This window comes from Hahella sp. NBU794, from assembly GCF_050749805.1.
Taxonomy (GTDB): Bacteria; Pseudomonadota; Gammaproteobacteria; order Pseudomonadales; family Oleiphilaceae; genus Hahella.
The window spans coordinates 3,165,049-3,222,719 of sequence record NZ_CP192738.1; the positions used below are offsets into that span (position 1 = coordinate 3,165,049).

A 57,671-nucleotide genomic window follows, 5' to 3' on the forward strand; every position below is an offset into this window, starting at 1 on the left:
CGGCGATCTCCGCAGCCCGTTGAATGGATTCCTCATCGCTAAAATCCAGGCGACCTGACTGGATATTGCTTTGCTCCCAAGTGCGAGGTGAACGGGAGAATGCAAACACCTGGGCGTCGGGCTCGCTGGCGAACCGATAGGTCAGGGCGGCCCCAATAGCGCCGGAAGCGCCGACGATAACGATGCGGTGTTGAGTCATGTTGGGCTGTCTGTTTGAGGCTATTGCAATGTTGTTGGCGCATACAGGGAAAGATACGCAGAGGACGACGGAAAGGTTCAGCGAAGGCGGTAGAGGCGGTAATGCAGTGCGGCGGAGAGAGGGCGAGGAAGAAGGACCGTGATCACAGCTATTCGGCTGTCACGGCCTCTTTGTTCAAGATGCGCGCTGGCTGACTATTGGTCTCGCGGGTGATCCATTGCAGCAGTGTTTCATACTCCCTGCTGTCCCGTAACGAGGGGACGCAGGTGAGCTTGTAGCCCAGGCCGGTCTTCACGGTGCGGGAGAATACGTTGATCAATTGTCCATTGGCCAGCTCACTCTGCACATAAAGCACATCGGTGATGGCGACGCCGCTGAATTTCACGGCGGCGGTGATGGCGGATTCCATGGAATCCATGATGAGCATACGGTCTGAGCTGATTTGCGCGCCGGGCAGGCCGGTGTGGGAGAAATATAACTCCCAGTCGGACATGGAGGGGTTGGGGCTGATGAAATTCGCCTGATCCAGTATTTCCTGATCGGACAGCCCCCGTAATTGCTCGTAGTAGTCTTTGGAGCACACTGCGACCAGATTTTCTTCATAAAAGAACTCGTCGGACGGCTCATCGCAAAAGATGATGCCCATATCGTAGTGTTCTTTCAGAAAGTCAACGGAATGACGCCAGGCGGTCGTCACCTTCAGGTTAAGCTCGGTTTCCTCACGAATGCGGCTGAGACGCGGCAGCACCCAGCGGATAGCGAAGGTGACTGGCACTTTGATCTCGATAAAATTCTTTTCGTGGGGAATGCCGCAGGCGCCGCGAATGATCTCAAAGGCCTGGGTGAGTTGTTCCCACAGACGCTGACCGCTTTCGGTCAGCTGCACCTGCTTATTGTTTCTCACCAGCAGCCGCTTTTCGAAATGCAGCTCCAAGGCTTTGATATGCTTGCTGACCCCGCTGTGGTTGATGCACAGTTCTTCTGAGGCTTTAGAAAAACTCTGGTGGCGGGCGACTGCTTCAAAAACTTCCAAGGCTTTTAATGAAGGCCGTGAGTTACTCCTCATACATCCCTCCTGGAAAAAATATCACAGCGATGTGCAATATAATCAATTTACTTTTTTGAGTCGATTAAAATATCTTTTTCTAAATAAAAACAAATTGTAACGTTGCTTTTTGCATAGTACTGACAAGGTTGTCACTGTTCGCGGCGACAGGTTTTGTTCTCGGGATGCGGCGATTTAATCGGCGCAGTGAGAGGCGGACCGTCGGCCGGATAGGTGTGTCGTCATGCCGTTTATGGAGGGGTTTCTCCTGGGCGGCCTGGTATTTCAACTTTTCCGTCCACGCACCGCTTATTTTGTCGCTGGTTACGTGGATGGAGGTTTGGAGGCTTGTGACACAACGGGCGTCCAATCCCGACATCATCAACGATTTTCCAGCGTAGGACGCCCTGGCCAGGGGCGCACATGGAAAGCCCGCCGCAAACCCGGACGTTGCAGGCAATTGCAGGACCCGGCACAGAGCGATATAACGCAGCAACGCCAAGCGTAAGGTAACGCGTTTGACCTGACAAACCCGTGTTCCAAGTCAAGAAGTAATGGAAAGGAAGTTCGCAATATGAATATCGTAATCATTGGCGGGGGCCAACAAGCCCACGCGCTTCTGGGTATCTTCGCCTCACGAGGGCAGGAAGTTTCGATGCTGACCCGGAAAGCCCAGGAGATAAACGAAAGACTGGGCGCCAATGGCCAGATTGTCGTATCCACCCCCTATGGAGAGGATCTGCACGCCAAGCCGGTGCGGGTGACGGACAATCCCGCTGAAGTCATACCCCAGGCGGATCTGATTTTTATCACCAATCCCGCTAACGATCGTCCCCGCGTATTGGCGCAGATCGCCAATCTGATTTCCGAAGAGAAGGTCGTGCAGCTATGCGCGATACCCGGTTGGGGCGCTTTCGACTGGATGGTGGATTATCACATCGGCCGACGCTCCAATGTTTACGCCTGGGGCATCAAGGACACGCCGGTAATGGCGTCCCATCTTGTGCCTGGCCAGAGCGTGAGCATTCTCGGATTCAAGAAGGAACTGTTTTACGCCATTTCCAATCCAACTCACATCAAGGTGGAGCTGGCTAAGAAAGCCCTGGAAAAACTGTTTTACCAGCCTGCGAGCCGTGCGGAGCACTATATTGAGCTGAGCGCCTGCGCGGGCAATCCGATTGAGCATTTGCCTATCCTGTACTCCCTGGTCGGCCCATATTCACAGTGGGATGGCAGACCTTTCAAAGAGCGACTGAGCTTTTATGAAGATCTCACCGAGTTCGCCGCCTATCTGATCAAGAAATGCGACGAAGAGCAGCAGGCCATTCTGGCGGCGCTGAAAGAGGTGTATCGCTCCGATTTCCCGTTTGCGCTGCCGCTGCACGAAGACATCGTAAAAATATACGGCAGACAGATCACCAATCCGCGCACGCTGTACTCCACCTTCCGCACTAACCCTGCTTACGCGGGCATTAAGATACCCATGCTGACCTGCGAAGGCGGCTTTGAAGTCAATCGTCGCCATCGCATCTTTACGGAAGATGTGCCTTACGGCATGGACTTCTTCCTGGAAGCCGCCAGAAGGCTGAACGTCCATACCCCCATGCTCGCTGAAATTCGTGATTGGGCTTATGAATACTGCGGGGGCTTTGAAGACAATATCACAGGTTACTTCCCCTCCGGTTGGCCGCAACGTTCTATGGCGTTGGTGCGTTAACCAGGGGAGCCGGGAAGTAATGGTGACAATTAAATCATGCCGGAGGGATGGCGTGAGGGGAGAGGCTGCGCCATATCTGACGCCGTTGATTCATCCCCTGACGCAACATGTGCTGGGCTCCGATCCAGCTCGTTTAAATGCGCTGATGGATGCGCACGGCTCGCCCGCGCATCTGATGTTTCCGCAGATATTTGAAGAAAATCTCTACCGTTTTCGGCGGGTTTACGCCAACGCCGATATTCGCGGCGACGTGCTGTATGCGATGAAAGTCAATCGCTGCCACAGCTTTCTCAAGGCCGTCGCGATCAATGGCGCGGGAGCGGACGTCTCCAGCCTTTTTGAGCTGCAGGATGCGCTGGCTGCCGGCGTCGAGGGCGAAAGATGCTCGCTATCCGGAGCCTTTAAAAGCCCGGACTTTGTTGAACTGGGAATGAAGGCGGGGGCGATTATCGCCATTGACTCCGCGGAAGAATTCGAGGGGCTGCAGGCGTTGCTGCTGGCCTCTAGCCAAGGCGATAAAACCCGTATCAAGCTGCGTTGGAACGGCGATGTCGGCGCCAGTCGATTTGGCATGAATAGCGAAGCGCTGAGGGCTCTGGCGGACGCGCTGAAGCCGTTTCGGCATCGACTGGAACTGGAAGGCGTCGCCTTTCACCTGGGCGGCTACTCCATCCGTCAGCGGGCGGAGGCGCTGGCGGTATCCATTGAAATGATTCGCTACTTCCGTGGATTAGGCTTTGACGCCAACAGCGTCAACATAGGGGGCGGTTTTCCGACTCGCTATATTTCCCGAGGCTCTTGGGAGGCGTTCCAGGGTTACAACGGGCCTCATTACTATATGGATGGCCGCTCCCCAGACAATTTCTATCCTTATTGGTCCCCTCGCGTAAAAGAGGAGGCGCTGGAGGATATTGTGATGGCCTGCGGCAATCGTGAGCGTCTGCGCCAAGAGGGTGTGGCGCTATATGTGGAGCCGGGACGAGGCCTGGTGGATCAGGCCGGAGCGACCCTGTTTCGCGTCAAAGGCGTCAAACGTTTGGAAGCGGGCAAGCATGTCATCGTTGTCGACGGTTTCAGCTTCAGCGCCTGTGAACCCTGGTTTCAATCAGAGTTTCTGGTGGACCCGATCGTGATTGGCGCGGGCCAGGGCGATACGGGCGTCGCCTATATCGCAGGCGGTAGTTGCCTGGAGTCGGACGTACTGACGAAGCGGTGGATTCCTTTCAAGAATCTGCCGCAACCGGGAGATTGTCTGGCCTTTGTAAACACCGCCGGTTATCAGATGGATTTAATGGAGACCCGTTTTCACCGTGCGCCGACACCGCAAAAACTTGCATTAATCGCAACCGACGACCATGAAGGAGGGCATGGCGATTGGTCATGGCGATTGGATGAGTCGTTCTGAGCAGTTTCGCAATCAGGACTGGAAAGCACTGATATATAACGAATAAGGAATGAACATGATTAAAACAAAGGTGTCGGAATTAATCGGCGAAACCCCTCTACTGGAGCTGCCTTTGCAGGATTGCTCCTGGAAATTGCTGCTGAAGCTGGAGAAGTTCAACCCCGGCATGAGCATGAAGGACCGTATGGCCCGCAGCATGATCGAAGCGGCGGTGCGTGAAGGCCGTTTGCAGCCGGGCGGCGTTATCGTGGAGTCGTCTTCCGGTAACACCGCGACGGGGCTGGCCCTGCTGGCCGCGGAAATGGGCTTTCGCTTTATCGCCGTGATGGATCATCACGCCGCCGCTGAGAAAGTCATGGCGGTGAAGGCCTACGGAGGAGAAGTGCATATTGTCAAAGGCGACTACGCCGATGACGAAGTGGCGACGGTGGAAAGAGAGCTGACGGCGGCGCGTCTGGCCAGTGAAATTGAGGGCGCCTGTTTTATGGATCAATCCAATAATCAGGCCAATCCAGGCGGCTACTCCAGCACCCTGGCTCATGAACTGATACGCGACACAGACGGCGTCATCGATGCGCTGGTGGCTTGCGTTGGCACCGGCGGCTCCATCACCGGCGTGGCCTCAGCGCTGAAGACGTATCGATCCGACATTCGCATTTTCGGCGTGGAGCCAGTGGGGTCAGTCGTGTTTCGCAAGGAAGGCGGACCTTATTACCAGTCCGGCACTGGCGTGCCCCCGGGGGATTCCATTGGCGCGGCGTTTCGCCGGGAACTGGTGGATTACGGCTATCAGGTGACGGACGCGGAGGCGTTTGAAACCTGTCGCTACCTGGCGCGTCAGCGCGGGTTATTGATTGGCGGTTCGGCGGGAGGCGCAGTGTATCAGAGCGTCAAAATCGCTCAGAACCTGAGCGGAAGCGGGACGATGGTCTGCATCGTCTGTGACGGAGGAGAAAAATATCTGCCGACAATTTTCAATGATGAGTGGATGAGCGAGAGGGGACTGTTCGAGCCGCGCGTGCATCAGGAGTTAAACCGCTGGCTGAGGCCGGCCTTTTCCGGGCGGGTCAACAAAGCCCGAGCGGAGGCGGACGCCAGAGCGGCGAGCCTGTGTCTTTGACGCAGGCGTGACGCGATGCGGTTTGGGGCGTTCACAAGGGGGTGAACGCCGAGCGGTCAACCGTGGATAAAAAAGGGATACCAAAATGGAAAACACACAAAATAGCAAAGCCATGACGTTTGTTTTTATCGCTGTCGTCGCGGGCACAGGGATGGATGCGTTCGTTAAACAGGTGGGGGAAGAAGTTGATACATGGCAGTTGCTGTTTCTAAGGTGGTGCTTCGCTGCGCTGCTTTTGATACCCATGGCGGTAAAAGAAGGCGCGGGCATCTTCGTCTGGAAGTCGCCGAAGGCGCATTTGATGCGCGGCGTGCTCAACTGCGTCGCCTCCTTTCTATTGTTTTACTCCCTCGCCAACCTGCCGCTGGCGGTGGTGGTGACGATTTTCTTCGCTGAGCCTCTGTTCATCGTGCCGATTTCCGCGCTTTGGCTGAAGGAGAAAGTGGCTCCGGGACATTGGCTGGCGACCCTTGTCGGCTTTATCGGCGTGTTGCTGATCGCCCGCCCCAGCGGCGACTTCACGCCCCTGGAAATCATCTATCCGTTCGCCGGCGCCCTGGGCTTCGCCCTGTTGCATATTGGCACGAAGAAGTACGGCTCCGAGGAAAGTCCCATCAGCCTGATGTTCTGGCTGGCGATTCTGACGATTCTGATGTCGGGCCCCATGGCGGTGGCGGACTGGTCGCCGGTATCGCTGAAAGACTTTTCCTTTATCGGCCTGATCGCCGTGCTGGGCTCAGTGTATAGCTACTTCTGGATCGTCGGCCTGCGTATCGGCAGCGCCGCCATCGCCGCCCATATCAGCTATCTCTCTTTACCGTTGGCCTACCTGATCGGCTGGGCGTTCTTCGATGAAACGCCAGATATGTACACAATTCTGGGCAGCGGAGTGATCTTCCTGTCCGTGCTCATGGTGTCTGTGAAAAACGGAATGAAGCTCCCGTTTCCAAGGGCCCTGCGGCGGGGCAAAACCTACGACGCCAAAGCCTCCTGATCGCGCCCCGGGTCCAAGAGACCCGGGAAAACCGATGATTTTACTGACTTCTATCATCAACAGCTGAAGCGCCCTGTATCGCCCTGATGCTTTGCGACGTTAAGGCGCTCAAGGCAAAGTTCTCACAGGAATTCAGCGCATTCCACTAATAAAACGACCGATTGACCCTGCTGTGCCTCATCTCTAGTATCCCTGATTTCAACATTTAGTAGCCTTTTTTACGTTTTACGCTGACAAAACACCAAGTACCCCATGTTAAAACGCTTATTCGCCTCCCGTAGACGTCCCTACATTCCAGGGTTAAACACACCTGAAGTCATCGAAATTGATTTAAGCTGCACAAAACTACGTATGCAACTGCCGCCTCATCACGATTATGAAGGGTTTGAAGCAAGGCAAGCTCCTATTCCCCAGGTCAATATTTATGACCCGTCAATCTATCGTGACAGTACATTTGGAGATCCGTTTTCGAGCTCTGTCTTCATTAAGCGGGGTTGGGAGTATTACGGGCCGATATGGCGCATGCAGCCAGTAGCCTCCACTACCTTTATTGCAGTGGTGGAACAGGTTAACTGCTTGCCGGAAGGAATGAGTTGCTTTAACCCCAGTCACTTGGAGCAAGCCTTGTTGCGCTTATGTTATCGGATGGGGCCGGAGAAGCCACGACAAGCTGTAAAGCGCGCGCCGATAAATTGGGCGATCAGACAGTCGGGCGATACTTTATGGGTGCATTATGAAATCCACAAAGATATGAGCAAAATCCATGTGCCTTCGCCTTTCAGCGCGAGCGAGTACTCCAGCTATGTGGTTACTCCCCTGGATGACCGCCATTATCTTCGTCTGATGTTCCATAACTATGGTTATGCCCCAGTGGAGCAAGCTATCATGTGTATGAACGCCTTGCGGGACAGAGTTTGTCGTCATATCGAGCTGGAGTTCAGTCTCTCTGCTCGAACTCAGATGGAACAGGCCCGGGGACGCTGGCCCGATGCTCGGATCTCATCTCAGCGGGATCCAGAAAACTGGGTATACCCGAAATGGCGCGATGGGGATTTCGGCAAAGGAGAGCCTGATATAGTTATCCTTAAGCCTGGCTCACCTCCTCCTCCTTTTGTCCCCTAAGTAAATTTGCTCGCTGGAAACATCTGAAAAAACGTACCTGTGCGAGGGTTAAACGCTGCACATTGTTATCATTTTACATGACCAGCAATTCACACGTTGGCCCACGGCCGACAAAACATAAGTAATATGGACGATTGACCCTACTAGAGCCCGTCTCTAGTATTTGCGATACCCTTCATTCTAGTGAGTAGCCTCTGTCGCTTATGCTGACAGGGCAGAAATGGATTAACGCCAAATATTCTATGCTAAAACGCTTATTCGCCTCCCGCAGACATCCCTACGTTCCTGGCTTAGACAAACCAGAAAATATCGAAATTGACTTAAGCGGCTCCAAACTGTGCTTGCAACTACCGCCCCATCACGATTCTGATGGATTTGAGGATTTACAAGCGCCGATTCCCCGAGTCAATATTTACGATCCAACTGTTTATCCTGAAAGCACAATTGATGATCTGTTTACCAACACCTTGTTTATTAAGCGAAACTGGGACTATTACGGTCCGTTCTGGCGGTTGAGGCGTTTGGGGTATACGACCTTCATTGCTGTAGTGGAGCAGGTTAACTGCCTACCGGAGGGGATGAGTTGTTTTAATCCCCATCATCTGGAGCAGGCTCTTGTGCGTCTATGTTACCGCATGGGGCCAGAGAAACCACGACAAGCTGAAAAGCGGGCGCCCATGAATTGGGAGGCCCGGCAATCAGGCGACACATTATGGGTGCATTATGAAATCCACAAAGACCTGAGCAAAATCCATGTGCCCTCACCGTTCAGTGCAGCCCAATATTCCAGTTACGCCGTAACCCCCTTGGATGACCGCCATTACCTTCGCTTGATGTTCCATAATAACGGCTACGCTCCGGTGGAGTACGCCATTCGGCATATGAACGCTCTGCGGGACAAGGTCTGCCGCCATATCAAACTGGAACTCAGTCCCTCCGCCCGAGCCCAGCAGGAACAGGCCCGACAGCGCTGGCCTGATGCCCGCATTTCACCCCAGCGGGAGCCGGAAAACTGGATATACCCGGAATGGCGAGATGGTGATTCAACTAGGGGCGAGCCAGATACAATTATTCTTAAATCTGGCACGACGCCGCCGCCTTTTGTTCCATAAGTATATCTGATCACCGGAAATCATCTAAAAAACGATTTTAAACGAGGAGAAAGCTGTGTCTCTTAAGGACCCACAATGGCCTGCGATAATCACTAAAGAAGAGGACCCCAATGTTCAGCGCAATGTGCTGATCAAAAAGCGGAATTATGACAACTGGCTTAGGATCAAGCGCCAGCATCCCGGGAACTTTTACATGACCAGTATGTACCGGGCTATCTATACGCTGGCGGTGACTCCCGGCGCTCAGACCGGTGCGATGAAACAACAGGACTTTGGGGCTATTCGGATGCAATACAGTATTGAGCCGAACGGTGATGTCAAAGTGCTGTGGTTATGTATCGATGAAAGTCTTCAGTCTGTCGTTGAAAATACGCCCGGACTATACAAGGTTGATTGGGATGCTGAAGCGAGTGATTGGAAAACGGACAATAAGCCGCAAGCGGCGATGAAGCTTCAACATCAGTGGAGTGGCGCCCATACCGCAGCGGTGGTGGGTAAGTTTGCAAACAAAGAGGAAGCTGGTCAGAAGATCTTTGTCCATATCGCCAACGCCTACTCCGTGGCCTTCAGTCCAAACACAGTCAAACAGGCGGGCAGCCACTTTTCCCTGGTCTGGCTGAATAATGATTTCAACAACCAGCAGTACGTGAAAAACATAGTCTCCATGATTCAGAATGCGCAAAAGAAAAACGCGAATATTCGCTGGCTGATTCATGGCGAAGGGGCGGGCTCTTTTGTAAAAGCTCTGGAAACTATTCAAAGTAACCCTCTTGCCAATAATGTAATTGCCGCCGGGAATAAGTTGGAAAATCAGATTGTGTATTTTTCCAACCCACGAGGGAAAAACACCACGGAAAAAGCGTTGAAAGACCTGTGTGAAAAAGTGGGCTTGCACTATGCTGGCGTTCAGGTTAATCCTACTGATATTTTAGGTAACAAAGACGCTCGTCAAGCATTTATCGCGGAAATGGAAAAACTTGCGGCAAAGTCTATTGTCTCTGGAGTGGGCGGGGCTGCGGGCTACACAGTGCTTGAGAAAAGCTATGAAATGTTCTCCTCCGCCAGTAGTATTTTGGCCGCGGTTTTTTTTGGTGTGTCTGGTTACGTATTAGCCAAGGAAAGTGCGGGCAAGTTCAGCGCGTACGCCCGGAATGTACCAGGATTTGTTTCCACTGCCTTTGGCAAAGGCAACCAGGAATGGAAGGGGTGATGAAACCCTTCCATAATCATCAGTCGTTCTCAGCTCAAGCGTATTAATCAATTCCGTTTGTTTTGACTCGGTAGTTGTAATCACGGATTCAGATAATTAGCTACACCCGCCACATCACGTTCGCTCGGCTGCTGGGTTGCCAAGAGGGGCATCTCTTACGATTGGCTCCCTTGGGCCGAGACGTTTCTTTGTAGGACAACGGCTCCTAAACCCCTCTGATCACGCAGGGGGGCTTTCAATTACATGTGAAATCAGACTGCCGGGCGACTTTGTTTTGCACAAAGTATCGTGTCCACTGGGCTGATCAGTCAGCATTTTTTTCAATGCTGACGTTTACGTCAACGTCACTAAAGTCTATTATCCTCAGGGTGGATTACCGTCTACAGTAGAAAGTGGAGCGGAGCCTTCAAAAGGGGCCCGCCTTGCCTCCGAACGTATCCAGGAAGAGGACCCTATGAGTCAAACAACAAAAACAATAGAAGTTATTCATAAACCTGAGTTCATTCAGGGAAATGAATTTAAGTTTCCCATCTTTCAGGTCCTGAAACAGGATGGCGCGACCTATAAAGGGGCTAAGCTGCCGGAGATGGATCAGGAAGAAGCCCTGAAGATCTACCGCACCATGGTGTTCACCCGCGTGCTGGATGAACGCATGCTGGCCGCCCAACGTCAGGGGCGTCTCAGTTTTTACCTGCAGTCCACCGGTGAAGAAGGCACAGTCGTCGGCTTCGCTGCGGCGTTGGATGACCGGGACATGATCATGGCTCAATACCGGGAGCAGGGCGCTTTGGCCTATCGCGGATTCTCGGTGGATGAGTTCATGAACCAGCTGTTCGGCAACGAGCTGGATTATGGTAAGGGCCGACAAATGCCGATTCACTACGGCTCCGCCAAACTCAATTACATGACGATTTCCTCGCCTCTGGCCACCCAGATTCCTCAGGCCGCCGGTTACGCCTACGGTCAGAAACTGGAAGGCAAGGGGCTATGCACCGTAACTGTATTCGGCGAAGGCGCCGCCTCTGAAGGGGATTTCCACGCCGCTCTGAATATGGCCTCTGTGCACAAAGTGCCAGTTATCTTTCTCTGCCGTAACAACGGCTACGCCATTTCCACTCCCTCCAGCGAACAGTTCGCCGCAGACGGCATTGCGCCGCGGGCGTTAGGTTACAGCATGCGCGCCATCCGCGTAGACGGCAACGATATCCTGGCGGTGTATCTGGCGACTCAGGCCGCGCGCAAAATCGCGGTGGAAGAAAACGAACCTGTTTTGATCGAAGCCATGACCTATCGTCTGGCCGCCCACTCCTCCTCCGACGACCCATCCGGCTATCGCAGCAAGAAAGAAGAAGACGTCTGGCGCGCCAAAGATCCCATTGCGCGTATGCGTAACTGGATGATCAAGAAAAAGTGGTGGTCAGAGGAAGAGGAAAAGCAGCTTCAGGACAGCATGCGCCAGGAAGTGCTGGACGCAATGAAGAGCGCTGAGAAACGGCCGCCGCCGCCGGTGGAGTCGCTGGTGACGGACGTGTATGACGAAGTGACCCCGCAACTGCATGAACAATTAGAAAAACTCAAGATGCATGTCCGCAAGTACCCGGATGCGTATCCCAAGAGCGCGGGGAGAATGGCGCATGGCTAAGATGAACCTGTTACAGGCGATCAACAACGCCCTCGATATAGCGATGGCGGAGAACGAAAAAGTAATCTGTTTCGGCGAAGATGTTGGCGTTTTCGGCGGCGTTTTCCGCGCCACCAGCCATCTTCAGGAAAAATACGGCCGCGCCCGCTGTTTCAACACGCCGCTGGTGGAGCAGGGCATTATCGGCTTCGCCAATGGATTAGCGGCCCAAGGCCATGTGGCGGTGGCGGAAATCCAGTTTGCGGATTACATCTTTCCCGCTTTTGACCAGATCGTGAATGAATCCGCCAAATACCGTTATCGCTCAGGCAATCTGTTCGATGTCGGCGGTCTGACCATCCGTACGCCATACGGCGGCGGCATCTCTGGCGGGCATTACCACTCGCAATCGCCGGAAGCCTATTTCGCGCATACGCCAGGCCTCAAAATCGTGGTTCCACGCAATCCCTATCAGGCGAAGGGGCTGTTGCTCAGCTCTATTCGCGATGACAACCCGGTCGTGTTTTTCGAGCCGAAGCGGATTTATCGCGCGTCCGTCGGCGACGTGCCTGAGGAAGATTACGAATTGCCTCTGGGTAAAGCGGAGGTGTTGAAGGAAGGTTCCGACATCACTCTGCTGGCTTGGGGCGCGCAAATGGAATACATCGAAAAAGCGGCGGAAATGGCGGAAAAAGACGGCATTTCCTGCGAAGTGATCGATTTAAGAACCATTCTGCCCTGGGATGTGGACACCGTCGTCAATTCGGTGCTGAAAACCGGACGTCTGGTTATTTCACATGAAGCGCCTTTGACCGGCGGGTTCGCCGGCGAAATCGCCGCCACCATTCAGGAGCGCTGCTTCCTCTATCTGGAATCGCCCATCGCCAGGGTGACCGGTTTGGACACGCCTTTCCCGCTGGTGCTGGAGAAAGAGTATCTACCGGATCATCTGAAGATCTACGAAGCGATTAAACAGAGCGTGAACTTCTAGGAGGGCGAAGATGGTGACTGATTTTATTTTGCCCGACATTGGCGAGGGCATTGTTGAGTGTGAACTGGTTAAGTGGCTGGTGCAGGAAGGGGACTTCGTACAGGAAGACCAGCCTGTGGCGGAAGTGATGACCGACAAGGCGTTGGTGGAAATTCCCGCGCCCAATAGCGGTCGCGTCGCCAAGCTTTATTATCGTGAGGGCGACACCGCCAAGGTGCATTCCCCTCTGTTTGCGGTGGACATGACGGGCGCTGCTAAAGCGGCTAACGAAGAATCCGTTCCTGTGGCGGCGGACAAACAAGCGGACAGCAAGCCAGCCGCGGAGAGCAAACCCGCGCTGGCGTCTCAGCCTGCCGGAAAGAATGGGGATGACTTCATCCTGCCGGATATCGGCGAAGGCATTGTCGAGTGCGAGATCGTGGAATGGCGGGTGGCGGAAGGCGATCACGTGGAAGAAGACCAGCCTGTCGTCGACGTCATGACTGACAAGGCGGTGGTGGAGATTCCCGCGCCTCGCGCAGGTCGCATCGTGAAGCTGCACTACGGTAAGGGCGACATCGCGAAAGTGCATACGCCGCTTTTCTCCTTTGCAGCGGACGGCGCAGCGGCTGTTGCGACGCCCGCCAAGGTCAATGGCGACAGCGCCCCCAAGGCCGCCTGTCTGGCGTCATCGGCGCAGAAACCAGCCCAGGTTTCAGGGCGCGTCAAAGTTCCCGCCAGCCCGGCAGTGCGCCGTCTTGCAAGAGAGTTGTCTCTGGACCTGAACCGCGTGCCAGGCTCCGGCAAACATGGGCGGGTGCTGAAGGAAGACATCCATAAGTATCAGAAAGCTTTGCAGGCTGACGCTGCACCCGCGCAAAGCAAAGCCCCGGAAACGCCCGCCAGCGTTGGCGAAGTGCGGGTGGAGCCGATTCGCGGCGTGCGCGCGGTCATGGCCAAACGCATGGTGGAAGCGGCCACGACCATTCCGCAGTTCACTTTTGGCGATGAGGTTGACGTCACCGCATTACTGGCCCTGCGCGAGCAGCTTAAGCCGGAAGCGGAGAAAGCGGGCGTACGTTTGACGCTGATGCCTTTCATCATGAAAGCCATGGCGATGGCGGTAATGCAGCACCCCATCATGAACAGTCGGGTCAATGAAGACTGCTCGGAGATTCACTATCTGCCCCATTGCAACATCGGCATGGCGGTGGACTCCAAAGTCGGTTTGCTGGTGCCCAATGTCAAGCATGTGGAGCGTCGCAGCATTCTCGACATCGCGCGGGAAGTGGAGCGCCTGACCAATGCGGCTCGTGACGGCTCGGTCCGTCAGGACGACCTCAAGGGCGGCACCATCAGCATTTCCAATATTGGGGCGTTGGGCGGCACGTATGCGTCGCCGATCATCAACATGCCGGAAGTGGCGATTGTGGCGCTGGGCAAAACCCAGACGGTGCCCAGGTTCGACAGCGAGGGCTCGGTGGTGGCGCGCTCGATCATGAATATCAGCTGGTCCGGCGATCATCGCATTATTGACGGCGGAACCATTGCCCGTTTCAGCAATATGTGGAAATCTTACCTGCAGGACCCGACCTCGATGTTGCTGCATCTGAGCTGATAACCCTGCGAGAGTGAATGACTGGCGCGCCTAAGCTACAACAGTTCTATATTCCGGAAGAGCAGTCGATTTATCTGCTCAGCCACAATGACGCCAAAAAGCTTAAGGACTGGGTCGCCCTGTGTCAGGCCCAGCTTGAGCAGCTTGGCTACCGGGATATTGAAATGGTGGGCAAGGGCGCCTACGGTTTTGTGTTCGCCGGCGTCACCGCCGGAGGCGAACAATACGTCTTCAAATTCTCCCGCATCACCTTACCCCAGCATTTACAGGATCGCCTGGAAGAAGAGGCGTTTATGCTGGGACTGGTGGAGCACCCCAGAGTCCCCAGTCTGATCGCCTTCCAGCGTATTCGTCGCCAATCCATTCTGGTGATGGAGCGTGCGCCGGGGGTGGATCTTGAGCAATACTCGCTCAAAGTGGGGCGTCTGCCGCCTAGACTGGTTGTTAAGATTGCTGCACAACTTGCTGATATATTGAGAAATCTTCGTTCTGATAAAGGGCCCGCCGGGCGTCCTTTAGTGCATGGCGACATCAAGCCTTCCAATCTGGTGTACGACCCCGATACCGAACAGGTGGCGCTGATCGATTGGGGCTCCGCCGTCTTCGCGCAACTGGATGAGAACAACCAATACGTCTCCGCCAATGTCATGGAGCTGATGTCCAGCGATCTGCAACAGACCAACGCGCGTCTGGGCGATGTCTACTTCATCGGCGATGAGCAGCTCAACGGAGGGCTTTCGTCGCCGCGATTCGACGAACAGGGCGTTGCGGGAACCTTGTACGCTCTCGCATCAGGACAATCCTGCCGCTTTGGTCATCGTGCTTTGCCTGCCGTATCTCTGGGGTTGCCGGCGGAATTTGCGCGCATGCTGGACGCCATGATGGATGATGATCCTTCCGTGCGGGCCAAGGCGGGCGACTATTTCCTGCGTCATATGCCGCGTATGGCGCGACTGGTTATGCTGGATTTGCCGCCGGTGCAAGAGACGCCCTTGGCCCCAGTGTGGGTGCGGCCGCAGAAACGGGGCATCGATACGGTGGTGTACAGCTCGCGCAAGTCGTTCCTTCGGGAGGAGGGCGTCAAAGAAGAGCTGAAAGAAATCAACGATGTGCAACTGGATCGTTACTACAAGAACTTCATGCAAGGCATGGGGGAGATCGAAAAGGCGTTCATCGCCGCCGTCAGCCGTCTTGGACGCTATCCTGTGGTGGGCGGATTGGCGGTGCGTTGGGAGAAGGAAGGGGTGTACATCGACACCAGTCTCAATCTGCGCGACCCGGATTTAAAGCCGGCGTTCGTCACCGCGGTGAACAATATGGTGAATCTGGCGCGGGCGATTCATCGCCAGGGGGTGTTCAAAAGCTGTCTGTTTAATGCCCGCGATACCCTGCACGTAGATCGCGACGGGCCGGATAAACCCTTTCTTCCCGAGTCGGGTTTAAGTCTGGGTTATGAGGTTAGCGCGACGCCGGATCTGGAGGATCAGAGTCGGGTGCATTCTTATTTTGAAGACGGCCCCGACCCGGAAGAGTTTCTGGTTCTTCCTGTAGAAATCATGGAGATACTAGAGCTTCTTAATAATATACATCACACGGGGCTTATCATATTCGAGAGCTTGCCCACGCACTTGAAGATCCACAGTTATTACCGTCTGCTGGACCCGTCCAGGGAGCAGGAGTTCCGTTATTGCCTGGACGCTATCATTGCCGCCATTCCGCTGATCAAAGGATTGGGCGTGTCAGGGTTTATGAAGATGCCTTACAAAGACACCAAATTCTTTTCTCATATTGAGCGGTTGCCGGAAAAATATTATCCCAAGAATCCCCGCGATGAAGTGGTCGCGCAAGCCGCCAGTTCTGCCTCCTAACGCCAGCCCTAAAAAGAGGCGCGCCTTCGCCTGAAAATTAATGAGCACCAAAATGGTGCTATATCATTCCACCAAAACACCAATTTAGTGCATTTCTTTACGTTCTGTGGCGCCAGATAACTTGAAAATTGCGTTATTACGTGCTGTATTTAAAGCAGTAATCGGGGCGTAATTTTTGCATAACTGGTGGCCTTACTGGCTCCCTCCCTGGACGCCCGCCGATATGGGGCGGCGCATTACGTGAACTGGTTTTCGTTTCTTTTGTGACGGAGGTTGGTTTATTTGCCCTCAAGGCCCGGCAGAATGGGGAAAGCTGTGGGAAAAACTAGAACAAATATCAGGGATGTTCACTGTAGGGAGTAGAAAAACGAAAGACCATACAGAGAATGCATATGCGATATAGAGTTTTGACCGCCTGTTTATTGACGCTGGCCTCCGCTGCTGGGTTTTCCCAAGCGGCTGATTTTGGAAATCCTGTGCAGGTGACGATTTCCGGTCTCCCCAACGGGCCTGATGGTTCGCCCATGAACCAGGAAGAGCCCTACATTTCCCGCAATGGTAAAACGCTTTTCTTCAACGGTGGCGCTGAGAACAACCACCGTCTGCTGCATTACGCCGAACGTGGCGCTAACGGCGGCTGGACCTACCGCGGCCAGATCAGTCTGGGCGGCGAAGATGAGAAATATGTTCAGGGCGCGCCCGCCATCGACGTGGACAACAATCTGGTGTTCTCCGACACGGGCGTGGACTCCATGGTGCGCAGCGGTCGCTTCTCCGGCGGTAAGCTTTCTTCCGTGCGCGCTATCGACGGTTTGCCGCCTCGCAAGGCGAATGCGTTCGCCCGCAAATTCCAGGGCAACATGGGGCCGGAAGTCAGCCCGGACAGTCGCGTGCTGTATTTCACTGAGGCGGCCTGGGGCGCCGGCGGCTTCATGAGCGGCCAACTGCTGCGGGCGAATATCCACTTCGCCACCCATCGTGGCGGCGCCACTTACTATTACGATCAGAGCGAGGTGGAGCGGGTGATGGAGAACGTTAACTCCCGCGATATCGAGTACAGTCCTGCGATTTCGACGGATGGACTGGAACTGTTCTTTACCCGTATCCTGTTGGCGGACCGCGCGAATAATCGTGATCGCGCCCTGATCATGCGGGCGGTGCGCGGCTCCACCAGTCAGCCGTTTGACTCTCCGGTGGAGGTTATGGGAGTAGGGGAAGATGTGATGGCGGAAGCGCCGTCCATTTCCGGTGACGGCTCTGAACTGTATTATCAGAAGACGGAAGGCGGCAAAACGCGCATTTATATGGTCACCCGATAGCGTCGTTTTCCGCCTTTATCAGCGGTGCTAGTGAACAAGGGGAAATCATGCGAATCAGCGTGTTGGCGAAAGCGACAAACTGCGATGCGGAAACCGTCCGTTACTACGAAAAAATAGGCCTGCTGCCGGCTCCGCCGCGCAGCGCCTCTGGCTATCGCGAGTATGGGCGCAGCCATCTGGAGCGCTTGAATTTCATCCGCCATTGCCGCTCTCTGGACATGTCCCTCAACGAAATCAAATCTCTGCTGTATTTTCGCGATCATCCTTCCCTGGATTGCGGCGAGGTCAACGATTTGGTGGACACCCACCTGCTGGCCCTGGAACAGAAAATCTCCGATCTGGAGAAGCTGAGGGAGCAGTTGCAGTCCCTGCGTGACCAGTGCCAAATCCACAATCGCGCCGCCGAATGCGGCATTCTGACCGGATTGAACCATGATCCGACTGAAGGCGAGTGTCCCTGCCATGGCGACGCGCCGAACTCATAAATGCGCCCGCGGGCTTCTTTCATTTTCTTGCAATGAGGGCTTGACCCTGTAGCGGCTCCAGACTTTAACCTGAGCGCATTCAAATGCAAGGAGAATGACGAATGGGTGTGCATTGCTGCCATAACGAGCACGAAGAAAAGCCGAAAGTTGATGGGCGTTATCGCAAGATTCTGTTTTGGGCGCTGTTGATCAACGCGGTCATGTTTGCGGTGGAGTTGCTGTCCGGCTTGCAGGCCGGCTCGGTGTCACTATTGGCGGACTCGCTGGACTTTCTCGGGGATGCGGCCAATTACGGCATCAGCCTTTGGGTGTTGGGCATGGGGCTGGCGGTGAGGGCGAAAGCGTCATTGTTGAAGGCGTTTTCGATGGGCGCATTCGGCGTATGGGTGCTGGCCAGCACGGCCTGGAACGCCATGGCGGGCACTATGCCGGAAGCCGCCACCATGGGGGTCATTGGCGCCTTGGCCCTGGTCGCCAACCTGGGCGTCGCCGCCATGTTATACGCCTATCGCGAGGGCGACAGCAATATGCGCAGCGTATGGTTATGCACCCGTAACGATGCGTTGAGCAATATCGCCGTTATGTTCGCCGCGCTGGGTGTATTCGGATCTGGGACCGCCTGGCCGGATTTGATTGTCGCCGGCATTATGGCCTGCCTGGCGTTGAGCGCTGCGTTTCAAGTGTTGCGCCACGCCAGAAAAGAGCTGCGCCACGATCACGAAGCGGCGGCGGAAGCCTAAGGCGTCTGGGCGGATGCTACGGCGGACGGTTATAATTCCCTTTTATCACCGGCCGCCGACATTGTCCCAGGAGACTCGCCCATGACCAGTAAATTCTTCGCCTACCTTGAACGCCTGCGCTGGATCAAACGCTGGGGGCTGAAAAGGAATGTGGTGGAGGAGAACGTCATGGAGCACAGCTGGCAGGTGGCCACCATCGCCCATGTGCTGGGACTGATCAGCAATCGCAAGTTCAACGGCGACGTCGACCCCAACGCCCTGGCGGTAGCCGCGTTGTATCACGATGTATCGGAAATCATCACCGGGGACATGCCGAGTCCCATCAAGTATCACTCTGATGCAATTAAGCACGCGTATCACGCCATCGAACGTGAGGCGGAAAAAGAAGTGCTGTCCACATTGCCGGACGAGCTGCAGAAACCTTTTGAGCCTCTGTTGCTGCATGACAAGTTTGACGCCGCCAGCGTGAAATTCGTCAAGGCCGCAGACCTGATCAGCGCCTATCTCAAATGTCAGATGGAAGTGGCCGCCGGCAACAAAGAGTTCGACGACGCCAAGGCGGATGTGGAAGCGCGTATCCGTGCGCTGCAGATGCCGGAGGTGGAATACTTTATGGCGACCTTTGTGGACAGCTATTTGCTGACATTGGACGAGTTGCTGAAACATCACGACCCGACGCGAGACTGATCCCGTCAACGTCCGCCAGTTGAGAAAGCGCCCCAACGGGGCGCTATATCCATATAGTTAAGAGAGGCCTTACGCGCCAGGCTCTGGCGTAGGTATGATCATGTTTCCGTCGCCGCAATCGGCTTCAGCGCCTCAGGCTGCGTTTGACGCGTCCGTGAGATCAGCGTCAGTCCCAGCAGAATAGCGCCCATTCCAAGCAAACTCAGCAAAGACATCTGGTTGCCCAGAAACAGGTAATCCATAGCGGCGGTGACGCCGGGGACCAGATAAAAAAGACTGGTGACATTCACCAGATTGCCAGCCTGAATAAGACGGTACAGCAGCAAGGTGGCGATCACCGAGATCACCACGCCGAGCCATAACAGCGCCAGCAAGAAGCGCGGATTGAACTCCACCGTGATGGACTCCCAGGGCGTAAACGCCAGACAGAGGACCAGGGTCATCGCGTATTGCAGGGGAAGCACCGACGCGGGCGCCTGCTTGACGCCTTTCTGCAGTATCGCCCCCGTGGTGATCGAGCCCAGCGCGGTCAGGGCGAACACAACGCCTGTTGTGGAGATTTGCGCCAGTCCAATACTGTGATACACCACCAGAACCAATCCCGATAACGCCAGGAACAGCCCCGAGAGACGTTGCAACGAAAAGGCGGACTCTGTGGCCAGCAAGGTCAGAATCGGCTGTACGCCCAGCACGGTGGCGAGCACTCCCGGCGTTACCCCATGCTCCAGCGCTTTGAAGTAGCAGATGGAATAGCCGCCGATCATGAGTAAGCCGGTCACCGCCACGCGAAGTCGCGTACCGGGCTCCGGCAGCCACTGACCACGGCTTAAACTGATACCCAGCACCACAACAAAAGCGATAGTGAAACGGAGAAGAAGAAAGGCGAAAGCGGAGGCGGACTCCAGCCCCATTTTGGAGAAGATGGCCCCGCTGCTCCACAGCAGTACGAAGAGCGCGGTTGCGCAATAAGACAGTAACGTCGTTCGGTTGATAGACATAATTAGTTACCCGTCGCAGGGAATAAGACATTGCCGACCACGTCAGCGCTGGGCTGACTTCAAATGGAAGGCGCGAAATTTATTTCAGTGGAATACGGGCGGCGGCGGTGGCGCGCCGGCCTGAAGGCGACGGGGCGGGGGAGTGAAGCAAAACATGAAAATGTCCCGGACGCTAATGCGGCCGACATCCTGACTGGATGCGCAGGCGGCTTTGGCGATGTCCTTGGATGAGCTCATGCTTTACAACTTGTAGAAAGTGATTGAAGGCCGATCTTACGACCCGGGAGTGAGAGAATCAAGCATTGGATATAACTCGAATTCAAGCTGGATATATGTCGGACCTGTAAGGGCTGCGCCTGCAGAACTAACCCTAAGCGCGTCGCAAAAAAAAGCGCCCCGCAGGGCGCTTAGCGAATAGTCGTAAGGGTGACTATCGGGAAGAAGTGTTTCTCACCAGAACTTTGCCTACTTTGCCGTCGGCGCTTTGTGACAGCACCAGAACGTTGAGGCCAAATTCCGGAATGTTGCGGCCCGCATCAGGAATCTCGTCGCTCATGTAGTTGAGACGATCGATGAAGCGCGGATAGGGGCGACGGTTTTGGTCTTTCAGCGTGGAGCCTACGGAGTCTACGTCCGTCAGATCCAGTTTCAGGCGCTCGGAGGCGATCACGTTGAACGCCGCGTCATGCAACTGGAACTTGGTGGATGCGACGCTGCCGTCTTCCCACTTGACCACTCTCTGGTCAGCGTCAACAACGCCCAGGAAGCCTTCGCCAGGATGCACGCCCACGTGGTTGTTGTCCCAGGAATCATCCACGAACCAGACGACCAGGCCTTGGTTGAAGGACATCAGCTGACCGGACACGTTGAGACGCTCCAGACCGATGTCAACGCCGTTGTGCGTACGCCATTCCATCAGGTAGTAGCGATCAGACACTGTGAAGCCTTCGTCGGCGGTGAAGCCGTCCAAAGTGAACACTGGCGCAGAGTCAGCGTTGTCGCTGGCGACCACTGCACCGTCTACGGACAGAGCGATATCATCCACGTACAGGCCTGGGTTGAGCGTGCCGGAGTCAGTGAAGTACTCGATGCTGACTTTTACGGTCTGACCCGCGTAGGCGGACAGATCGAACTCAGCGTTCACCCAGCCGTCGGACGCGCCAGTGATGCCGTTGCCCAGGTTGTTGCCGTTGGGGTTGGTATCAGTGGTGATCGTCGCTGGTATGCTGACTTTGCCGGACTCGCTTTCCACCATCACGTAGCCGTAATCCCAGTCCGCTTCGATGTCGTACCAGGTTTTGAACGCCAGTTTGGCGGAAGTGGCGGATGTCAGATCCAGGTCATAGGACATGCTAGTGTGCAGGTCGTTGGCCTTACCGCCGAAATACGCGTACTGACCGCTGGTAGGCGTTGTGATGACGCGTTTTTTCTTCGGCAGGTCGATGCGGATGACATCGTTGTTGCTTCCTTTGCTTACCGCTTCATCCAGCAGCAGGACTTCGCCTTTGCGGTCCAGCTCATTGATGGACAAGGTGGCTCCGTGCTGCCAGTTGCCGCCCCAGATGCCTTGCAGTTTCTCTTTGGCGTAAGCGCTGAAACCGGTCGGTTCGGTGCCCGGAATCTTGCCGGCCCAGGAGCCGCTGGACATGATGGACCAGTAAGAAACCGGTTCGCCTTTACCTGTGTACTGGGTGTCGTACTCGTCCGGCAGACCCAGGTCGTGACCGTATTCGTGCGCGCACACGCCTGCTGCAGCGGAGATCGGTTGTATGGTGTAGTCATACGCCGCCATCATGCCGCCCCAGTTGCCGGAGTCGGAAGTGGTGCCTTCGATCGGGAAGATCTGGCCCAGGTTCCAACGGTGCGCCCAGATCGCGTCTTCGCCCAGTTGTCCGCCGCCAGCTTCCTCACCGACTGCAGAGTGGAACACCATCACGTGGTCGACCAGGCCGTCCGGCTCCCAGTAGTCGCCGTCGCCGTCCAGGTCGTAACGATCTTCAATGTCATAGTCGCTCAGATCCACATTGGGGTCCGCCGCCGCGGCCAAAAGGGCTTCGCGGATCAGAGCGCGGGCGTCGCCGTCCACATTGTTGCCGTAAAACGCCGCTGGTTTCTGCGCCATGTACCAGCCCGCTACGTTGCCTTCTACAGAGTAGCTGGCGCCGGACTGCGCGATGTAGTACTGCTGCATGGAAATCAGGTTTTCACCGTTAGGACCGGCGTAGCCGGAATCAGAGAACAGCAGATCCTGGAAGTGCTCCCGGTTGTAGTCCTCGTAGTACATGTCGGTTTCGCCGGGCTGGATGGAGTTGTGCGGGAAGTCCGGGAACTCCATCAGGATGGCGAGCACCTTGGCTTTACGGGCGCCTTCGGTCCACTCTTCCAGTTGCAGGTTATCAGGGAACAGTTTGCGGTTATCCAGCTCACGCCATCTTTGGTCACGCAGATGGTTGCCGTTAACGCGACGAGGTTCTTCGGCCAGCGCCGCCGCCGTTGCGGAGGTAGTGGCCTGCATCCGGGCGCGTTGCAGTTCGTGGGCTTTACGGTCTTTCAACCAGTCCTGCAATTTGGCGGTAGCTTCCTCCAGCGTAGCGCCTTCAGAGATTTTGCCGCCGGCCTTCAGCATTTGAATCAGGCGGCCCTCATTGGCGATGCTGGGATCGAAGGCGCCGGCGCCATGCTGATGCGACTGGCTGGCCGCAAATGGCGAGGCGGAAGCGAGCAGCCCGGATATAGCGAGCGACAGTATGCTTTTTTTATGCATGATTAATTCCTTTTTTATTGATTGCCCTTTTGTGTAAGGCCATATTCGGCCCAGGCGGGGAAAGCAGGCAACGGATTGCCGGCGAATCTCAAAACGAGATAAATAAAGTAGTTCGCCCGGTCAGGCGCGGATGCCGCGCCAGTCGGGTAAACGCCAAGTCCCCGCGACGCCTAGTGAATGCCGGAACGACCGTGGATCGGTCATTGTCGACGCTCACAAAAGCCATTTGGTTTTATTGTTTCCCTGCCGATCCGATAAGGTATTTCCTTAGCGGTCAAACATCCCCAATAACGCACATTATTGAGGGACGCCGAAGACGTCCTTGTTTCATGAAAAACGCCCCCATAAGCAAGCGCTTACGTGGTCGCGTTATTTAGTAAACCAGAAAAAAATCTACAATATCAGTACTTTGTGGAAATAATCTTTAGGATAAGTGGCGCGAGCCGGGAGCCCGCGCCGTGCTTGTCAGGAGTTGTTTGGGGAGGGAGCGGGCGAGAACTGAGGTTGACCGGAATTGATTCCGGATTTGGTTTTTTCGGTGGCCTTTTTTGACTGCGCGGAAGCGTGCGCTTTTTCCCGCAAATATTGTCGCGCAGCTTCCTCCGCTTCGGCGTAAGTCGCGCTCTCAGGAATGGCGCCTTCGTTGCGCAATTTCTTGATGACGCTTTCGATGTTGGCCGGCGCCCCGGCTTGCGGTCCGGCGTGATCTTCATCGCAGGCCAGAGTGGGAGCGGAGACGATCAGCAGAGATAGCAGTGCGCTGGTAAAGGTCCTTTTGGATAGTTTCATCATTCACTTGACTCATTCTTTTGCTTGTCTGGAGACGATAAGTCTAAGCGTTTTTGTTGCGGCGGCGAAAGGGGCTCTCCCGGCGCTTCTTTGACGAAGAAGGCGCCGCTTTGGCTTTTTACGCCGTCTGGCGTGAGCGCGCCCCAGTGGGTAATCAGGTCGCCGTCCTGCGCGCGACGCTCCAGGGAAAACAGGGTTTCTCCCGGCTTATAGACCGCCACGCCATAACTGTTTTTTACCGATCCCCCGGCATGGGAGACAAAGTTGATGTCGATGCGCGCGCCGGACATTTCCGCGGCGCAGAGCAGATTTTCCGCCGTCTGATAGCCGTTGATCTCCAGGCGGCAGGGTGTTTCTCCTTTGGCCACGGTCAACAGGTGAATCATGATTATCGGCGTGCCTCCGGCGGTGTTTCCCTGTTGGGATTCATACCGGTAGCGACCGTCCCAATTGACGATCAGCGTGGAGTCATCGGTATCTTCAGCGAACGTCGGTAAGGCGGCGGTAGTGATCAGAAAAAGCGATAAAATACGTTGGCGTGCGGTCATAGCTCATCCCATATAGCCCGTCGTGAGACCCTTTTCGTAAGCGGCGCGGACTTTCAGTGAAATTTCGGCGGGGGTAATGATACCGTCTTTGTTTTTGTCAAAACCACTGTTCTGGGTATAGGTCAGCGTGCCGCGCCGGAACAGCGCCTGGGACGGATTCATGCCCACCGCAGCGGGGTACAGAACCGCGAGATAGACATCCTCCAGATTCTGCAAACGCCCCTGGTAAGGGCTGAAATATTTCTCTACATACTTCAATTGCTGCACCGCCGACATCCCCTTCAGCGCCTGAACGCTGGTGCCTAACGCCTTGGCGGTGGCGGGCATGAACTGGATCAGGCCGATAGCGCCGCTGCCGGCGGCGTTGGTGATGCGGGGGCTGAACGTCTCGCCGGTTTCAAACGCCATGCAGGCCATAAGGTAGTCTGGCGACATATCCATCGCGGCGGCGATTTTAATGACTTTATTGTTGAAAACGGAGGAGGTGCGGCCGCCCCACGCGATTCGCAAATGCTTGCCTCCCAAGAGTGCGTTCAAGGTGCGCCCGCCCGGGTCGATGCGGCCGTCGGGTTTGCTCATACCGACTTTATCCCGCTGGAAACGTTTGATGGCGGAGGCTGTGGCGCCCCCGGCGACGCCGTCCACCGCCAGGCGTGAACTGTGGGTTTTGGCGAAGCGATTGAGAAGCGTCTGCGCGAGGACGACGTCCGCTTTTCTGTTGACGCCGCCGACTCCTACGGATTGTTGAAGACTCTGCATGTCGATCCTTGAAGTTAACATGGCAAGGCAGAGTAAAACTTGACCGAAGCGGGAACAACCGGGCGTATGGACTAACTGATCGTCCGATAAGGTTATGCCTGTAACCTGTTGATTATGATAGATAATGTCACGATTGATTCCCATCTCTTCCCAATTATCCCATGGGCGCTGGGAGCCCGAGCCCGCCTGTGTCAGAGTGTGTGAAGAGCCCTTGCAAGTCCCGCAGCCGGGGACCAGACACGATGTTCGTCACGGCGCGGGAAGGGCCGAACAGGCTTCTGACAAGCCGTCGTGAAGCCAGGTTTGCAACCACCAATGACAAAGGACAAGGAAGCTCATGAACAAACCTGCTTTTCTGATTCTTGGCAGTATTCTGTTGTCGCTGTTTGTACGGGTCTCTCTCGCTGAGACTCAACTTCTTGCGCCGCACACGTCTGTCGCTTCCCATCATGGCGAAGGGACGTACTACTTCTATAACGGCGGCGGACATTGCAGCGTTCCCGCGCCTGCGATGCTCACTGCGGCGATGAACCAGACCGATTACAATGGCTCTCAAGCCTGCGGCGGCTGTGTGCGGGTGACCAATCGTAATAACGGCAAGTCCGTGGTGGTGCGGGTGGATGACAGTTGTCCCGGTTGCAATCCCGGCGATGTGGACCTGACCGATGCGGCTTTCGCGCAGATTTCACCCCTGGAGGCGGGGCGCATTCCCATTAGCTGGGATTATGTGGCCTGTGATTACCCCTCGCTGCAGTTGTATTTCATGGAGGGATCGAGCCAGTGGTGGACGGCGGTACAGGTGCGCGAACAACGCTATCCTGTAAGCCGTCTGGCGTATCGGGAAAGCGGATCAACCGGCGCCTATAAGGAGATCGGCAGAGAGGACTACAACTACTTTGTCGAGCGTTCCGGAATGGGGACGGGGCCTTTTGATTTACGCATCACGGATATATACGGACACGTGTTGGAAGTGGGCGACATCGCGCTGCAACCTGGCGCGCCTATCAACACTCAGCAGCAGTTTCCTGACAATGAAGTAAAAGGCGTCGTATCCAGAGCGGGCAGGGGGCAGTCGTTTTCCAAGTAAGATGAATTGGGTTCTGAAACCTAGCCGTTGAGTTGTCGCCAGGGCGTTTTCTCATTGGAAGGCTGGCGCCCTGGCGGAACGCAGGTGCTGGATACAAACACCGGCTGGATTTATACGACGCATTGCATTAGTATGCGCGGCGTCACTGGGGAGTAGCCTCTCTTCACCCGGAAGAGGTTTGCGTCAACACACTTGGCCCACAGGCCATGGCGCAAACGGTTCCATAACTTGGCAAGACCTTTGACTATGCCGCACCGGTTGGGCCGGGGCGTGGCGTAGTCATATGGTTAAGTCCGGCCCAGGAGATATCCCGAATGCAAGCTTTCCTGATTTCCACCGGCATCGTCGCCCTCGCAGAGATTGGCGACAAGACCCAATTATTGGCGTTTATTCTCGCCGCCAAATTCCGCAAGCCGGTTCCCATTATCCTTGGCATTTTCGTGGCCACCATCGTCAATCACGCCTTCGCCGGCGCGCTGGGCGCCTGGGTCACTTCTCTGGTGATGCCGGAGATACTGCGCTGGGTGCTGGGCGTGTCGTTCATCGCCATGGCGGGGTGGATGCTGGTCCCTGACAAGTTCGATGAAAGTGAAGCCAAATTCGCCAAACTGGGCGTGTTCGGCACGACAGTCATCGCCTTCTTCCTGGCGGAGATGGGGGACAAAACCCAAGTGGCCACCGTCGCGCTGGCGGCGCAATACTCCTCGTTCTTCTGGGTAGTGGCCGGTACGACTTTAGGGATGATGATCGCCAACGCTCCCGCCGTACTGCTTGGCGACCGCATCGCCCATCGCATGCCGGTGCGGCTGGTGCACGGCGTTGCGGCGTTGATCTTTGTCGCGTTGGGAATTGCGACGTTGCTGGGCGCTGGCGCCAGCCTGGGATTCTGAAGCGCCTGAAAGCATCAATTTGTGCGCAGGCTCACTCCCTGCAGTGATCCAGGTTGTGAAAAGCGCGTAAATGAGATTGAATTGCATTTCGTGCGGGCTAAAATTTAAGCAGGACCAACGCCCGCACGCGCCATCTCGTGCTTCGTACTCTGTTTTCATGAAATAAGGAATGTTTTATGAACGCTCACACTGCACCCATCCGGCGTCAACGCTTGCCGTTGCACGCGGCTCTTCCAGATAGCCTGCGCTATTGCGGCTCATTCTTTTACTTCATATATCGCTACGGGTCATTGCCCGTTAAGAAAAGTCTCACCGGCGTGCGTCGTCGTCATAGCGGGTCTCCCGGTGCTCGACTCCCGGAATGTCATGCGCTTGCAACAGCAAACCTCTAGGCTGCTTGCCGTCCGGCAATGCAGGCTCGCCTGTTGATTTCACTCGATTGGACTATGCAGGAAAGGCAATTGTCGCGGCGGCGTTCGGGTTCTAGGATGAAAAGTCCTTATTCGACAATGATTTATATTGAAGTAACGCTATTGATAGTCACATTTAATCACGCATCTCCTTAAGCCCACTCCTGACAGCGGGCGGAGTGCATTAAACCGATAACAACAGAAACTACAATGATCTTTCCCGCTTCTCATTGGTTACGCGTTTTACTTCACCTCTGTGCGATCTCTTTGTTTACCGTCAGTCTGGCCAGCGGCATGCGTCTGGCGGCGGACGGCGACTGGCCATTGCAACAGTATTGGACGGCTAATGCGCCGCAAGGCGACATGATTTCCTGGCATCTTGGCTCTGCGCTTGGATGGCTGGCCGTCAGTCTTACCGTTTTATTCGCCTGGATTAAAAATCGCGCTGGCGTAGCTCCAACCCGTCCTAAAGGGCTACTGATACGAGCGTTGTATCTCACCTTGCCGGTGCAGCTTCTCAGTGGAGCCGTGTTCTATCTGGGCGTCGGCGTGGGCGTGCTGGACTGGGTCCTGGCGATTCATTACTGGGGCGCGCTGGCGCTGCTGATCCTGATTGCCGCTCACCTGACGGAGCAGCTGGCGTTGCGAGGCGGGCGGTTTTTACCTGCGGTCTTTATCCCTCGCAAATTCTCTCAGGGTTTGGGACTGCTGGCAGTTTCCTGCGCTGCGGGCGCAGCGATTTGGTGGGGCGGCGGCGCGGACAGTCAGGAGCTGGTGGTGGCTTCCTTGGCGGAAAAAGAGCGTATTCAGATTGACGGATCGCCGGATGAAGCCGCCTGGGCCGCGGCTGAGCCGGTGACGGTGACTACCTATCAAGGCAACGACTACCATACCGCCGTCCCTGTTGAAGTGCGCGCTCTGGCGAATCCTTACACGGTGTATTTCTCTATTAGCTGGCCGGATGCTCATGCCGATTACAGTCATCTTCCCCTGCAAAAGACGGAGGCCGGCTGGAAGGCGCTACATGCTGGGTTCGAGAAAGATGACGAGCGCGTCTATTACGAAGACAAGCTGGCGGTGATGCTATCCAAAGGCGGCGGATTTGGCGGCGATAACAGCATTCATCTGGGCGGACATCCTCTGGAGGGCTATCCGGCCAGTCGCTCCGGACGCGGTTATCACTACACGACGGATGGCTCCATTCGCGACGTCTGGCACTGGAAGGCGGTACGCGGGGGCGACATGGCGGTGCTGGATGATGATCACTTCGGTAAACCGGAAGCGGCCTGCGCATTTTGTCCCCGTTACAAGGCGGGTTATCAACCCGATCCGGTGGAAGACGGCGGCGTGCGTCAGAACTGGGACTGGTTCCGCACCAGCGGCGTGACGCCTCTGCGCATTCCGCGAGAAGGACCGGGCGTTACCAAGGAGGAGAACGCCATGACCTGGTATGGCTCGCGCACCTATCGGGCGGAACGAGACGAGACGCCGGTGGGCGGCAGTCTGCCCTCGGTGCTGTGGATGAGCCATTACGAAGGCGACCGGGGAGATGTGCGCGGCCGCGCGCAGTGGAAGGACGGACGCTGGTATCTGGAGCTGGCCCGCGCTCGCGAGACGGGGTCGGCCTTTGATATTCCCATTGAGGATGGCGTGTTTATGTGGGTGGCGCCTTTTGATCATGCGCAAACCCGCCATGCCTATCACCATCGACCCATTCGCTTGAGGGTGCGGCCATGAGTCAACGACAGCGCACCCAGATAATTTCCGCCATCGGCGTCAGCATCCTGGCGCCGGCGGCGATGATCGTGGCCATGACCGTTAACGGCGGGCAGGACGCCGGCGCTTCCAGCGAACATGCGCAACGTCGCATACAGGCGGAACTGGCGCGTTGGCGCAAACTGGATGCAAACGGCGCGGAAGTGGCGCCCAAGGTGGGGCCCTGGGCATGTGTGGCGGACGCCCGCAATAACGTGATTTGGGAAGTGAAGAGCTGGCAGGAAAATGTCCATCACTACAAATCCAGTTTTTCCTGGCGGTTGAATGACCGCGGCGAAGCGGGGCGGGGCAGCTGCATTCTCGGCGACCATATTCAGCCCTGCGACACTGACGATCTGATTGCGGCGCTGAATCGGGTTCGATACTGCGGCGTCGCCTCCTGGCGTTTGCCGACCATCGAGGAGTTGCGTTCTTTGACGGACCGGGAAACCTATCCCGGCCAACCCATGATCAACGCCTACTTGTTTCCCCGAACCGCCGTTGGACCCTATTGGTCCTCCACGGTGCGGGATGGAGACGGTAGCGATTTCAGCGTCATGACATTCAATTTTTATCAGGGAAGTGAACAGGCCTTGCCTCCGCGTACGGCTGCGTGGGCGAGACTGGTGTCTTCCATGGAGCAGTAGCGGAGATGAGCAAGGGAGCGACGTGGGGAACATCCGGCTGCGGCAGGCCGGACGTCGCGATGTCTTAAACTACCTGGAGAAATCTACAACCGATGAATAACGATAAACCCATAATCGCCGTGCTCGCCGGTTTAACCCTGGCGGCGACCGGGTCCACTGCGTTGGCCGCGCCGACGCAGATTCGCGTGGTCTGGGACCACGATCCCGCCCATGAAGCCATTGTCGCTTTTTCCGAGGGTTCTGGCGGTTCACCCTATCTTCTGTGGGGCGACAGCACGGATGAGAACAGCTGGGAGAATACTGCTTACCAGAAGAACTATACCTTCGACGGTAGCCTGCGCAGTTATTTCGTGCGTCTGACGAACCTGCAGCCCGGCTCTAACTACTATTTTCGCGCCTGTGACAGTAAAGGTTGCGGCGAGCGTTTCTGGTTTACCACGGCGTCGGACAACGCGGCGGACCTGACCTTCATCGCCGGCGGCGACTCTCGCAGTAACCCGACGGCGCGCCGTCAGGGTAACCGTCTGGTCAGTAAAGTGCGCCCTCAGTTCGTGCTTTTTGGCGGCGACCTTACCGACGACAACCGCGCCAGCGAAGTGGATGAATGGCTGGATAACTGGACCGAAACCTACTCCAACGATGTCATCGACGGGGTGGATTACAAACGGGTGTATCCGTTGGTTCCAACTGTTGGCAACCACGAGGATAACGATCAGACCTTTATCTGTAAGGTGTTCGGTGTGGACGCCAACAAAGATGGTTCCTGCTCTCTCGACGATACCTACTTCGCTTTCACCATCGGCGGCGGACAAGCTCGTTTCTACACGCTTAACACGGAGTTTCGGAACTCTGGATACGAAGCGGAATGGCGCGAGCAGATGGACTGGTTGAAGGCGGATCTGGCCTCCGACGGCTCCAGCGTGACCTGGCGCATGACCCAGTACCACAAACCGATGTTTCCTCGCACGACATCGAAGCCGTCCAAATACGACAAGATGTACGAGTGGGCGCAACCGTTTTACGCCTACAAGATGAACCTGTCTTTCGAGTCGGACAGCCACTTGGTGAAATACACTTGGCCGGTGGTTCCGGACAACGGTGGTTATGCGCAGGCCTCCGCCGGCACCTTGTATGTGGGCGAGGGCAGTTGGGGCGCGCCCACGAGGTCTGCGGATCGTTATGCGAACTGGATCATCGATCAGGACAGTTTCGCGCAGCTGAAAATCGTGCAGTTCTCTGGCGACGAGGTGCTGGTGCGCACCGCGCGCTTTTCCGGCGAAGGCGATGTGACGGCGCTCTCCAAGGCGCAGCGGGACGCCGATCCTTTGGCGCTGCCTTCCGGTCTTAACCTGTGGAAGCCGCAGAGCGTCGGTGAAATCATGACGTTAACGCGGTCCGGCGACGGCCTTACCCAGGTCAAGGGCGGCGGAGATGATCCTGGTCCGGGCGACCCAGGCGATGGCGATTCCACAACCTTGGCCGCGACGCAAGACGTGACCGTAGGCAGTAACGGCTTCCATAACAACGGCGATGAAGTCTACGCAGACGGCTCCGACAGCGGTCAGGAACTGCGCGCGCTGTTGTCCTGGGACTTGAGCGCGATACCTGCCGACTCCAGTGTAGACTCCGTGGAGCTGGCCCTGCAGGTGGTCAATAGTTCCGGCGGTGAATATGGCGTTTACGCTGGCTCCGCGTCCTGGTCGGAAAATGGCGCGGACTGGAATGACGCCTCTACCGGCGTCAAAGTAGGAAGCGTTACGCCTTCCAGCAAAGGCGGCGTGAGCATTAGTCTGAACGAGGAAGGCCGTCGCTTGGTGGAGGGCTGGATCAACGGTCAGGAAGCCAATAACGGGTTGATTATCGCCAGCATGGGCACGTCCGACGGCGTTGATTTTGTCTCCAGAGAAGGCGGACAGGCCGCCAAACTTATTGTCGCTCACCAAGCCGGTGATGACTCTTCGGGACGGGGCGCCAAGTCGTTTTCCTCTGATCAGGACGTTTCGGTCGGCTCGCAAGGCCGTCGACGCAATAGCAGTCGCTTGGAGGCGGACGGCAGCGACGGCGGTCAGGAACTGCGCGTACTGATGCATTGGAATCTGAACGACCTGCCGGCGCAGGCGAAAATCACCAGCGTGAAAGCTGAACTTTCCATTGTCGACCCTTCCAGCGGCTCCTACTCCCTGTACTCCGCCAAAGGAGACTGGAGCGAGAGCGCCGCCCAATGGAGCGATGCGGAAACCTCCGGCGGCAAAGTCGCCACTTTCACCCCGTCCAACAATGGCTCGCTGTCGGTTAATTTGGGCGCGGCTGGCATAGAGTTGGTGCAAAGCTGGCTATCCGGCGCGCCGAATAACGGCCTGGTGTTGTCTTCTGACGGAACCAGCAACGGCGTGGACATCGAAAGCAGAGAGAGCAGCCGCGCGCCCAAACTGATCGTGGAATATGAGCTGTAAGGAGCGATACGGTTTAGGTTAGCCGTTGAACTCTCTGTTATCTAAAAGGACGGCGTGGGTTGGGTCGCCGCGCCGTCCTTCGTTATAATTTCGTCCTTTACCTTATTTGAATAACCAAACGGGTATTCAATTTCTGGCGTGGCGACTCGGTTCGAGTGGTTCGCCCAGCCAGCGCACAAGGACGGAATGATGACAAACGCATTGAGTAAAAGACTGAGCCTTCTGCTGTTGATATTGGCGTTAAGCGGATGCGACATGATCGACGGGCTGAAGGAGGAATCTGACCAGAAATTCGGCGACCAGCATTTCAAAACCGCCATTGCTTTGATCGAACTGCACAAGGTTCGCACCGGCGCTTACCCTGAGACGTTCTCTGATATTCAATACACCGGGGATTGGGATGCGATCGTCGCTCACAGCGTCAGCTACAAAAAGCTGGAGGAGGGCTATGAGCTGAATATCGTCCGGGGCTGGGTGGGAACCCCGGAGCTAAGTTATCCCGAAGACTTTTGGTCTGGACTGGGCGTCCGCAAGACCAATGTCAGCGGCCTCACGAATAATACGCCCTGATTCTGCCGCTGGCGGAGCCCACATGCTTCACCAGACGGTCCCCGGTTTTCTTAGCTGTCGCCGTGGACCAAAGCGTCAGCAATTGGTCGACGCTGCTCATATTGACGGAAATGGCGCGGTGATGTTTGGCGACGCCGAAACGGGCCATCATATCGCTGAGGCAGCGTTTCAAATCCATCATATCGCCCACGAACACTTCAGGCTGATAATTGGGCGGGACATCAAAAAACTGACTGATGGTGGGGTCGACAATCAGCTTGCTGGGTAGGCGCAAGTGATAATGCATGGCGTTCAGCGCATACAGATCGCAACGCTGATCCGTATCCACAAAAATCTTTCCGGCCAGCGTCTCGCATTGCGCAAGGCAACTGCCGTGCTTCGCTGACGCTGTATTCTGAAAACCTTTAACTTTCAATGATAAATCGTACATCTTAGCTACCTGTATGACCGCCCCGTAGTGACTAAAACGGGTGTAAATAACGTATAAAAACGGGGCCGGGGATTATTGCTTGGATTGGAGCTGGGCTCAAGCCTTCTAGAAAGAGATTAAATGAAATAAATGAGTGTCACCCATAATGAATTTAGTCTGAATAGACTTAAACTTATTTAATTAAATTAAGTGACACAATATGTCGTTCTTGTTGGCATTGTAAATAGGAGAGTGAGAACTGAAGTTGTGAACGATTAATGAACAAATGGCTATGCTTTTATTAATTTAAATGGAATGATTCGGTGAAAATTTTATCACGTGCTTTGATTTTGTTTACTTGGCTAATTGGCTCAGTATGTAGTCTGTCAGCATCAGCTAATGTTAGTGGTGATGTGAGAGGGGTGACGTTTTTCTATTTGGATGGTGTACATCAGGACTTTCCATGGGTGTTAAATAACCAGTACGACCCGGAAGTCAGGAGGAAAATTGACAATATTCTGAAAGAATACCGTAGTGCAGGGGTTAACTGGATACGCATATTGATCGGCGCAGATCATTTTCCTAATCAAGAGGAAATGTATCCTGTCCCGAGTCAATCTATGATCGATAAAGTAAATGATTTCATGGAGATTACCCGTATAGGCGAGAATGCCGGTCAGTTCACAATTGAACTCGTTCTTGTGCCGAAGATGAAAAGTAATGGGGAGTTCCATGATCAATCTCCATATGACAATGATAAAACCTGGTATAGCTCGTGGATTGGCGGTCTGAACTATACAAACCTTGGTATGATCATGCTTGGTGGCGACCTTTCTCCTTGTCTAAATGATGGCTGCGAAAAGATAGGTCTTACAAAAAATCATGCCAATTGGATCAGAGCTATGTGGGCTTGGAAGGAGCAACTCTATCCAAGTTTGAATATGACTTATGAAGTCATAGGAAATCAAAATAATGATACACGGCTTATTAAGAGCCTTGCAGGATGGGTTGAGCGAAATACTCCGACAGTACCTGTTATTGCGGCATCTATATATATTAATTTGCCAAATGGCTCAAACTGGGAAGCCTACGCATCGACTGCAACCAAAATACTGGATGCATATCATTCTGCTACAAGTAAACCGTTATGGATTGACGAGTTTGGTAAGTCTATTGGTGATATATGGAATGAAAGCGATCAGAAAGCAGCCTTTGATGGTTTTCTAGGCGCTTCAGTATGTATGCGCAATCGTCAGTATCCAAAATTCGCATGGGTAGGAGGCAATGACTATCCTTATGACGGACGTTTGTGGTTCGGCATGGTTTCTGCGTTCAATGCTGATGCCGAGCCAGCGATGAGGCCGGCTTGGAGTTCTGTTGCGCAGTACTACAATCTCCAGCAATGCCCGTGATTATGACGACTGTATAACTAGTAAAGGAGGAAGGTGCTATGCGCCACCTCCTTTGATTTATCCTTTATGATTTCTCGGCTCAAGTTATCCGTATTGATAGAGTCTGGATTGATATGAGCATGAATATGCTTTGATGGGCCAGCAGTTGCAGAAGGATTACCTATGGAGTCGTCCTTCATATATGAAGCATAGTGTTAAGAAAACGGTGATTGTGAATCACTGCTACCCGTTTAAGTCGATAGACAGGATACGGGGACTGCTGTAACCAGCGCTTAAAGGCTGGCCGTTTGTATTAAGAATGTTTAGTCGATACGTCTGAGCCATTAAAGCTGCATAGAAGCTGAGTGGGTATCTAATATCATGCAAACTTAACAGCTTGGACTGAACGGCTTGACGATCATTATGGAGAAACGGAATGCTCGATAAGTTGGAGTTTATTCTCAACCGCATCAGGGAGCGGCTTTGGATCAAGCCGTTGATTGTCTGTTTGCTTTCCATTGCGGCGGCGTTGGCGTCCAGGGGAGCGGATTCGTTTGGCGCTGAGATGGGATGGGAGCAGTGGACGCCGGAGGTGTCGAAGGAATCCTTGATCGAGCTGTTGAAGATCTGCGCCGCCAGCATGCTGGTTATCGCGACTTTGGCGGTGGCTTCCATGGTGTCCGCCTATGCGTCCGCCGCCAGCACCGCGACCCCGCGCACGTTCGCGCTGGTGATTGCCGATGATGTTTCGCAGAACGCCTTGTCCACCTTTATTGGCGCATTTATTTTCAGCATTGTGGCGTTGGTCGCTCTGATGAACGGCTATTACGGCAACAGCGGGCGATTTGTGCTGTGCTCCATTACGCTGGTGATACTGTCGGTGGTGATCGTTACCTTCGTGCGTTGGGTGGATCGCATCGCTCGTTTGGGGCGCTTGGGGTCGGTAATCGAAAAAGTTGAGACCGCCACGTCGCAGTCGCTGAAGCGTCGGCGCGCGCAGCCCACCATGCGTTGTGCGGAAATCGAAGGCTCCTCCCGTGAAGGCCGCCCGCTATATACCCGGCAAGTCGGCTACGTCCAGCATATCGAGTGCAACAAACTGCAAGCCTGTGCGAAGAAGTACGATGTGCATATTCGGATTGCGGCGTTGCCGGGCGCTTTTGTTTCTCCCAGCATTCCTATCGCCTTCATCATCGGCGGCGATAAGGAGCTTGAGACGGATAAGTTCGAGAACGCCTTTGTCATCGGGCGCAACCGCCTCTTTGACGAAGATCCCTGCTTTGGTTTGACGGTGCTGTCCGAGATCGCTATTCGCGGATTATCTCCCGCGGTGAATGATCCAGGAACGGCGCGGGACATTGTCGTCGCCATGGGGCGTCTATTCGTGCAGTGGATGAGCCCGGAGGAAAAAACAGACGCCGCCGAGACCTGCGAATTTGACCGCGTACAGGTTCCTGAATTGTCTTTATGGGACATGTTCGACGATGCATTCACCGCGATCGCTAGAGAAGGGGCGGGCGCGCCGGAAGTACACATGAGGTTGCAGGAAACATTGTATGCGTTGGCCCATTTCGGCGACGGCGCCATGCGCGACATGGCGATTAAGCATTCCCGATTGGCTCTGGCCAGGGCGGAGCAAACCCTGACGCTGGAAGAAGACCTGGAGGCCGTGCGCAATACCGGTTTATGTTGTGAACTATCGTCCGGGGACGGTCAAAAGCGATAACCTCAAGAGGCGATTTGAATTGTCATAAAAAAGCGCTAAGTTCCTCAATGCAATGGAAATTCATTGTGCGCCCAGGATAAGAAATTACAAGGAAATTGAAGGAATGAAACTCGCTAAATTACTGCCTTTTACTCTCGCCGCACTCTCTGCTCAGGCTCTTGCCGCTCCTCCCCAAGTTGTCGCTCGTTTTGAGTCGGAATCATTCTATGACGATGACGCCGGTAAGAACTCCGACGCGGACGATCCCGCCATTTGGGCCCACCCTGAAGATCCCGCTAAAAGTCTGGTTATCGCCACCTTGAAAGAGGGCGGCCTCGTTGTATTAAACATGCAGGGACAAACGCTGCAGCACATTGACGCGCCATTGCCTCCCAGCGCTGGCGATGCGCCCGGACGCTTCAATAATGTGGATCTGGTATATGGTTTAAAGAGCCGCAAACATGAAAACGATTTCGCTGTGGTCATTGATCGCGGCGCTGATAAGCTGCGCTTCTATCGCATTAATCCAGACTACAACGGCGCGGATATTGCCCCAATGACGGATGTGACCTCGCCAGACGCTCCCTGGATTTTCTCCGATGATCAGGACGAGGTGAACGAGCAGCGCACAGGCTATGGCTTGGCCGTATCCAAACGGAAAAAGCACAAGGACGGCTATGCGGTGATCAGTCAGCGTAAAGACTCGGATTTGGCTATTGCTGAGTTCAAGATGACCAAAGAAGGTCTCATGACTTATGAAGTGGATGATTTGACGGACCTGCCCGATGAATTTGAGTTATCTGATGATGTGGAATGGACCCCCTGCCAGGACGATGACGATCAAGACCCGCAAGTGGAAGGCATGGTGATCGACGAGCGCAATCAGGTGCTATACGCCGCTCAGGAGCAAGTGGGCGTCTGGCGCATCCCAATGGATGATCCTGATGAGGCGGAGCTGGTCGATGTGGTGGTGTCCTATGGCGTGCCATACACCCGAGAGTGGGATGAGCAAGAAGAGGAATTCGTCTGCACGCTGTTGTGGGACCAGGACCCAGGACATGGCGGTCAGCATCTGAAGGCGGACGTCGAAGGGCTGACGATCTATTACGGGCCAGGTAAATCCGGCTATCTGCTGGCCTCCAGTCAGGGGGACGACCGTTACGTCGTCTATGATCGGCAGGGGAGCAACGCCTATGTGGGAGAATTCGCCATAGTCGACGGCCCTTATACGGACGGAACCCAGGAAACCGATGGCGGCGCTGTCATCAACGTCAATATGGGACCTGACTTCCCCTATGGCCTGTTGGTTGTGCAGGATGGCGACAACACCCCGGATGAGCTGGATGACGAGGGCAAAAAAAGGGATAACACCAACTTCAAGTTCGTACCCTGGCAAGACGTCGCCAACAGCCAGTTCCCGCCGTTGATGATAGAAACGGATAGCTGGCGTCCGCGCCGGAAGCACCGGTTCCCGCATTGATCGACTGAACAAAGTCGTCACGGCGGCCGTAGCCTGAATCTGCGGCCGTCGGCTGAGTTGGATCAAAAAAGAGGCGGAATTTGGCGTAATCGAATAGGGAATGATGACGGGTTGGGCTAAATTTATTTATACGGCTCATAAAAGCCGCGATAGCGTGTTGAAGTGAGCTGCGCCAGGAGTTACCCCGTAATCAGATAAGGCAATAAGATCCGGAGGAGAGAGGGCGAAGCATGTGCTCGGCGAAGAATAAAAGTGTTTCCAAAGGCTTCATTCCCCCGCCAATACCTGATAATGAAGCGCTGCGTCTAAAAGACCTTGAAAGCCTTAAAATTCTCGACACGGATGCTGAAGAACGGTTTGACCGCATCACCGCGCTGATAGCGGATGTTTTTGACGCGCCCATCGTGTTGTTGTCTCTGGTTGATCGCGATCGGCAGTGGTTTAAGTCTATTCATGGTCTCAATGTTCCCGAAACGTCCAGAGAGATTTCATTTTGCGGCCACGCTATCTTTGAGCCCGAAGCCATGGTGGTGGAGGACGCTCACGATGACCCGCGCTTCTGCTTGAATCCCCTGGTCACAGGCGAACCCAACATCCGCTTTTACGCTGGCGCAGTCATCAGAGGCCCGTCGGGCCTGCCGGTCGGCACCTGCTGCCTGATAGACCGAAAGCCTCGCAAGCTGTCCGAGCGTGATAGAAAGCGCTTGCTGATTTTCGCAAAGCTACTGGAGAGTGAGCTTCTGCAATCGGTGAAACTGACGCGGCTGCAGCAGGAAACGGTGATGTCAGCCTATTTTGACCCGCTGACCGGACTGCCGAATCAGCGCCTTTTTCTGGACCGTCTCGAACAGCGTCTCAAGAGCGCCGGGAGACTGGATTCCGTCACTGTTTGCGTGGTGAATATTTGCCGCTTCTCCAATGTCATTAGCGCCCGGGGGAAAGACAACGCCAATAAAGCGCTGGTCGTTATTGGCAAGCGGATCAAGGCGGCGATAAAAAACAAAGGATCGGTCGCACGTTTGTCTGGAGATCGTTTTGCGGTGTTCACCAACAAATCGAAAAGCGCTCGCTATGAAAGGACCCCGGGGCATTTGCGCGATCCCATTCCTTTTGAATTGAATGATTTGTTTAACCAGCCCGTCGATGTGGGCGGCGTCGAACTGCATCTGGAAGCCAATGTGGGGGTCACCAGCTATCCTCATGACGGCGAGGACGCTACTTCATTGCTGGAGAACGCCGCCAGATGCTCCAAATCCGTCGGGGCGTGCGCGCACGTGCAATATTACTCACAGACATTGTCCGATGAAGCGTCAAAAGCATTCGCCATTGAGCAGCGTTTGCGCTCAGCGATCGCTAACCAATCCCTTCATCTGCACTATCAGCCGATCATTGACCTCAAATCAGGACGCTTGCAGTCACTGGAGGCATTGTTGCGTTGGCGGGATGAGACGCTGGGAAATGTCTCTCCCGCAGACTTCATTCCCGTGGCGGAGGCGACCGGCGCTATCGCTGAGATAGGACGCTGGGTGGTGGAAGAAGTGTGTTCACAACTGGCGACGTGGAAACGCCAGTATCCAGATCAGCTGGTTCCGGTGACGATCAACCTGTCCACTATCCAGTTAATGAGATCTGAGACGGCGCAGGAAATTGAATCAATCGTGACGCGCGCTGGCGTGGATAGCGCGCTGATTCAGCTTGAAGTCACGGAAAGCTGCTTTCTGAAAGACTTCGACAGCGCTCTCTGCAACATGAAAAAGATGCTGGAACTCGGCTTCAAATTCCTGATCGATGACTTCGGAACTGGCTTTTCCTCCCTCAGCTATCTGAACAAACTGCCACTGCATAAACTGAAACTGGATCGCAGCTTCGTGTCAGGAATAGACCACTCGGATAAATGCAAAGCGCTGGCGAAACACATCATCGCCCTGAGCCAGGAACTCGGATTGATTGTCGTGGCCGAAGGCGTCGAGGACGCCGCACAGGCCCGCATACTCACCAGTATGAATTGCGATCAGGCGCAGGGATATCTGTATAGCCGACCATTGCCGCCGGCGGAGATTTCTCAGCGATTTTTTGGTGTATGACGCGAATTTTTTGAGGGAGGAATATTGCTTTGAGTCCAGCGGGAAAATGGCTTCCTCTGAGGGGGATTCTGTTGGACCAGCGCTCTGGGAGGCCCTTCGACAGGCTCAGGGCGAACGGGGTGGGGCGTTGCTTAGGAAGTTGCTCAGTATTTTTCCTTCCTTTCTGGTGAAGGACGCTATTTGAATGCTGGATTGGCATCACAACAACCAATACTCCGTTCACCCTGAGCCTGTCGAAGGGCCGACAGTACCCGCGATACCGAAGTGTTACTGATCCAGGGGTGAATAGCTTCCACTAAAAGTGGGCTCTATTGGGGCTAGCGCTCTGGGAGGCCCTTCGACAAGCTCAGGGCGAACGGGGTGGGGTTTTTGCTTGGGGTTTGCTCAGTATTTTTCCTTCCTTTCTGGTGAAGGACGCTATTTGAATGCCGGATTGGCATCACAACAACTAAGACTCCGTTCGCCCTGAGCCTGTCGAAGGGCTGGCAGTACCCGCGATACAAGAAGTGTTACTGATCCAGGGGGGAATAGCTTCCACTGAAAGTGGGCTCTATTGGGGCTAGCGCTCTGGGAGGCCCTTCGACAGGCTCAGGGCGAGCGGGGTGGGGCGTTGCTTAGGGAGGCTCAGTATTTTTCATTCCTTTTTGGTTAAGGACGCTATTTGAATGCCGGATTGGCGTCACAACAACCAATACCCCGTTCGCCCTGAGCCTGTCGAAGGGCTGGCAGTCTCCCGCAATACCAGAAGTGTTACTAATCAAGCGAGAAAATAGTTTTCACTTGAAGGAATTCTGTTTGGGCTAGCGCTCTGGGAGGCCCTTCGACAGGCTCAGGGCGAACGGGGTGAGGGGGCGTCTTTAGTTTAGCCCGATTAACAGCATGCGGTTGTCTATGACTTTCTCTAATACTTTGCCCATCGTTGTCTGTGTATCCCCAAGAAAAGTTTTCCAGCAAAGGCTAATGGCCGAGGTCAGGAGTGACCGCCGTCTCGGCGCGCTCAAGAATTTGTATGGTGCAATCCGGGTTTAAGTCGACCTTGTAGGTGATTTTCTCAATGCGTTCTTCGCGGGCGATTGAGACGACGTAACTCCATGTGGACGTCGCTTTTATATTAGTGATCTCTCCATCGCTCACACCGGTGTAGCGCTTTTTAAGGTCTTCCAGGATGAGCGTGTAGGCGCCGAGCGACTTGTGCATGGCGCTGCAGTTCTGTCTAGGGGCGGAGGCCGTGTTGTCTTGCGCTGACGCTTGTGGACCCAAAAGGGCGACAGATGTCGCCGCCAGAATCATCGTCGCAGCCACCCCTTTTCTGAGTCCGTGTGTGATCATTTCTGCTTCGCCAACAGTTGTTTCAGGGCCAAAGCTTTTCGTCGCAATAGCGCTGCGTCGTCCACAACTCATCGCTCCAAAATTCCTCGACTTTGCGTCTGTCGTTAATCGCCCAGTGGTAATGTCGGGTGGGATAAACGCTGTCGTCATAGCCAATGCGAACACAGCGACCGGTAATATCCGCATCCTGCGCGGCGTCATAGAAATATTCAGCGTTATCAGCCGTCGCAGGAAGGATGTCGCTTTGCGTCAATGCATTGAACTCGTTGATGAATCGATTGCAGGCGTCTTCAATTTCTTGGTCGACTTTCCAGATGTATTGGTATTGAACCGGAGAAACGCCGGGCGCGCATCCTGCCGCAACCGCCCCATACAAGACGCAGCTTTCACGTAATGCGGCAATCAGTAAGGGCTCCTGGGATAGAGAGGCGATGCCGACCAATGAATAATCGTCTTTCTCCCGGGCGATGTTCGCCGCCAATTCCGTCAATGTCGCCAACACCCATTCATCAGGAGGCAGAGAGTTTAATGCGTAGTAGAGGGGATCATGTCGTGAAGGCAAGAGCCCGCTATGGTTGGCGCCAGCGCCATAAATCGCCGCGTTACAGACTTTCAGCAATTGACGGAATTCAGGCATCTCTTCCACCTTATCTGCGGAACGCGCACCCTGTTGCTGTAAAGAGCGCATGAACTGAAAGTACTCTGTCAGTGCTTCTGTCTCTGCATAGTAACCCTCTACCGGCCCACTACATGGCTCTACATCCAATACCTTCGCCACCGCTTTGGCCGCTGGCAGGAGCGTATTCACTTCAAAAGACTGCATGCGCCGACGATACAACTCGTCCAGGGCCAGAATCAGGGTGCGGTTGTCTACGATGCATTCGATAGTGCGTATTTCGGACATAAATACCTTAGCTTGGCGGATGAATATACTTTGACCGGAGAAAGCAGGTTAAGTTAGCTTCGAACTTCTTTGGGGAGTTTGCCAGAGAGGAACAAAGGAGAGAACACTAAATTGAGCAGGTGGCCTAAACGTTTATTCATGACTTGTATGAAAAACAATCTGCAGGGAACATCCAATGGCGCTATGAATGAGTGAAGCGCAAGAATAATGATTATGAAGAGAAGGACTTTATATGCCCCATCAAGTCAATGAAGCGATAGAGAGCCACTATACCCGCCCGGACGTGGGTAGCCTTATATTGGCGGCTTTGGCGCGCGCGGGGAAAGATTTGGATCAGCTCACCCCGGAGGACTTGACGCCGATTGATGCGTTCCATATTCGCGGTCGGGCGGCGACGCTTGAGCTGGCTCATGTGGTGGCGTTGGATGCGAAGAAGCGGGTGGTTGATGTCGGTAGTGGTATTGGCGGGACCTCGCGTTGTCTCGCACAGAAGTTTGGCTGTCGCGTTACTGGCGTAGATCTGACTGATGAATACTGTCGCGCCGCGGCTATGTTATCCGCCAAAGTCGGCCTGCAAGCTTTGACGGAATATCGCCAGGGAGACGCCGTTAATCTGCCGTTTGAGGATGAGACGTTTGATGTTGTTTGGAGTGAGCATGTCGCCATGAATATTCCAGACAAAACCCGGCTTTACAGTGAGATGTACCGTGTGCTGAAACCGGGGGGCGTAATGGCGATTTATGACATTCTGGCTGGTCCCTCCGGACCGGTGTTGTTTCCTGTCCCCTGGGCGCGCACGCCGGCAACGAGCTTTCTTGTTGAGCCCGTTGAACTACGCCAATTGTTGGAAGAGGCAGGCTTTGTTATTTCGGATTGGACGGATTCAACCGAGGCGGCGCTAACATGGTTTACCTCATTGGTTGAGAATATCCAGAAAAACGGTCTTCCGCCGTTGGGGTTCCATGTATTGATGGGGAGCGACTTCCAGGTTATGGCGCAAAATCAAGGGCGTAACCTGCAAGATGGGCGCATAACGCTCGCGCAAGTAGTCGCAAGGAAATAGAGGCTTTTGATTGTTGAGTAGGCGCATCCCTGCGCCTGGTTGTTAACGGGTCAATCCAGTGACTTCGTCAATAATGCTTATTGCGTCGGCAGCGATTTCGCCGCGCCCCGAGGAACCGTAATCACCCATAACTCGCTGGCGTCGATGGAGCCTGTGGAACAGCTCTTATGGTAGACGCTCGAGTTGGAACTGCCTGAGTCCACATAGAGACAGTTGGAATTGCTGCGGTTCTGCAATTGCACTGCGCCAGTGGAAGTATAAATCGGCGTGAAACGTTGATGATCGGAGTTGTCGCAAGCCTGCGTATAAACACCAGAATAATCACTGTCTACATGCAGGCATACATCTGTGTAATAAGCATTTCTAAAACGGAGTGAACCGTCCGCAAGATATTCCGTCCGCCAGTTAATGCGTTCGAAATCGCTCCCCGTATATTCATAAGCAGGGTAAGTAAATACATAGCCTGCGCCATTATGATAGTTAACTAACAATTGTCCGGTATAAACATTTTCCAAGGCCGCATTGACATAGTCTTCGGCATGAGTGGTTTGCGCCATCGCTGCGCTGATAATAAGTGCAGGTAGAATTCGAGATAACATATTTAATAGTCCTGATTATTTAATTAATAACGTTGAAATCTGACAGGGGTATGGTCTGAAGAAAGTTGTCCAACCAGAGAGGCGATACCCAGTAGCGCCCGCATTAAATTGGCGCTGCCTGCGATGGAGCCGGTGACGGCGTAATCGAGGTTGCCCCCGCTGCGCTGGGTGGCGGAGCCTTGATTGACCAGATTGATATTGGCGTGAACCACCGGGTGGTTGGTCGCCAGTTGCGTATTCAGCGCTTGAGGACTGCGGTTCCAGTCGCCCATGATCATGAAGGGGGCGTTGTTGTTCGCTGTAGCGAAGTAGTTATGCACTGCATTCACGATCAGCGCGGCGTCCGTTCCCCCGTTGGCGGAAGCGTGAATGGAGAAGTAAGTGTCTCCAGCGGCGCCTACTTCAACGCCCAGAATGGGGCGGGCGCTGGCGTAATTGGCGGGAGGAGGAAGGATAATCACCCGGTTGGCGCGTTCTTCCGTGACGATAGCGACATTAACCCGGTTGGCGCCAGTGTCGTTGCGTGAAAAATAGATCCAGCGGTAATCAGGGCGAGAACGCGTGCCAATATTCCAACGGTATTCTTCAACCGGAACCTGAACTGCATGGGGATTATCCAGTCGCGGCGGGGTGAGTTGAGGCATCAGCTCGGCGGAATCAGGAACCGAGCCGGCTTCCTGAATCGCCAACACTTGTGCGCGATCAGAGCCGCTCAACAACTGGCGGATGCTTACATTCCATTTACTTTCCGATGCATGGCTGGAGCCTTGTAAGTTCCAGGTAACGGCGACTCGATCGAATAGTGCGGCATGAGAAAGTGGAACAACCAGTAACGTTAATGTCCAAAAGGACAGTTGTTTAAATATCCATCGATAAACCTGAATAGGCATTAAAACATCCTCTATTGTGATATATCTTCTCGTTTTGAATGCGAATGCCATCGCATTCGAATTAATTAAACAACGCCTTTTGACTTTGGTTCCCTGTTTTTTATTAAAAGATTCTCATATAAAGGATATTTGACCCGATTTAAATGAATGGCTGGCTAAGTGTTTTTATAAGGCCACGTATAAACGTGATGGAGTGATAGAAAAAGATGGCTTTTCTGTTTTCGGCGGCAGACCGTAAATATTGTCTGAAAGACTATGAGTTGTCATTTATATTGCGATGAAAATTAATAGGTTGTAACTTGTTGTGCGCTTTAACATGTATCTAAGGATGGTTTGCATTGAAACTGAAACTATTTGGCGTGTGTCTGGCGACATTCATTTCTAATTTCATACTGACAGGAGCAACAGCTGTGGCGGAAGAACGGGGTGTTCAGGTAGCTGAGGAGGCGCTGCAAGGCGTGGTGAGAACTAATCTGGATTCGCCGCAGCCGACCTCGGCGCAGCTGGAGAGAAAACGCAAATATACGGCTGAGGTGAAAGCGCTGGGCGGCCCAGTGAATCAGAATCTGCCGGTAGTGGAAGATGCGGCTGCAATTGAACCAAGAGAGAAGGCCGACGTTGCGCGCAGAGCGATTGCCGTGGCCATTGCGGCGGTCAAGGCGGAAGGCATGCCCCATGAACAGGTGCGCGGGATTATCGACAATTGGGGCGCGGAATCCTATTTCTCTCCGGAAGAGTTGGCGTTTGTGAATACAGCGACGCCATCGGAAAAAGACCGGAGCAAATTCAGCTGGCGCTATGAAGGGCTGGACGTATTGTTATGGGCGTTGGGTTATAAAGAGGCTTTGCCGCCGCCCGACCAGATATGCGATGTCGAATCAGACGTTGGCGTTATTGTCAGTCATCCTGGAGACACTCTGGCGACACAAGCGCAGCTTCGCTCTATGGATGAGATACTTGATATGGCGGACTTTTATTATCGTCTGCATTGGGCGGCGATTGAGCTTCGCATGAAAGGCGTAAGCAATGCCGCCATTAATGAAGAAATCATTATGGAACGGCATTACGCGCTTAATTGGCTGATTCGTTATATGAATCAGGACTGGGACGCTATTACCACTGACACCTGAGCGGTCAGATCATTGTGGTTGAAACAGATCGTCGCCCAGTTGGTCGATGGCTGTTTTTACCTTCATCAAGGTAATTTCATTACATTGTTCTTTGCTGGGGATCTGGTCGGCGCGGATGAACTGATGTTCGCGAACCTCGCCGTCGATCTCTTTGCGAATAATCGCGCCGACGCCGTAATTTCCGCCCAGATTACGTGGCTTCAGAATTATCTGGAAACCTTTGTGTTCGATAATATCTTCCGGCTCAGGGGCTTTTTCGCCGCCGAACATGGATTTAAAAAATGAGCCCAGGCCCATGCTTTTCTCCTGTTTATAACAAGGTAATGAGGACGTATGAGGTCCCGCTCAGTCGCTTATTGTGGCGTAAGCGCGGGATTTTTCAAATGGATGAGGTTCTTGTCCGACATCCGGCGCTTACAATTATTCACCCGGTGAGACTATTGGTGCGACAAGACAGGATCAGTGGTTGGCCGAGTGGGAGAGGCCAATCGAGTGGGTAAAATCACAAAAGGATGATGACTTTTTGACCGATTGATACATTTATTAATAATCTTAAAGTAATCAATTAAGATCGCCGTGGTATTATAAACAAATGAATGTTTGTTCTGGACGACAAACAGGGTAATATAAATCGGCCTCAAATTGTCTTGATGCGCCGCCTCCACTATATTGAACGAAACCTGTCCACTGTCGGATTTCGACCTCCCGGACAGCTTTTCAATTAACTCGATAGCTAAAAACGATTACTCATACATGCAGTTAAAGATTTTAAAAGATCTGAAAAAGCTCAGCCCACGGGAAGTCTCGCAACGCTTGTCAGAAGCGCTGCAGGAAATGGACTCAAGCATGAAAGATCGCAAACAGGACGACTTTAAGCGGAAGCTGGATCAGTTAATGGAGGAATACCACAAGGATATATCCGACGTGATTGATATTCTGTCTCTTAACGAAATTCATAAATCAGATTAAATAAAGTTCCCGCGCGTAACCGTCTCTTTCACGAGCAGTCTTTATAGTGAGCAGTAGAATGATGGCAGACGCCGAGTCGTCCGCCGTACGGTGTTACTTCGTCTTTAAGTTATTGCTATCATATGCGCCGGCTGAGCCGCCGCACTGCGTCTGCACGCCCGAATTATCCGCCGCCCGGGCCAACAAGTTTATTTGTCTGTTGCTGTCGTATCACAAGCCCGGCGCGTATTTGCGTTTCCTATGATGCGCATATGCATATTAATTGATCAGCAACGGAATCCAGCATCAACATAGCTAAGGATTAAGAGAGAAAATAATGAATCTGAATTTAACCGCAATGCCCACAACAATTGATCTGTTGCATTTGGGATTGGCTGTATTCGCAATTGTATTTCTGGCGGCGTGGCTGAGCGCCAGAAAAAATGCGAAATCACAGAGCGTCGCGTCGCAGCCTGCGCCGCAACCGGTTGAAAAAACCGCCGAACCGGCGCCGGAAGTCAAACCTGAACCTGTTAACCCCTTTAAAGATTCAACGCCGGATTCAGCCCTGCAGTTATTAGCCCTGTTACAACAGAACGCCCGCTTTATCGATTTCCTGAAAGAAGACCTGGCTGGTTTCAGCGATGCGGATATCGGCGCGGCGGCGCGTGTCGTACACGAAGGCGGTCAAAAGACCCTGAACGAATACTTCACTCTGGCGCCGCTGCGTCAGGAGGAAGAAGAAACCCGCGTCACACTGCCGGAAGGATTCAACGCCTCTGAAGTGCGTTTGACCGGCAATGTCGCAGGCCAGGCGCCATTCACCGGCGTGTTGGTGCATCGCGGCTGGAAGGCGGTGGACGTGAAGCTGCCGAAACTCGCCAAAGAACATGACGCCGCCATTATCGCGCCGGCGGAGGTCGAACTATGAGCGATATGAACGCCGATAGATCGCCCCGTTATAGTGTGGGCATCGACCTGGGCACCACCAACTGCGTGCTGTCCTACATTGAACTGACCGATGAAAGCGGTCAGGCGCTGGACGAAGATCAACTGCGCCAGGACGTAATGCCCGTGCCGCAACTGACCCGTCCGGGCAGTGTAGAGGAAAAGAAGCAACTGCCGTCATTTTTATATCAACCCCATGAATCCGAGCTGGGAGAAGGGGAGTTGGCCCTGCCCTGGGCGGTCAGAGCGGATGCCCTGGTGGGCGGCGTCGCCCGTGAACTGGGGGCGAAAACGCCGATGCGTCTGGTGGCGAGCGCCAAAAGCTGGCTGTGTCATGGCGGTGTCGACTGCCGTTCCGATTTTCTTCCCCTCAACAGCCCGGAAGAAGTGGCGCGCATTTCTCCTCTGGCGGCGACCATTCGTTATCTGGAGCACCTGCGTAACGCCTGGAATCATAAACACCCGGGCTATCCGCTGAATGAACAGGACGTGGTGGTGACGGTGCCTGCGTCGTTCGACCCTGCTGCGCGGGATCTCACCGTAGAAGCGGTGAAAGCCGCCGGTCTTGGCAATCTGACTCTGTTGGAAGAGCCTCAAGCGGCGGTTTATAACTGGATCAAGGCCAGTGGCGGCTCCTGGCGCGACCAGGTGGGCGTTGGCGATATTGTGCTGGTGGTGGACATCGGCGGCGGCACCACGGACTTGTCCTTGATTGCGGTCACCGAGCAGGACGGCGGACTGGAACTGAATCGCGTCGCGGTGGGCGAACATATTCTGCTGGGCGGCGACAACATGGACCTGGCCCTGGCTTATCGGGTGAAGAACAAGCTGGCGCAGGAAGGCAAAGAACTGCAGCCCTGGCAGATTCAGGCGATCGTACATGGTTGCCGCGACGCCAAAGAAGCACTGCTGTCGGATCAGGACGTGAACGCGGTTCCGATTGTGGTGCCCAGCCGAGGTTCGAAACTGCTGGGCGGCTCCTTGCGCACGGAATTGACTCGTGAAGAAGTACAGCAGACCCTGGTGGAAGGCTTTTTCCCGCAAGTCGGCGTTCACGAACATCCGAAACAGCAAATGCGTCGAGCGCTGACACAAATCAGCCTGCCTTACGCCCAGGACGCGGCGGTTACTCGTCATCTGGCGGCGTTTTTGAGTCGTCAGCACGCCGCCGCCAACGAACTGTTGGCGCAAAATGAAAGCGAATTTATCAAACCCACCGCAGTGTTGTTCAATGGCGGCGTACTTAAAGCGCCGGCTTTGTCCTCGCGTCTGATGAAGATCATCAACCACTGGCTGAGCGACGCTGGCGCGCCTTCCGCAAGATTGCTGCAGGACAGCGATCTTGACCTGGCGGTAGCCTGCGGGGCGGCTTATTACGGCTATGTGCGCCGTGGACGCGGCGTACGCATTCGCGGCGGCATCGCCAGCGCCTATTATGTGGGAATCGAGAGCGCCATGCCGGCGGTGCCTGGTATGGAAGCGCCGATGGAAGCCCTGTGCGTCGCGCCTTTCGGCATGGAAGAAGGCTCAGAAGTGAAAGTGGAAAGCCAGGAACTGGGCTTGATCGTTGGCGAACCCGTGCGCTTCAAATTTTTTGGCTCCACGTTGCGTCGCGATGACGAGCCGGGCATGGTGCTGGACGCCTGGGGTCCGGATGAACTGGAAGAGTTGCCGGAAATCCAGGCCTCGCTACCGGCGGAAGGGCGTCGTCCGGGAGAAATCGTGCCGGTGCGTCTGTCGGCGCGGGTCACTGAAGTCGGCACCCTGTGTCTGGAGGCCATTCCCAGAAACGGCGATGCAAGATGGCAGGTTGAGTTCGACGTACGCGAGGGTTGAGAGTGAAATATCTGGTAGGGATAGATTTGGGCACCACTCACACGGTGGTGGCCTATACGGACATCTCAACAGGAGCGGAAAACGCCGTTCCCAAGTTGTTTGAAATCGAGCAGTTGGTGGCGCCGGGCGAGCTGGCGAAAAAGCCCATGCTGCCGTCTTTCCGCTACCATCCGGCCCCCGGCGAGATTGCGGAGCATCATCTGCAACTGCCTTGGCGCCCTCAGGCGTTACCCGGTGAGATCGATCAGGTTGTGATCGGCGAATGGGCGCGGGAGTTGGGCTCCAAAGTCGATGGCCGACTGGTGTCCAGCGCCAAGAGCTGGCTGTCCCATCCCCAGGTGGAGCGCACTGCGGACATTCTGCCCTGGGCGGCGGCGGAGGACGTGGTCAAAGTGTCTCCACTGCTCGCCAGCGCGAGCTACCTGCATCACGTCAGACAGGCCTGGAACAGGGAGCATCCGCAGGACCTGCTGGAACAGCAGGAAGTCGTCATCACGGTGCCGGCGTCTTTTGATGAAGGCGCCCGTTCCCTTACTCTTGAAGCCGCACGTCTGGCGGGCTTGCCGGAAGTTCTGTTGTTAGAGGAGCCGCAGGCGGTCGTATACGACTGGTGCGCGCGTAATAAAGAACAGGCGCAATCACTGTTGCAGGACGCCAGACTCTTGCTGGTGTGCGATGTTGGCGGCGGCACCACGGATTTGAGTCTGATCAGAGTGGCGGCCGGGTCCGGCGATCAAGGCGAGCTGACCCTCAATCGCGTCGGGGTGGGCGACCACCTTATGCTCGGCGGCGACAATATCGATCTGGCGCTGGCCCATATAGCGGAACAGCGCATCGCCAGCGCGCGTAAGCTCAGCGCAGCCGCGCTTTCCCAGCTGATCCAGCAAACCCGAAAAGCCAAAGAGTTACTATTGTCGCCGGAAGCGCCTGATGCCGCTTCCGTGACGGTGCTGGGCGGCGGCGCCAAGTTGATCGGCGGCGCTAAAAGTTGCGAACTGACCCGTGAAGAAGCCCACCATATCGCCGTGGACGGTTTTTTTCCTCTTTGTGAATTCAGCGAGCGTCCCGCCAGGCGACGCAGCGCGGTGGTGGAGTTTGGTTTGCCCTATGCGCCGGACCCTGCCGTCAGCAAATACATTGCGGAATTCCTGGCCCGTCATGAGCAGGCCTGCCGACAGGCGTTGAAGACCAGTGAAACGGCTGCGGCGGTTCCCGACGTGCTGTTGCTGAACGGCGGCGTATTCAACAGCCCGTTACTCAGTGAGCGGGCGCAGGCGCTGTTAAGTCAATGGAATGGCGCCCCGGTTAAGCTGCTGGATAATGCCCATCCCAATCTGGCGGTGGCTTTTGGCGGAGTGGCCTACGGGCTGGCGCGTAAAGGCGCGCAGATCAAAATCGGCGGCGGCTCGGCGCGCTCTTATTTTCTGATTGTGGAGGCGTCCACTGACGCCGCCGCAGACAAGAAGTTTGGCGTTTGCTTATTGCCCAAAGCGACGGAAGAAGGCGAAGAAATCCGTCTGCATGGTCGTAAATTCGCGTTGCGTATCGGACGCCCGGTGCGTTTCCACTTGGCGTCCTCAACGGGCGACAGGACATTCAGCGCGGGCGATCTGCAGGAAATGAACGATGACGACTTCATCTTCCTGCCGCCCATGGTGTCGGCGTTGAGCGCCGATGCGGAGGACAGCGGCGCAGAAGTTGAAGTGGAACTGAGCGCGGTGCTGACGGAGGCCGGCGCGTTACAGGTCGAGTGCGTGGGAATCGCCGGCGGCGACGCCAGCCCACAACGCTGGCGGCTGGATTTCCAATTACGCAAACAGACTCCGGTGGAAGACAGTAGCGCGCAATTGCCCGCCAAGTTCGCTGAAGCGGCGGGCAAAATCGGAGCGGCCTACAGTTCCAACAAAAAAGGCGGCGACTCCATCAAAACGCTGCGCAATGATCTGGAAAAGCTGCTTGGTAAGCGCGACCAATGGGATATGCCCACGCTGCGCGCCGTTTTCGACAAGTTTCTGGAAGGCTCAAAAAATCGTCGCCGTTCCGCAGCGCATGAGCGTATCTGGCTCAATTTCGCAGGATACTGCCTGCGTCCCGGTTTTGGCGATCCCCTGGATGACTGGCGGGTGCAGCAAGTCTGGAAAATTTATCAGCAAGGGCTGCAATTCGATAAGGAAGGGCAGCTGTGGAGCGAATGGTGGACCTTCTGGCGTCGTGTCGCTGGCGGGCTCAACAGTGAGCAGCAGCAGCGCGTTTACAAAGATGCGGCGGTCTACATTAATCCGGCCGCATTGCGTAGCCGCAAGCTGGTGGCGACGCCAGCGTTCAAGTCCTACGAGGACATGGTGCGATTGGCGGCGGCGCTGGAGCGCTTGCCAGTGGAAACCAAGGTCGAAGTCGCCAAGTGGCTGTTACAGCGTCTGCAGAAACCCAGCGAACCTGTTGCAAGCTGGTGGGCGCTCGGACGCATCGCCTCGCGGCAGCCTTTCCATGGCAGCGCGCACAATGTGGTTACTGCAGAGACAGTGTCCGGCTGGTTGCCGCAGTTGCTCAAACAAGACTGGAAAAAGAATCAGGAAGCGGCCTTTGCTACGGTGATGCTATCGCGCATGAGCGGCGATCGCGTACGGGATCTGTCCGAAGCGGACCGCAATGCAGTGGCCGCGGCGTTGAAAACCGCCAAGGCGCCGGCGGTCTGGGTCGACATGGTGTCCCAGGTGGTGGAGCTGGATGAGGCGGAAACCAAGCGCGTATTCGGCGAAGCGTTGCCCTCCGGGCTCAAGCTGTTGGCTGAATAGGCGACAGAAATCTGTCAGGGTCGACGTCGCCAGTTTGTAGCGGCCAGTCTGTAGGAAAGTAAAAAAACCGAGGCGCCCACCCTGGCTCATTAACGCCTCGGTCGCTGGGAGGCTCTCCTGCGATCGCAGACGCCAGGAGAAGCCGCCGTAAGCGGAAAGGGGGAGTCAGAAACGGGGTAAGCGCTTCTGAAACCGCTGTCGGACAGGGATAGTATCTCCAGAGCGCTCGGATACTTCTGTGTAAAATTGCGCTTTTATTCCGCTGAATATCCCCATTACGACTTTATCGGTTTTTGCTAACCCCGCAATTTTCCCAAATCCCGGATTTTCTGCTTTAATTCATAGAAATACTCCTTCCAGAATCCATCGCAGTTCGTGTTTTACGACGGGTCCTCCGTGCGGAATACGATCGGGATACTGGCCGAAGCTCCGTTTGACGACGCAAGTCGTCTCCACTCACCAAAAGGAAGAGCTATGGCGCAGTACAGCACAGAAAACATCCGCAATATCGCGCTTTTGGGACACGTCGGCTGCGGCAAGACGACCTTATTGGAAGCGCTTCTGGTTAAATCCGGAGAAATCCCCAGCGCCGGCAGCGTTGAAAAAGGCGCCACTCTCAGCGATTTCGATCCCCAGGAAAAAGAGCTGGGGCATTCCCTCTACACCTCCGTATGCAGCCTGGATTACGACGCGGCGCATATCAACTTCATCGATACTCCCGGCTATCCCGACTTTCTTGGACGGGCATTGAGCATATTGCCTGCTGTGGACTCCGCCGCGCTGGTCATCAATGCGCAAGCGGGCGTGGAAATGGTGACGGAGCGCCTGATGGCGGCGGTTAAAAAGCGCGAGCTTTGCCGCATGATCATCGTCAACAAGATAGACATGAACGATATCGACTTCGCCCAGCTTATGGAGAGCATTTGCGAAGCCTTTGGTCCTGAATGTCTGCCGATCAACCTGCCGGCGGAATCCGGTCATGGAGTGGTGGATTGCTATTTCGCGCCGGACGAGAGTCACGCCACGGACTTTTCATCCGTAGAGAAAGCGCACAGTGCGCTGGTGGATCAGGTCGTGGAGGTAGATGAGAAGTTGATGGAGGTGTATCTGGAGCAGGGACAGGAACTCAATCCTGAGCAGTTGCACGATCCCTTCGAACAAGCCTTGCGGGAAGGGCATTTGATTCCCGTTTGTTTTGTGTCAGCGCAAACCGGCGCCGGCGTGGAAGAGTTATTGAAGGTGATTTCCCATCTGATGCCGACGCCACTGGAAGGCAACCCGCCGCAATTTTTGAAAGGCGAGGGCGCCGAAGCCAAGAAGGTGGCGGTGGAGCCGGACCCGGGCAAGCACGCCATCGCACACGTTTTTAAAGTCGCGGTGGACCCTTACGTGGGCAAGTTGGGCGTGTTTCGGATTCACCAGGGACGCATCTCCCCTAACTCGCAAATGTATGTCGGTGACGCCCGTAAACCTTTCAAAGTCGCCCATCTGCTGAAACTGCAAGGTAAGAAAACTCGGGAGACCGCCTATGGCGTGCCGGGTGATATTTGCGCCGTAGCGAAGGTGGATGATATCGAGTTCGACTCCGTGCTGCATGACTCGACGGACGAAGAGCAATACCACCTCAAGTCCATCGATTTCCCGCCGCCGATCTGCGGTATCGCCATTGAGCCGGTGCGCAGAGGGGATGAGCAGAAACTGTCGGACGCTTTGCAGAAGGTGTGCGCGGAAGATCCCAGTCTCAAGCTGGAGCATCGCGCTTCGTTGAATGAAACGGTGATGTACGGAGTCAGCGACTTGCATCTGCGTGTTGTGTTGCAGCGCATGAAACAGCAGTTCAATGTGGAGGTGGTCACCCATCCGCCTTCTATCGCCTATAAAGAAACCATTTCCAAGCCTGCGGAAGGACATTTCCGTCACAAAAAGCAAACCGGCGGAGCAGGGCAGTTTGGCGAAGTCTATCTGCGGGTGGAGCCTCTGGAGCGGGGTCAGGGCTTTGAGTTTGAAAACAAAGTGGTGGGAGGCTCCATCCCTTCCCAGTACATTCCCGGCGTGGAAAAAGGCGTACGCCAGGTGCTGGAAAGCGGCGCGATCGCCGGCTTTCCGTTGCAGGATCTACGGGTGACGGTGTACGACGGCAAGCATCATTCGGTGGACTCCAAGGAGATCGCCTTCGTCACCGCCGGCAAGAAAGCCTTTCTGGATGCGGTGACCAAAGCGCAGCCTGTGGTGTTGGAACCCATGGTGAGGCTGAGCGTGACCGCGCCGGCGGCCAGCGTCGGGGATATCACCGGAGACATTTCCGGCTCCCGGGGCATGGTGACGGGCAGCAACGCGCTCAGCCGCAACAGGGCCGCGGTGTCGGCGTTGATTCCATTGGCGGAGCTGGACAACTATCAGTCCAAACTGAAGTCCATGACTGGCGGTGAGGGCGCTTACACGCTGGAATTCAGCCATTACGACTATGCGCCACCGAAACTGCAGCATGAGTTAATGGATCGCTACAAACAAAAACAAAGCGGCGGATGAGCCGCGTCACAGGCGCTTAGCCGGAGTGGGCGGCGTTACTGAACCGGGGGAGACGACAAGCGGCCTTGAAATCCACGGCCGCGGGGCTATCTTTTGGATAAGGGCTAACGGGAATCAGAGTCTCTTTCATGACGACTATCTTGCAAGCTGATGGATTCGAGGATTGCGCCACGATCGAGGATCTCTCTGAGTTCACGGTCTTAATTGTCGACGACTCGCCTCTCAATCTGGATGTGGCGGTGGCCTGCCTGGAAAGTAGAGGCTACCGCACGCTCTCCGCCGAAAATGGCATGCAGGCGCTGCAAATCGCTGAGCAAAGCCAACCCTCTCTCATTCTTCTGGACGTGATGATGCCGGAAATGAATGGGTTCGAAACCTGCCGCAAACTGAAGAGACTGGATGGCTGCGACGACATTCCCGTGATTTTCATGACGGCTCTCAGCGACGTTAAAAGCAAAAAGGCGGGCTTCGACGCCGGCGGCGTGGATTATGTCACCAAGCCGTTTCAGGTGGAGGAGCTGGCGGCGCGGGTGCACACCCATATCGCTCTCAAAGTCGCCTATCAGCAACTTAAGGACAGTGAGCAGCGCTACCGTAAATTAGTTGAGACCACCCCTGACGCCATTCTCGTGGAAGGGGAAGACGGCATTGTATTTCTGAATTCCGCAGCGGTGGGCATGCTGAAAGCGGATAACCCGGACAAACTGCTGGGCGGCGCGTTGCTGGACTTCGTCACGGACGACCAGAAAGAATACGCGGCCATGCAGTTAAAACAGGCTTGCTCGGCGGATAGAAGCGCGGGCCCGCCGGAAGTCATGCTGTTGCGGCAGCTCACCGGCGGACGTGTGGAGGTGGAGGTCAACTGCATCCCTATCACCTATCACCGCTCGCCTTCCCATATGTTTGTGTTGCGGGACATCACTGAGCGTCGGCGTCAGGAAGCGGCGATTGAGTTTCAGGCGACCCATGACGCACTGACCGGGCTGCCTAACCGCAGTCTGTTTCTGGATCGAGTCACGCAGTCGATCAATCACGCGCAGCGTAATGAATCCCGTTTGGCGCTGATTTTCATCGATCTGGATAAGTTCAAACTGATCAACGACACCCTGGGGCATAACGCTGGTGATGAGCTGCTGCGGATCATGTCCAAGCGACTGCAGGATTGCACCCGTAGTTGCGATACCCTGGCCAGATTCGGCGGCGACGAGTTCGTTTTGCTGGTGGATAACCTGGAAAGCGAAGGGGATCTGACCCATCTGGCGTCGCGTCTGATCAGCTCCGTCAGCGCGCCGGTGCTGTTGCTGGGACAGAGCCATTCCATTACCTGCAGCCTGGGCATCAGCAGTTTTCCGGAGGACGGCGACAACGTGGAAGTGCTGATGCGTCATGCGGATATCGCCATGTATCGGGCCAAGGAATCGGGACGCAACGCCTATCAGTTCTTTACTCACCAGATGCAGGATCGCCTCAACGAGCGTCTGAAGCTGGAAAGCAGCCTGAAGCAAGCGCTGGATAATGACGAGTTCGTCTTGCACTACCAGCCACAGGTGGATTTGAGCACGGGCAAGATCATTGGGCTTGAGGCTTTGATCCGCTGGCAGTCGCCCACCTTGGGGCTGGTGCCGCCGGGGGACTTTATTCCCGCGGCGGAAGAAGGACGCTTGATCTCCGCTATTGGCGAGTGGGTCATCTTCGCCGTGTGCAAACGTCTGGAAAGCTGGCGGCGACAGGGGCTGAAAATCGTGCCGGTGGCGATCAACATTTCCGCTTTGCAGTTCATGGAGCAGAAAACCGAGGAGCTGGTGAAGCAGGCTTTGAATAAATACATGGTGGAGCCGAAATACCTGGAGTTGGAGCTGACTGAGTCTCTCTCCATGTTGGACCCGATCACTTCTATCTCTCTAATGCAACGGCTCAAGGATATCGGCGTGTCCCTGTCCATTGACGACTTTGGCACCGGGTACTCCAACCTCAGTTACCTGAAGCGCTTTCCCGTTAACAAGCTGAAAATTGATAAATCCTTTGTGTCTGGCCTGACCAATAACCCGGACGATTACTCCATCGTCAAAGCCATTATCCGCATGTCCCAGAGCCTGGGCTTAAAGACGATTGCGGAAGGGGCGGAAACGGCGGGCCAGATCGCGCTGCTGGCGGCGGAAAACTGCGATGCGATACAGGGCTTCTATTTCAGTCGCCCGCTGCCTGAAGAACAAATCTGCGCCATGCTCAAAGAGCGTCCGCGCCTGGACATCAGCGAATTCGGTCGCAGCCGGGACAGAGGCGCGGTGCTGGTGGTGGACGATGACGCCAATATCCTGCGCAGCATCAAGCGTATTCTGCGGGATGAGGCCTACGAAGTGCTGGTGGCGAGCAATACGGAAGACGCCTATGAAGTGCTGGCGCGGCGCGAAGTGGCAGTGATCGTTTCCGATTTGCAGATGCCAGGAGAGAGCGGCGTGCAGTTTTTCTCCAAAATCAAAACCATGCATCCGCGGTCATTGCGCATTCTGCTCACGGGGCACGGCTCGTCGGAGAGTCTGGAACGGGCGATCAACCAGGGGGAAATCTACCGCTATATCTCTAAGCCCTGGGACAATACGCATTTGCTGGATACGCTTAGCGCCGCGTTCAAACAATACGAAAAAGGCGTCGGATGACGCCTTGATTTTTATCTGCCCGCCCTGTCTGGTCTGATTCCGATCCGTTCCCTGTTTTAACTTTTCCCGGTG

At 55.0% G+C, this 57,671-nt stretch carries 48 protein-coding genes and 1 riboswitch (1 of these 49 running past the window's edge); of the genes, 33 read left to right on the forward strand and 15 right to left on the reverse strand.

All coding sequences use genetic code 11. The features are described 5' to 3' along the window. Together ACQYWX_RS14115 and ACQYWX_RS14120 are read right to left on the reverse strand one after the other, a co-directional pair. Positions 1-199, reverse strand: the beginning of a protein-coding gene (locus tag ACQYWX_RS14115; RefSeq protein WP_431689243.1) for an SDR family NAD(P)-dependent oxidoreductase. 521 nt of this gene lie to the left of the window's left edge; the window shows 199 of its 720 coding nt (coding positions 1-199); its start codon is at positions 197-199; its stop codon lies off the left edge, out of view. A gap of 148 nt (positions 200-347) precedes the next feature. Beyond that, a complete protein-coding gene (locus tag ACQYWX_RS14120) occupies positions 348-1,265 on the reverse strand; it encodes a LysR family transcriptional regulator (protein WP_279506480.1) in 918 nt (305 codons plus the stop codon). A 553-nt stretch (positions 1,266-1,818) separates the two neighbouring features. Between ACQYWX_RS14120 and ACQYWX_RS14125 the strand changes: the two genes are divergently transcribed. From ACQYWX_RS14125 to yfbR, 15 genes are all read left to right on the forward strand, one after another. Beyond that, the gene (locus tag ACQYWX_RS14125) at positions 1,819-2,961 is read left to right on the forward strand and encodes an NAD/NADP octopine/nopaline dehydrogenase family protein (RefSeq protein ID WP_431689244.1); all 1,143 of its coding nucleotides are present in this window, start codon (positions 1,819-1,821) and stop codon (positions 2,959-2,961) included. A 19-nt stretch (positions 2,962-2,980) separates the two neighbouring features. Further along, positions 2,981-4,366 carry a Y4yA family PLP-dependent enzyme gene (locus tag ACQYWX_RS14130; RefSeq protein WP_431689245.1) on the forward strand — a complete coding sequence of 462 codons (1,386 nt, stop codon included), beginning with the start codon at positions 2,981-2,983 and terminating at the stop codon, positions 4,364-4,366. 55 nt (positions 4,367-4,421) lie between these two features. Then, entirely contained in the window at positions 4,422-5,486 is a 1,065-nt protein-coding gene (locus tag ACQYWX_RS14135; protein ID WP_216736188.1) for a PLP-dependent cysteine synthase family protein, read from the forward strand. 85 nt (positions 5,487-5,571) lie between these two features. Beyond that, positions 5,572-6,480 carry a DMT family transporter gene (locus ACQYWX_RS14140; RefSeq protein WP_279506487.1) on the forward strand — a complete coding sequence of 303 codons (909 nt, stop codon included), beginning with the start codon at positions 5,572-5,574 and terminating at the stop codon, positions 6,478-6,480. A 252-nt stretch (positions 6,481-6,732) separates the two neighbouring features. Beyond that, positions 6,733-7,602, forward strand: coding sequence for a hypothetical protein (locus ACQYWX_RS14145; protein ID WP_431689246.1), 870 nt, complete (start codon positions 6,733-6,735; stop codon positions 7,600-7,602). 242 nt (positions 7,603-7,844) lie between these two features. Next, positions 7,845-8,714 (forward strand): hypothetical protein, encoded by an 870-nt coding sequence (locus tag ACQYWX_RS14150; RefSeq protein ID WP_431689247.1) that lies wholly within the window; start codon positions 7,845-7,847, stop codon positions 8,712-8,714. Positions 8,715-8,769: 55 nt separating this feature from the next. Then, the gene (locus ACQYWX_RS14155; RefSeq protein ID WP_431689248.1) at positions 8,770-9,924 is read left to right on the forward strand and encodes a hypothetical protein; all 1,155 of its coding nucleotides are present in this window, start codon (positions 8,770-8,772) and stop codon (positions 9,922-9,924) included. A 454-nt stretch (positions 9,925-10,378) separates the two neighbouring features. Further along, positions 10,379-11,566, forward strand: coding sequence for a thiamine pyrophosphate-dependent dehydrogenase E1 component subunit alpha (locus tag ACQYWX_RS14160; protein ID WP_431689249.1), 1,188 nt, complete (start codon positions 10,379-10,381; stop codon positions 11,564-11,566). Next, complete coding sequence (locus ACQYWX_RS14165; RefSeq protein WP_216736191.1) at positions 11,559-12,536, forward strand: alpha-ketoacid dehydrogenase subunit beta; 978 nt, start codon at positions 11,559-11,561, stop codon at positions 12,534-12,536. Before ACQYWX_RS14160 ends, ACQYWX_RS14165 begins: the two co-directional genes overlap by 8 nt. A 10-nt stretch (positions 12,537-12,546) precedes the next feature. Next, positions 12,547-14,133, forward strand: coding sequence for a dihydrolipoyllysine-residue acetyltransferase (locus ACQYWX_RS14170; protein WP_431689250.1), 1,587 nt, complete (start codon positions 12,547-12,549; stop codon positions 14,131-14,133). A 17-nt stretch (positions 14,134-14,150) separates the two neighbouring features. Next, a complete protein-coding gene (locus ACQYWX_RS14175; RefSeq protein ID WP_431689251.1) occupies positions 14,151-16,001 on the forward strand; it encodes a protein kinase domain-containing protein in 1,851 nt (616 codons plus the stop codon). Positions 16,002-16,393: 392 nt separating this feature from the next. Beyond that, the gene (locus tag ACQYWX_RS14180; RefSeq protein WP_431689252.1) at positions 16,394-17,320 is read left to right on the forward strand and encodes a TolB family protein; all 927 of its coding nucleotides are present in this window, start codon (positions 16,394-16,396) and stop codon (positions 17,318-17,320) included. Positions 17,321-17,367: 47 nt separating this feature from the next. Continuing rightward, entirely contained in the window at positions 17,368-17,805 is a 438-nt protein-coding gene (gene cadR / locus ACQYWX_RS14185) for a Cd(II)/Pb(II)-responsive transcriptional regulator (RefSeq protein ID WP_431689253.1), read from the forward strand. Positions 17,806-17,906: 101 nt separating this feature from the next. Continuing rightward, positions 17,907-18,545 (forward strand): cation transporter, encoded by a 639-nt coding sequence (locus ACQYWX_RS14190; protein WP_431689254.1) that lies wholly within the window; start codon positions 17,907-17,909, stop codon positions 18,543-18,545. A gap of 81 nt (positions 18,546-18,626) precedes the next feature. Further along, the gene (gene yfbR / locus ACQYWX_RS14195) at positions 18,627-19,232 is read left to right on the forward strand and encodes a 5'-deoxynucleotidase (RefSeq protein ID WP_279506504.1); all 606 of its coding nucleotides are present in this window, start codon (positions 18,627-18,629) and stop codon (positions 19,230-19,232) included. Between the two features lie 98 nt (positions 19,233-19,330). Here yfbR and ACQYWX_RS14200 read toward each other — a convergent pair whose 3' ends face one another. From ACQYWX_RS14200 to ACQYWX_RS14225, 6 genes are all read right to left on the reverse strand, one after another. Next, a complete protein-coding gene (locus tag ACQYWX_RS14200) occupies positions 19,331-20,230 on the reverse strand; it encodes a DMT family transporter (RefSeq protein ID WP_431689255.1) in 900 nt (299 codons plus the stop codon). 84 nt (positions 20,231-20,314) lie between these two features. Beyond that, complete coding sequence (locus tag ACQYWX_RS14205; RefSeq protein WP_431689256.1) at positions 20,315-20,467, reverse strand: hypothetical protein; 153 nt, start codon at positions 20,465-20,467, stop codon at positions 20,315-20,317. A gap of 193 nt (positions 20,468-20,660) precedes the next feature. Then, positions 20,661-22,994 carry an immune inhibitor A domain-containing protein gene (locus ACQYWX_RS14210; RefSeq protein WP_431689257.1) on the reverse strand — a complete coding sequence of 778 codons (2,334 nt, stop codon included), beginning with the start codon at positions 22,992-22,994 and terminating at the stop codon, positions 20,661-20,663. Positions 22,995-23,459: 465 nt separating this feature from the next. Then, positions 23,460-23,786, reverse strand: coding sequence for a hypothetical protein (locus ACQYWX_RS14215; protein WP_216736201.1), 327 nt, complete (start codon positions 23,784-23,786; stop codon positions 23,460-23,462). Beyond that, a complete protein-coding gene (locus ACQYWX_RS14220) occupies positions 23,783-24,331 on the reverse strand; it encodes a DUF5991 domain-containing protein (RefSeq protein ID WP_431689258.1) in 549 nt (182 codons plus the stop codon). The genes ACQYWX_RS14215 and ACQYWX_RS14220 overlap by 4 nt, the downstream gene beginning before the upstream one ends. Positions 24,332-24,334: 3 nt before the next feature. Then, entirely contained in the window at positions 24,335-25,090 is a 756-nt protein-coding gene (locus tag ACQYWX_RS14225) for a peptidoglycan-binding protein (protein ID WP_279506515.1), read from the reverse strand. 337 nt (positions 25,091-25,427) lie between these two features. On the opposite strand from ACQYWX_RS14225, the gene ACQYWX_RS14230 reads away from it, so the two are divergent. Next, positions 25,428-26,177 (forward strand): expansin EXLX1 family cellulose-binding protein, encoded by a 750-nt coding sequence (locus ACQYWX_RS14230; RefSeq protein WP_431689259.1) that lies wholly within the window; start codon positions 25,428-25,430, stop codon positions 26,175-26,177. A 135-nt stretch (positions 26,178-26,312) separates the two neighbouring features. Further along, positions 26,313-26,484: riboswitch (yybP-ykoY riboswitch) on the forward strand. Positions 26,485-26,491: 7 nt separating this feature from the next. Further along, positions 26,492-27,067 carry a TMEM165/GDT1 family protein gene (locus tag ACQYWX_RS14235; protein ID WP_431689260.1) on the forward strand — a complete coding sequence of 192 codons (576 nt, stop codon included), beginning with the start codon at positions 26,492-26,494 and terminating at the stop codon, positions 27,065-27,067. A 309-nt stretch (positions 27,068-27,376) separates the two neighbouring features. Here ACQYWX_RS14235 and ACQYWX_RS14240 read toward each other — a convergent pair whose 3' ends face one another. Next, positions 27,377-27,502, reverse strand: a complete 126-nt coding sequence (locus ACQYWX_RS14240) for a hypothetical protein (RefSeq protein WP_431689261.1) — start codon at positions 27,500-27,502, stop codon at positions 27,377-27,379. 185 nt (positions 27,503-27,687) lie between these two features. Between ACQYWX_RS14240 and ACQYWX_RS14245 the strand changes: the two genes are divergently transcribed. The 4 genes from ACQYWX_RS14245 (at position 27,688) to ACQYWX_RS14260 (ending at position 32,902) form a co-directional block, all read left to right on the forward strand. Next, positions 27,688-29,214, forward strand: a complete 1,527-nt coding sequence (locus ACQYWX_RS14245) for an ethylbenzene dehydrogenase-related protein (RefSeq protein WP_431689262.1) — start codon at positions 27,688-27,690, stop codon at positions 29,212-29,214. Continuing rightward, positions 29,211-29,879, forward strand: coding sequence for a DUF1566 domain-containing protein (locus ACQYWX_RS14250; protein ID WP_431689263.1), 669 nt, complete (start codon positions 29,211-29,213; stop codon positions 29,877-29,879). The genes ACQYWX_RS14245 and ACQYWX_RS14250 overlap by 4 nt, the downstream gene beginning before the upstream one ends. A 92-nt stretch (positions 29,880-29,971) precedes the next feature. Then, entirely contained in the window at positions 29,972-32,332 is a 2,361-nt protein-coding gene (locus ACQYWX_RS14255) for a DNRLRE domain-containing protein (RefSeq protein WP_431689264.1), read from the forward strand. Between the two features lie 189 nt (positions 32,333-32,521). Beyond that, positions 32,522-32,902 carry a hypothetical protein gene (locus ACQYWX_RS14260; protein WP_431689265.1) on the forward strand — a complete coding sequence of 127 codons (381 nt, stop codon included), beginning with the start codon at positions 32,522-32,524 and terminating at the stop codon, positions 32,900-32,902. Here the strand turns inward: ACQYWX_RS14260 and ACQYWX_RS14265 are convergent. Next, positions 32,883-33,332 (reverse strand): hypothetical protein, encoded by a 450-nt coding sequence (locus tag ACQYWX_RS14265; RefSeq protein ID WP_431689266.1) that lies wholly within the window; start codon positions 33,330-33,332, stop codon positions 32,883-32,885. The two genes, ACQYWX_RS14260 and ACQYWX_RS14265, sit on opposite strands and share 20 nt — an antisense overlap. A gap of 302 nt (positions 33,333-33,634) precedes the next feature. Here ACQYWX_RS14265 and ACQYWX_RS14270 point away from each other — a divergent pair, with 302 nt between their 5' ends. The 4 genes from ACQYWX_RS14270 (at position 33,635) to ACQYWX_RS14285 (ending at position 39,971) form a co-directional block, all read left to right on the forward strand. Beyond that, on the forward strand, positions 33,635-34,723 hold the full coding sequence (locus ACQYWX_RS14270) for a hypothetical protein (protein ID WP_431689267.1): 1,089 nt from the start codon (positions 33,635-33,637) through the stop codon (positions 34,721-34,723). A 415-nt stretch (positions 34,724-35,138) separates the two neighbouring features. Beyond that, on the forward strand, positions 35,139-36,428 hold the full coding sequence (locus tag ACQYWX_RS14275) for a DUF2254 domain-containing protein (RefSeq protein ID WP_431689268.1): 1,290 nt from the start codon (positions 35,139-35,141) through the stop codon (positions 36,426-36,428). Positions 36,429-36,531: 103 nt separating this feature from the next. Beyond that, positions 36,532-37,887 (forward strand): phytase, encoded by a 1,356-nt coding sequence (locus ACQYWX_RS14280; protein ID WP_431689269.1) that lies wholly within the window; start codon positions 36,532-36,534, stop codon positions 37,885-37,887. Positions 37,888-38,117: 230 nt separating this feature from the next. Then, a complete protein-coding gene (locus ACQYWX_RS14285) occupies positions 38,118-39,971 on the forward strand; it encodes a putative bifunctional diguanylate cyclase/phosphodiesterase (protein WP_431689270.1) in 1,854 nt (617 codons plus the stop codon). A 957-nt stretch (positions 39,972-40,928) separates the two neighbouring features. Here the strand turns inward: ACQYWX_RS14285 and ACQYWX_RS14290 are convergent. Continuing rightward, complete coding sequence (locus ACQYWX_RS14290; RefSeq protein ID WP_431689271.1) at positions 40,929-41,300, reverse strand: hypothetical protein; 372 nt, start codon at positions 41,298-41,300, stop codon at positions 40,929-40,931. 22 nt (positions 41,301-41,322) lie between these two features. Next, on the reverse strand, positions 41,323-42,204 hold the full coding sequence (locus ACQYWX_RS14295) for a hypothetical protein (protein WP_431689272.1): 882 nt from the start codon (positions 42,202-42,204) through the stop codon (positions 41,323-41,325). A 232-nt stretch (positions 42,205-42,436) separates the two neighbouring features. On the opposite strand from ACQYWX_RS14295, the gene ACQYWX_RS14300 reads away from it, so the two are divergent. Further along, positions 42,437-43,267, forward strand: coding sequence for a class I SAM-dependent methyltransferase (locus ACQYWX_RS14300; RefSeq protein ID WP_431689273.1), 831 nt, complete (start codon positions 42,437-42,439; stop codon positions 43,265-43,267). A gap of 77 nt (positions 43,268-43,344) precedes the next feature. Here ACQYWX_RS14300 and ACQYWX_RS14305 read toward each other — a convergent pair whose 3' ends face one another. Further along, positions 43,345-43,866 carry a ricin-type beta-trefoil lectin domain protein gene (locus ACQYWX_RS14305; RefSeq protein WP_431689274.1) on the reverse strand — a complete coding sequence of 174 codons (522 nt, stop codon included), beginning with the start codon at positions 43,864-43,866 and terminating at the stop codon, positions 43,345-43,347. A 23-nt stretch (positions 43,867-43,889) separates the two neighbouring features. Beyond that, entirely contained in the window at positions 43,890-44,756 is an 867-nt protein-coding gene (locus ACQYWX_RS14310) for a cytolethal distending toxin subunit B family protein (RefSeq protein WP_431689275.1), read from the reverse strand. 338 nt (positions 44,757-45,094) lie between these two features. On the opposite strand from ACQYWX_RS14310, the gene ACQYWX_RS14315 reads away from it, so the two are divergent. Continuing rightward, complete coding sequence (locus tag ACQYWX_RS14315; RefSeq protein ID WP_431689276.1) at positions 45,095-45,886, forward strand: DUF4272 domain-containing protein; 792 nt, start codon at positions 45,095-45,097, stop codon at positions 45,884-45,886. A gap of 9 nt (positions 45,887-45,895) precedes the next feature. Here ACQYWX_RS14315 and ACQYWX_RS14320 read toward each other — a convergent pair whose 3' ends face one another. Further along, complete coding sequence (locus tag ACQYWX_RS14320) at positions 45,896-46,183, reverse strand: HlyU family transcriptional regulator (protein WP_011397462.1); 288 nt, start codon at positions 46,181-46,183, stop codon at positions 45,896-45,898. A gap of 456 nt (positions 46,184-46,639) precedes the next feature. Here ACQYWX_RS14320 and ACQYWX_RS14325 point away from each other — a divergent pair, with 456 nt between their 5' ends. The 6 genes from ACQYWX_RS14325 to ACQYWX_RS14350 all read left to right on the forward strand — a co-directional run bounded on the left by ACQYWX_RS14325 (position 46,640) and on the right by ACQYWX_RS14350 (position 57,599). After that, on the forward strand, positions 46,640-46,855 hold the full coding sequence (locus ACQYWX_RS14325; RefSeq protein WP_216736221.1) for a hypothetical protein: 216 nt from the start codon (positions 46,640-46,642) through the stop codon (positions 46,853-46,855). 316 nt (positions 46,856-47,171) lie between these two features. After that, positions 47,172-47,765, forward strand: coding sequence for a DUF2760 domain-containing protein (locus tag ACQYWX_RS14330; RefSeq protein WP_431689277.1), 594 nt, complete (start codon positions 47,172-47,174; stop codon positions 47,763-47,765). Then, positions 47,762-49,618, forward strand: coding sequence for an Hsp70 family protein (locus tag ACQYWX_RS14335; RefSeq protein ID WP_431689278.1), 1,857 nt, complete (start codon positions 47,762-47,764; stop codon positions 49,616-49,618). Before ACQYWX_RS14330 ends, ACQYWX_RS14335 begins: the two co-directional genes overlap by 4 nt. A gap of 2 nt (positions 49,619-49,620) precedes the next feature. Beyond that, on the forward strand, positions 49,621-52,413 hold the full coding sequence (locus ACQYWX_RS14340) for an Hsp70 family protein (RefSeq protein ID WP_431689279.1): 2,793 nt from the start codon (positions 49,621-49,623) through the stop codon (positions 52,411-52,413). 474 nt (positions 52,414-52,887) lie between these two features. Next, on the forward strand, positions 52,888-54,942 hold the full coding sequence (gene fusA / locus ACQYWX_RS14345) for an elongation factor G (protein WP_431689280.1): 2,055 nt from the start codon (positions 52,888-52,890) through the stop codon (positions 54,940-54,942). Positions 54,943-55,070: 128 nt separating this feature from the next. Next, positions 55,071-57,599: an EAL domain-containing protein gene (locus ACQYWX_RS14350; protein WP_431689281.1), complete on the forward strand. Its 2,529-nt coding sequence runs from the start codon at positions 55,071-55,073 to the stop codon at positions 57,597-57,599. The last annotated feature ends 72 nt before the right edge of the window (positions 57,600-57,671 follow it).

What these genes read in the sequence shown, in the direction of transcription:
- ACQYWX_RS14120 (WP_279506480.1), bottom strand. Translation starts at nt 1,265, where the DNA reads ATGAGGAGTAACTCACGGCCTTCATTAAAAGCCTTGGAAGTTTTTGAA.
- ACQYWX_RS14125 (WP_431689244.1), top strand. Translation starts at nt 1,819, where the DNA reads ATGAATATCGTAATCATTGGCGGGGGCCAACAAGCCCACGCGCTTCTG.
- ACQYWX_RS14130 (WP_431689245.1), top strand. Translation starts at nt 2,981, where the DNA reads ATGGTGACAATTAAATCATGCCGGAGGGATGGCGTGAGGGGAGAGGCT.
- ACQYWX_RS14135 (WP_216736188.1), top strand. Translation starts at nt 4,422, where the DNA reads ATGATTAAAACAAAGGTGTCGGAATTAATCGGCGAAACCCCTCTACTG.
- ACQYWX_RS14140 (WP_279506487.1), top strand. Translation starts at nt 5,572, where the DNA reads ATGGAAAACACACAAAATAGCAAAGCCATGACGTTTGTTTTTATCGCT.
- ACQYWX_RS14145 (WP_431689246.1), top strand. Translation starts at nt 6,733, where the DNA reads ATGTTAAAACGCTTATTCGCCTCCCGTAGACGTCCCTACATTCCAGGG.
- ACQYWX_RS14150 (WP_431689247.1), top strand. Translation starts at nt 7,845, where the DNA reads ATGCTAAAACGCTTATTCGCCTCCCGCAGACATCCCTACGTTCCTGGC.
- ACQYWX_RS14160 (WP_431689249.1), top strand. Translation starts at nt 10,379, where the DNA reads ATGAGTCAAACAACAAAAACAATAGAAGTTATTCATAAACCTGAGTTC.
- ACQYWX_RS14165 (WP_216736191.1), top strand. Translation starts at nt 11,559, where the DNA reads ATGGCTAAGATGAACCTGTTACAGGCGATCAACAACGCCCTCGATATA.
- ACQYWX_RS14170 (WP_431689250.1), top strand. Translation starts at nt 12,547, where the DNA reads ATGGTGACTGATTTTATTTTGCCCGACATTGGCGAGGGCATTGTTGAG.
- ACQYWX_RS14175 (WP_431689251.1), top strand. Translation starts at nt 14,151, where the DNA reads ATGACTGGCGCGCCTAAGCTACAACAGTTCTATATTCCGGAAGAGCAG.
- ACQYWX_RS14180 (WP_431689252.1), top strand. Translation starts at nt 16,394, where the DNA reads ATGCGATATAGAGTTTTGACCGCCTGTTTATTGACGCTGGCCTCCGCT.
- cadR (WP_431689253.1), top strand. Translation starts at nt 17,368, where the DNA reads ATGCGAATCAGCGTGTTGGCGAAAGCGACAAACTGCGATGCGGAAACC.
- ACQYWX_RS14190 (WP_431689254.1), top strand. Translation starts at nt 17,907, where the DNA reads ATGGGTGTGCATTGCTGCCATAACGAGCACGAAGAAAAGCCGAAAGTT.
- yfbR (WP_279506504.1), top strand. Translation starts at nt 18,627, where the DNA reads ATGACCAGTAAATTCTTCGCCTACCTTGAACGCCTGCGCTGGATCAAA.
- ACQYWX_RS14200 (WP_431689255.1), bottom strand. Translation starts at nt 20,230, where the DNA reads ATGTCTATCAACCGAACGACGTTACTGTCTTATTGCGCAACCGCGCTC.
- ACQYWX_RS14205 (WP_431689256.1), bottom strand. Translation starts at nt 20,467, where the DNA reads ATGAGCTCATCCAAGGACATCGCCAAAGCCGCCTGCGCATCCAGTCAG.
- ACQYWX_RS14210 (WP_431689257.1), bottom strand. Translation starts at nt 22,994, where the DNA reads ATGCATAAAAAAAGCATACTGTCGCTCGCTATATCCGGGCTGCTCGCT.
- ACQYWX_RS14215 (WP_216736201.1), bottom strand. Translation starts at nt 23,786, where the DNA reads ATGATGAAACTATCCAAAAGGACCTTTACCAGCGCACTGCTATCTCTG.
- ACQYWX_RS14220 (WP_431689258.1), bottom strand. Translation starts at nt 24,331, where the DNA reads ATGACCGCACGCCAACGTATTTTATCGCTTTTTCTGATCACTACCGCC.
- ACQYWX_RS14225 (WP_279506515.1), bottom strand. Translation starts at nt 25,090, where the DNA reads ATGCAGAGTCTTCAACAATCCGTAGGAGTCGGCGGCGTCAACAGAAAA.
- ACQYWX_RS14230 (WP_431689259.1), top strand. Translation starts at nt 25,428, where the DNA reads ATGAACAAACCTGCTTTTCTGATTCTTGGCAGTATTCTGTTGTCGCTG.
- ACQYWX_RS14235 (WP_431689260.1), top strand. Translation starts at nt 26,492, where the DNA reads ATGCAAGCTTTCCTGATTTCCACCGGCATCGTCGCCCTCGCAGAGATT.
- ACQYWX_RS14245 (WP_431689262.1), top strand. Translation starts at nt 27,688, where the DNA reads ATGATCTTTCCCGCTTCTCATTGGTTACGCGTTTTACTTCACCTCTGT.
- ACQYWX_RS14250 (WP_431689263.1), top strand. Translation starts at nt 29,211, where the DNA reads ATGAGTCAACGACAGCGCACCCAGATAATTTCCGCCATCGGCGTCAGC.
- ACQYWX_RS14255 (WP_431689264.1), top strand. Translation starts at nt 29,972, where the DNA reads ATGAATAACGATAAACCCATAATCGCCGTGCTCGCCGGTTTAACCCTG.
- ACQYWX_RS14260 (WP_431689265.1), top strand. Translation starts at nt 32,522, where the DNA reads ATGACAAACGCATTGAGTAAAAGACTGAGCCTTCTGCTGTTGATATTG.
- ACQYWX_RS14265 (WP_431689266.1), bottom strand. Translation starts at nt 33,332, where the DNA reads ATGTACGATTTATCATTGAAAGTTAAAGGTTTTCAGAATACAGCGTCA.
- ACQYWX_RS14275 (WP_431689268.1), top strand. Translation starts at nt 35,139, where the DNA reads ATGCTCGATAAGTTGGAGTTTATTCTCAACCGCATCAGGGAGCGGCTT.
- ACQYWX_RS14280 (WP_431689269.1), top strand. Translation starts at nt 36,532, where the DNA reads ATGAAACTCGCTAAATTACTGCCTTTTACTCTCGCCGCACTCTCTGCT.
- ACQYWX_RS14285 (WP_431689270.1), top strand. Translation starts at nt 38,118, where the DNA reads ATGTGCTCGGCGAAGAATAAAAGTGTTTCCAAAGGCTTCATTCCCCCG.
- ACQYWX_RS14290 (WP_431689271.1), bottom strand. Translation starts at nt 41,300, where the DNA reads ATGATCACACACGGACTCAGAAAAGGGGTGGCTGCGACGATGATTCTG.
- ACQYWX_RS14295 (WP_431689272.1), bottom strand. Translation starts at nt 42,204, where the DNA reads ATGTCCGAAATACGCACTATCGAATGCATCGTAGACAACCGCACCCTG.
- ACQYWX_RS14300 (WP_431689273.1), top strand. Translation starts at nt 42,437, where the DNA reads ATGCCCCATCAAGTCAATGAAGCGATAGAGAGCCACTATACCCGCCCG.
- ACQYWX_RS14305 (WP_431689274.1), bottom strand. Translation starts at nt 43,866, where the DNA reads ATGTTATCTCGAATTCTACCTGCACTTATTATCAGCGCAGCGATGGCG.
- ACQYWX_RS14310 (WP_431689275.1), bottom strand. Translation starts at nt 44,756, where the DNA reads ATGCCTATTCAGGTTTATCGATGGATATTTAAACAACTGTCCTTTTGG.
- ACQYWX_RS14320 (WP_011397462.1), bottom strand. Translation starts at nt 46,183, where the DNA reads ATGGGCCTGGGCTCATTTTTTAAATCCATGTTCGGCGGCGAAAAAGCC.
- ACQYWX_RS14325 (WP_216736221.1), top strand. Translation starts at nt 46,640, where the DNA reads ATGCAGTTAAAGATTTTAAAAGATCTGAAAAAGCTCAGCCCACGGGAA.
- ACQYWX_RS14330 (WP_431689277.1), top strand. Translation starts at nt 47,172, where the DNA reads ATGAATCTGAATTTAACCGCAATGCCCACAACAATTGATCTGTTGCAT.
- ACQYWX_RS14335 (WP_431689278.1), top strand. Translation starts at nt 47,762, where the DNA reads ATGAGCGATATGAACGCCGATAGATCGCCCCGTTATAGTGTGGGCATC.
- fusA (WP_431689280.1), top strand. Translation starts at nt 52,888, where the DNA reads ATGGCGCAGTACAGCACAGAAAACATCCGCAATATCGCGCTTTTGGGA.
- ACQYWX_RS14350 (WP_431689281.1), top strand. Translation starts at nt 55,071, where the DNA reads ATGACGACTATCTTGCAAGCTGATGGATTCGAGGATTGCGCCACGATC.